Annotated in this window: 52 protein-coding genes (1 of these 52 running past the window's edge); 27 read left to right on the forward strand and 25 right to left on the reverse strand. The window is 60.1% G+C overall.

Translation table 11 applies throughout. The features are described from left to right. Nucleotides 1-188: 188 nt before the first annotated feature. The 5 genes from DYL61_RS13495 (at nt 189) to DYL61_RS13515 (ending at nt 9,133) form a co-directional block, all read left to right on the forward strand. Nucleotides 189-692, forward strand: coding sequence for a sigma-70 family RNA polymerase sigma factor (locus DYL61_RS13495; protein WP_135308713.1), 504 nt, complete (start codon nt 189-191; stop codon nt 690-692). Further along, nucleotides 685-1,740: a FecR family protein gene (locus DYL61_RS13500; protein ID WP_238704561.1), complete on the forward strand. Its 1,056-nt coding sequence runs from the start codon at nt 685-687 to the stop codon at nt 1,738-1,740. The genes DYL61_RS13495 and DYL61_RS13500 overlap by 8 nt, the downstream gene beginning before the upstream one ends. A 140-nt stretch (nt 1,741-1,880) precedes the next feature. Beyond that, complete coding sequence (locus DYL61_RS13505; protein WP_135308714.1) at nt 1,881-4,703, forward strand: TonB-dependent receptor; 2,823 nt, start codon at nt 1,881-1,883, stop codon at nt 4,701-4,703. Between the two features lie 27 nt (nt 4,704-4,730). Beyond that, nucleotides 4,731-7,487: a M16 family metallopeptidase gene (locus tag DYL61_RS13510; protein ID WP_135308715.1), complete on the forward strand. Its 2,757-nt coding sequence runs from the start codon at nt 4,731-4,733 to the stop codon at nt 7,485-7,487. After that, nucleotides 7,484-9,133, forward strand: coding sequence for an ABC transporter ATP-binding protein/permease (locus DYL61_RS13515; protein WP_135308716.1), 1,650 nt, complete (start codon nt 7,484-7,486; stop codon nt 9,131-9,133). Before DYL61_RS13510 ends, DYL61_RS13515 begins: the two co-directional genes overlap by 4 nt. A gap of 132 nt (nt 9,134-9,265) precedes the next feature. Here the strand turns inward: DYL61_RS13515 and DYL61_RS13520 are convergent, their stop codons facing one another. Beyond that, a complete protein-coding gene (locus tag DYL61_RS13520; RefSeq protein ID WP_135308717.1) occupies nt 9,266-10,837 on the reverse strand; it encodes a L,D-transpeptidase family protein in 1,572 nt (523 codons plus the stop codon). A gap of 40 nt (nt 10,838-10,877) precedes the next feature. On the opposite strand from DYL61_RS13520, the gene DYL61_RS13525 reads away from it, so the two are divergent. Both DYL61_RS13525 and DYL61_RS13530 read left to right on the forward strand, forming a co-directional pair. Further along, complete coding sequence (locus tag DYL61_RS13525) at nt 10,878-11,591, forward strand: murein L,D-transpeptidase catalytic domain family protein (protein WP_135308718.1); 714 nt, start codon at nt 10,878-10,880, stop codon at nt 11,589-11,591. 41 nt (nt 11,592-11,632) lie between these two features. Further along, nucleotides 11,633-12,379 (forward strand): creatininase family protein, encoded by a 747-nt coding sequence (locus DYL61_RS13530; RefSeq protein WP_135308719.1) that lies wholly within the window; start codon nt 11,633-11,635, stop codon nt 12,377-12,379. Nucleotides 12,380-12,499: 120 nt separating this feature from the next. Here DYL61_RS13530 and DYL61_RS13535 read toward each other — a convergent pair whose 3' ends face one another. Next, entirely contained in the window at nt 12,500-12,841 is a 342-nt protein-coding gene (locus DYL61_RS13535) for a hypothetical protein (RefSeq protein ID WP_135308720.1), read from the reverse strand. Nucleotides 12,842-12,875: 34 nt separating this feature from the next. Next, nucleotides 12,876-13,520: an ATPase gene (locus tag DYL61_RS13540; protein ID WP_135308721.1), complete on the reverse strand. Its 645-nt coding sequence runs from the start codon at nt 13,518-13,520 to the stop codon at nt 12,876-12,878. A gap of 133 nt (nt 13,521-13,653) precedes the next feature. Between DYL61_RS13540 and DYL61_RS13545 the strand changes: the two genes are divergently transcribed. Next, nucleotides 13,654-13,899, forward strand: a complete 246-nt coding sequence (locus DYL61_RS13545) for a hypothetical protein (protein WP_135308722.1) — start codon at nt 13,654-13,656, stop codon at nt 13,897-13,899. A gap of 3 nt (nt 13,900-13,902) precedes the next feature. On the opposite strand, the gene yfcF is transcribed toward DYL61_RS13545, so the two are convergent. The 5 genes from yfcF to DYL61_RS13570 all read right to left on the reverse strand — a co-directional run bounded on the left by yfcF (nt 13,903) and on the right by DYL61_RS13570 (nt 19,287). Then, nucleotides 13,903-14,535 (reverse strand): glutathione transferase, encoded by a 633-nt coding sequence (yfcF, locus tag DYL61_RS13550; RefSeq protein ID WP_135308723.1) that lies wholly within the window; start codon nt 14,533-14,535, stop codon nt 13,903-13,905. A gap of 96 nt (nt 14,536-14,631) precedes the next feature. After that, nucleotides 14,632-15,168: a DUF924 family protein gene (locus DYL61_RS13555; RefSeq protein WP_135308724.1), complete on the reverse strand. Its 537-nt coding sequence runs from the start codon at nt 15,166-15,168 to the stop codon at nt 14,632-14,634. A gap of 152 nt (nt 15,169-15,320) precedes the next feature. Next, nucleotides 15,321-17,750, reverse strand: a complete 2,430-nt coding sequence (locus DYL61_RS13560; RefSeq protein ID WP_135308725.1) for a TonB-dependent receptor — start codon at nt 17,748-17,750, stop codon at nt 15,321-15,323. Between the two features lie 89 nt (nt 17,751-17,839). Then, a complete protein-coding gene (locus DYL61_RS13565; RefSeq protein WP_135308726.1) occupies nt 17,840-18,793 on the reverse strand; it encodes a FecR domain-containing protein in 954 nt (317 codons plus the stop codon). Beyond that, nucleotides 18,790-19,287, reverse strand: a complete 498-nt coding sequence (locus DYL61_RS13570; protein WP_135308727.1) for a sigma-70 family RNA polymerase sigma factor — start codon at nt 19,285-19,287, stop codon at nt 18,790-18,792. Before DYL61_RS13570 ends, DYL61_RS13565 begins: the two co-directional genes overlap by 4 nt. A 130-nt stretch (nt 19,288-19,417) precedes the next feature. On the opposite strand from DYL61_RS13570, the gene DYL61_RS13575 reads away from it, so the two are divergent. Then, on the forward strand, nt 19,418-20,572 hold the full coding sequence (locus DYL61_RS13575) for an acetyltransferase domain-containing protein (protein ID WP_135308728.1): 1,155 nt from the start codon (nt 19,418-19,420) through the stop codon (nt 20,570-20,572). Between the two features lie 11 nt (nt 20,573-20,583). On the opposite strand, the gene DYL61_RS13580 is transcribed toward DYL61_RS13575, so the two are convergent. The 7 genes from DYL61_RS13580 to DYL61_RS13610 form a co-directional block, all read right to left on the reverse strand. After that, a complete protein-coding gene (locus DYL61_RS13580; RefSeq protein WP_135308729.1) occupies nt 20,584-21,186 on the reverse strand; it encodes a LysE family translocator in 603 nt (200 codons plus the stop codon). A 200-nt stretch (nt 21,187-21,386) separates the two neighbouring features. Next, complete coding sequence (locus DYL61_RS13585; RefSeq protein ID WP_135308782.1) at nt 21,387-22,220, reverse strand: phosphodiesterase; 834 nt, start codon at nt 22,218-22,220, stop codon at nt 21,387-21,389. Nucleotides 22,221-22,229: 9 nt separating this feature from the next. Then, the gene (locus DYL61_RS13590) at nt 22,230-23,261 is read right to left on the reverse strand and encodes an ABC transporter ATP-binding protein (protein ID WP_135308730.1); all 1,032 of its coding nucleotides are present in this window, start codon (nt 23,259-23,261) and stop codon (nt 22,230-22,232) included. Continuing rightward, complete coding sequence (locus tag DYL61_RS13595; protein ID WP_135308731.1) at nt 23,258-24,052, reverse strand: ABC transporter permease; 795 nt, start codon at nt 24,050-24,052, stop codon at nt 23,258-23,260. Before DYL61_RS13595 ends, DYL61_RS13590 begins: the two co-directional genes overlap by 4 nt. After that, the gene (locus DYL61_RS13600; protein ID WP_135308732.1) at nt 24,049-24,867 is read right to left on the reverse strand and encodes an ABC transporter permease; all 819 of its coding nucleotides are present in this window, start codon (nt 24,865-24,867) and stop codon (nt 24,049-24,051) included. Before DYL61_RS13600 ends, DYL61_RS13595 begins: the two co-directional genes overlap by 4 nt. Further along, nucleotides 24,868-25,872, reverse strand: a complete 1,005-nt coding sequence (locus tag DYL61_RS13605) for an ABC transporter substrate-binding protein (protein WP_135308733.1) — start codon at nt 25,870-25,872, stop codon at nt 24,868-24,870. Further along, entirely contained in the window at nt 25,856-26,875 is a 1,020-nt protein-coding gene (locus DYL61_RS13610) for a LacI family DNA-binding transcriptional regulator (RefSeq protein WP_135308734.1), read from the reverse strand. Before DYL61_RS13610 ends, DYL61_RS13605 begins: the two co-directional genes overlap by 17 nt. A gap of 355 nt (nt 26,876-27,230) precedes the next feature. Here DYL61_RS13610 and DYL61_RS13615 point away from each other — a divergent pair, with 355 nt between their 5' ends. The 6 genes from DYL61_RS13615 to DYL61_RS13640 all read left to right on the forward strand — a co-directional run bounded on the left by DYL61_RS13615 (nt 27,231) and on the right by DYL61_RS13640 (nt 34,706). Continuing rightward, nucleotides 27,231-28,328, forward strand: a complete 1,098-nt coding sequence (locus DYL61_RS13615; protein ID WP_135308735.1) for a carboxynorspermidine decarboxylase — start codon at nt 27,231-27,233, stop codon at nt 28,326-28,328. Nucleotides 28,329-28,356: 28 nt separating this feature from the next. After that, a complete protein-coding gene (locus DYL61_RS13620) occupies nt 28,357-29,601 on the forward strand; it encodes a saccharopine dehydrogenase family protein (protein WP_135308736.1) in 1,245 nt (414 codons plus the stop codon). Nucleotides 29,602-30,470: 869 nt separating this feature from the next. Continuing rightward, nucleotides 30,471-31,499 (forward strand): L-threonine 3-dehydrogenase, encoded by a 1,029-nt coding sequence (gene tdh / locus DYL61_RS13625; RefSeq protein ID WP_135308737.1) that lies wholly within the window; start codon nt 30,471-30,473, stop codon nt 31,497-31,499. 4 nt (nt 31,500-31,503) lie between these two features. Then, nucleotides 31,504-32,538 (forward strand): GNAT family N-acetyltransferase, encoded by a 1,035-nt coding sequence (locus DYL61_RS13630; RefSeq protein WP_135308738.1) that lies wholly within the window; start codon nt 31,504-31,506, stop codon nt 32,536-32,538. After that, nucleotides 32,535-33,899 (forward strand): FAD-binding oxidoreductase, encoded by a 1,365-nt coding sequence (locus DYL61_RS13635; RefSeq protein ID WP_135308739.1) that lies wholly within the window; start codon nt 32,535-32,537, stop codon nt 33,897-33,899. The genes DYL61_RS13630 and DYL61_RS13635 overlap by 4 nt, the downstream gene beginning before the upstream one ends. A 24-nt stretch (nt 33,900-33,923) precedes the next feature. Next, nucleotides 33,924-34,706 carry a class I SAM-dependent methyltransferase gene (locus tag DYL61_RS13640; protein WP_135308740.1) on the forward strand — a complete coding sequence of 261 codons (783 nt, stop codon included), beginning with the start codon at nt 33,924-33,926 and terminating at the stop codon, nt 34,704-34,706. 141 nt (nt 34,707-34,847) lie between these two features. Here DYL61_RS13640 and DYL61_RS13645 read toward each other — a convergent pair whose 3' ends face one another. Beyond that, on the reverse strand, nt 34,848-35,627 hold the full coding sequence (locus tag DYL61_RS13645) for an IclR family transcriptional regulator (protein ID WP_135308783.1): 780 nt from the start codon (nt 35,625-35,627) through the stop codon (nt 34,848-34,850). Nucleotides 35,628-35,843: 216 nt separating this feature from the next. Here DYL61_RS13645 and DYL61_RS13650 point away from each other — a divergent pair, with 216 nt between their 5' ends. The 5 genes from DYL61_RS13650 (at nt 35,844) to DYL61_RS13670 (ending at nt 40,095) form a co-directional block, all read left to right on the forward strand. After that, nucleotides 35,844-36,626 (forward strand): ABC transporter substrate-binding protein, encoded by a 783-nt coding sequence (locus DYL61_RS13650; protein ID WP_135308741.1) that lies wholly within the window; start codon nt 35,844-35,846, stop codon nt 36,624-36,626. Next, nucleotides 36,623-37,291 (forward strand): amino acid ABC transporter permease, encoded by a 669-nt coding sequence (locus DYL61_RS13655; RefSeq protein ID WP_135308742.1) that lies wholly within the window; start codon nt 36,623-36,625, stop codon nt 37,289-37,291. Before DYL61_RS13650 ends, DYL61_RS13655 begins: the two co-directional genes overlap by 4 nt. Further along, on the forward strand, nt 37,288-38,040 hold the full coding sequence (locus DYL61_RS13660; RefSeq protein WP_135308743.1) for an amino acid ABC transporter ATP-binding protein: 753 nt from the start codon (nt 37,288-37,290) through the stop codon (nt 38,038-38,040). Before DYL61_RS13655 ends, DYL61_RS13660 begins: the two co-directional genes overlap by 4 nt. Further along, a complete protein-coding gene (locus DYL61_RS13665; protein ID WP_135308744.1) occupies nt 38,037-39,305 on the forward strand; it encodes an NAD(P)/FAD-dependent oxidoreductase in 1,269 nt (422 codons plus the stop codon). Before DYL61_RS13660 ends, DYL61_RS13665 begins: the two co-directional genes overlap by 4 nt. Before the next feature lie 550 nt (nt 39,306-39,855). Continuing rightward, on the forward strand, nt 39,856-40,095 hold the full coding sequence (locus DYL61_RS13670) for a DUF6124 family protein (protein ID WP_135308745.1): 240 nt from the start codon (nt 39,856-39,858) through the stop codon (nt 40,093-40,095). A 111-nt stretch (nt 40,096-40,206) separates the two neighbouring features. Here the strand turns inward: DYL61_RS13670 and glsB are convergent, their stop codons facing one another. Then, nucleotides 40,207-41,115: a glutaminase B gene (gene glsB, locus DYL61_RS13675; RefSeq protein ID WP_135308784.1), complete on the reverse strand. Its 909-nt coding sequence runs from the start codon at nt 41,113-41,115 to the stop codon at nt 40,207-40,209. 260 nt (nt 41,116-41,375) lie between these two features. Between glsB and DYL61_RS13680 the strand changes: the two genes are divergently transcribed. Then, nucleotides 41,376-42,275, forward strand: a complete 900-nt coding sequence (locus tag DYL61_RS13680) for a hypothetical protein (protein WP_135308746.1) — start codon at nt 41,376-41,378, stop codon at nt 42,273-42,275. A 59-nt stretch (nt 42,276-42,334) separates the two neighbouring features. Here DYL61_RS13680 and DYL61_RS13685 read toward each other — a convergent pair whose 3' ends face one another. Genes DYL61_RS13685 through DYL61_RS13695 form a run of 3 tightly spaced genes read right to left on the reverse strand, consistent with a single transcriptional unit; the run spans nt 42,335 to nt 45,154 of the window. Further along, nucleotides 42,335-43,123 (reverse strand): ABC transporter ATP-binding protein, encoded by a 789-nt coding sequence (locus DYL61_RS13685; protein ID WP_135308747.1) that lies wholly within the window; start codon nt 43,121-43,123, stop codon nt 42,335-42,337. Then, on the reverse strand, nt 43,117-44,106 hold the full coding sequence (locus DYL61_RS13690; protein ID WP_135308748.1) for an ABC transporter permease: 990 nt from the start codon (nt 44,104-44,106) through the stop codon (nt 43,117-43,119). Before DYL61_RS13690 ends, DYL61_RS13685 begins: the two co-directional genes overlap by 7 nt. Beyond that, nucleotides 44,093-45,154, reverse strand: coding sequence for an ABC transporter substrate-binding protein (locus DYL61_RS13695; RefSeq protein ID WP_135308749.1), 1,062 nt, complete (start codon nt 45,152-45,154; stop codon nt 44,093-44,095). The genes DYL61_RS13690 and DYL61_RS13695 overlap by 14 nt, the downstream gene beginning before the upstream one ends. Before the next feature lie 196 nt (nt 45,155-45,350). On the opposite strand from DYL61_RS13695, the gene DYL61_RS13700 reads away from it, so the two are divergent. Together DYL61_RS13700 and DYL61_RS13710 are read left to right on the forward strand one after the other, a co-directional pair. Further along, a complete protein-coding gene (locus DYL61_RS13700) occupies nt 45,351-46,295 on the forward strand; it encodes an aliphatic sulfonate ABC transporter substrate-binding protein (protein WP_135308750.1) in 945 nt (314 codons plus the stop codon). A 255-nt stretch (nt 46,296-46,550) separates the two neighbouring features. Further along, nucleotides 46,551-47,540 (forward strand): GlxA family transcriptional regulator, encoded by a 990-nt coding sequence (locus tag DYL61_RS13710; RefSeq protein ID WP_135308752.1) that lies wholly within the window; start codon nt 46,551-46,553, stop codon nt 47,538-47,540. Between the two features lie 174 nt (nt 47,541-47,714). On the opposite strand, the gene DYL61_RS13715 is transcribed toward DYL61_RS13710, so the two are convergent. Next, on the reverse strand, nt 47,715-49,124 hold the full coding sequence (locus DYL61_RS13715) for a mechanosensitive ion channel family protein (RefSeq protein ID WP_135308753.1): 1,410 nt from the start codon (nt 49,122-49,124) through the stop codon (nt 47,715-47,717). An 88-nt stretch (nt 49,125-49,212) separates the two neighbouring features. Continuing rightward, on the reverse strand, nt 49,213-50,235 hold the full coding sequence (locus DYL61_RS13725) for a LysR family transcriptional regulator (RefSeq protein ID WP_274594946.1): 1,023 nt from the start codon (nt 50,233-50,235) through the stop codon (nt 49,213-49,215). A 219-nt stretch (nt 50,236-50,454) separates the two neighbouring features. Between DYL61_RS13725 and DYL61_RS13730 the strand changes: the two genes are divergently transcribed. The 4 genes from DYL61_RS13730 (at nt 50,455) to DYL61_RS13745 (ending at nt 54,439) form a co-directional block, all read left to right on the forward strand. Then, entirely contained in the window at nt 50,455-51,993 is a 1,539-nt protein-coding gene (locus DYL61_RS13730; protein ID WP_135308754.1) for a sensor histidine kinase, read from the forward strand. Beyond that, nucleotides 51,990-52,640, forward strand: coding sequence for a response regulator transcription factor (locus tag DYL61_RS13735; protein WP_105699366.1), 651 nt, complete (start codon nt 51,990-51,992; stop codon nt 52,638-52,640). The genes DYL61_RS13730 and DYL61_RS13735 overlap by 4 nt, the downstream gene beginning before the upstream one ends. Before the next feature lie 97 nt (nt 52,641-52,737). After that, a complete protein-coding gene (locus DYL61_RS13740; protein ID WP_135308755.1) occupies nt 52,738-53,106 on the forward strand; it encodes a response regulator transcription factor in 369 nt (122 codons plus the stop codon). A 133-nt stretch (nt 53,107-53,239) separates the two neighbouring features. Continuing rightward, nucleotides 53,240-54,439, forward strand: coding sequence for an NAD(P)/FAD-dependent oxidoreductase (locus DYL61_RS13745; protein ID WP_135308756.1), 1,200 nt, complete (start codon nt 53,240-53,242; stop codon nt 54,437-54,439). 330 nt (nt 54,440-54,769) lie between these two features. Here DYL61_RS13745 and DYL61_RS13750 read toward each other — a convergent pair whose 3' ends face one another. From DYL61_RS13750 to DYL61_RS13760, 3 genes are all read right to left on the reverse strand, one after another. Continuing rightward, entirely contained in the window at nt 54,770-55,957 is a 1,188-nt protein-coding gene (locus tag DYL61_RS13750) for a sugar transporter (protein WP_135308757.1), read from the reverse strand. 122 nt (nt 55,958-56,079) lie between these two features. Next, nucleotides 56,080-56,439 (reverse strand): type 1 fimbrial protein, encoded by a 360-nt coding sequence (locus tag DYL61_RS13755; RefSeq protein WP_135308758.1) that lies wholly within the window; start codon nt 56,437-56,439, stop codon nt 56,080-56,082. Between the two features lie 86 nt (nt 56,440-56,525). Next, on the reverse strand, nt 56,526-57,413 hold the 3' portion of the coding sequence (locus DYL61_RS13760; RefSeq protein WP_135308759.1) for a bile acid:sodium symporter family protein. The gene runs 111 nt beyond the window's last position; the window shows 888 of its 999 coding nt (coding positions 112-999); its start codon lies beyond the right edge, outside the window; it ends in the stop codon at nt 56,526-56,528.

Below are 57,413 nucleotides of genomic sequence, written 5' to 3' on the forward strand. Positions count from 1 at the left end.
ATTGGCGCTGTACTTGGTTTCCCGGTCTGGCACGGGTCCAAATGTGGGCCCCCCACCTTCAAAACCCTGAATAACCACCAAAAACCATCCACTTGTTGATAACCATTATCAACTACAGCTAAACTCCGCGCCCTCCCACTTCCCAGTCTGTGCCTGACCGCACAGTCGCGCGCAGGCAGCTGACTCTCTTGGCGGATGAAAAACTCCAGCTTTACCTGACCCACCGGGCCGCGCTGCTGGACTATGCCGCGCCCATCGTGGGTTGCCGCGCGCGCGCCGAGGATGTGGTGCAGGAAGCCTGGCTGCGTTTCAGCGGCCAGGATGCCCAGGCCGATATTCGTCACCCCGCCAGCTACCTGTATCGCATCGTGCGTAACCTCGCCCTGGATCTCACCCGCCGCACCGCCACCGAACGGGTGCAGCCGGGCGGTGATGACCTGCTCGACGATTTGCCGTCGAGCAGCGCCTCACCGGAACGCGAAGTAAGCAACCAGAACGAGCTCGAAACCATCTCCCGAGCCCTGGCCCAGTTGCCGGAACGCACACGCCGCGCATTCGAGATGCATCGCCTGGGCGGCTTCACCTTGCAACAGGTGGCAGCCGAGCTGGGCGTGTCCACCGCACTGGTGCATCAGCTGGTGCACGACGCCCTGCGCCATTGCATGGACTGCCTGGAGCCGGAGGATGACTGATTTTCTGAAAAAACCCGCCGCTGCCGCGTCTTTTGCAGTCAAGGGCGATTCCATGGGATCCTGCCCGCCGTTTTTTGCTCGCGGAGATGCCCCCTTCATGCCCACCGAGGATTGCGCCAACGCCCGTCGCGACCAGGCCCTGGACTGGTTTTTGCGCGTGCAACAGGCCCCGCAGGATGCGGATTTGCGTGAACAGGTGGCGCACTGGTGCGCTGTCGACGAGGCCAATGCCAAGGCCTATCGCAAGGCGCAACGCCTGTGGCAACTCACCGGGCAACTGGCACCGACCACCGCGCAGCAATGGCCCACGCCGATAGCCCGCCCGGTCGCCCGCCCACGGCGCACCCGACGCTGGGTGGCCGCCGCCATCGCTGCCTGCCTGGTGGTGGCCCTGGCGCCAAGCCTGCTGCTGCGCTGGCAAGCCGACTACCGCACAGGCTTTGGAGAAACCCGCGACATCACCCTCAGCGACGGCAGCGTGGTGCAGTTGGACAGCCACTCGGCGATTGCCGTGGACATCGCCGGCACCCACCGCGATGTGCGGCTGCTGACCGGCCAGGCGTTTTTCAAAGTGATGCCGGACAAGAGCAAGCCGTTCCATGTGTGGACCAAAACCTTGCAGGTGACGGTCACCGGCACGGCGTTCAACGTCGACTCAACACGCGACAACCCCAGCGTCGCCGTACAACAGGGCTCGGTCAACGTGGACGAACGCCAGGCCGGCCGCCACCTTGCCAGCCTGGTGCCAGGCCAACGCCTCACCTTGCGCGCCGACCGCGCCGAGCTGAGCACGTTCTCCCCCAGCCAAGCCGCTGCCTGGCGCCAGGGTCAGTTGATTGCCGATGACCTGCCCATCAGCGAAGTCCTCACACAGCTGCGGCGCTACACCCCCGGCATCATCGTGTTGCGCGATGCCAAGCTCGGCGCACAGCGAGTCACCGGCGTCTACGATTTGCGTAAACCCCAGGCGGCGCTGCAAGCCGTGCTGCAACCCTACGGCGCAAAAGTCACGGCCTACAGCCCTTGGCTGCTGGTCTTGAGCCGGTAATTTCACGCCGTTTAAAAATATTTCATGTTTTTTCTGAAAATCCCCCGCGCTGTCCCGTCTTCTGTCCCGCGCGCAGCAATTGAGATTTATTCGTATTCATTTGACTGGCCGGTGACTTAACCGGCGCGGGGACTTTTTGCATGACTCACACCTTTCACCGCTTGCCTGGGCAGCGCGGCCCGTGGCCGCTGCGCCTGAAAAAAAGTGCAGGCGCCAGTTTGCTCGGCCTTTGCTGCGCCCTGGCCGTGGTGCCTCAGGCACTGTCCCAACCTCAGGCGGCTGCCAGTTCGGCACGTGGTTTTGATATTCCGGCGCAGTCCCTGGCCGGCGCGTTGATCGCCTTCGGCCAACAAAGCGGCCAACAGGTGACCGTCGACCCGCAACTGCTCAAGGGCGTGAAGTCCCCCGGCGTAAACGGCGACATGAGCAACGATGCCGCCCTCGCCTACCTGCTGCAAGGCACCGGCATCGGTTGGGGTTACCAGGACGGCGCACTGGTGTTCCATCGCCTGCCCACCGCAGAAGACGGCCCGGTGACGCTGGACAACACCATCGTGCTGGGCTTCACCGAAGAGAACTCCTTCCAGGGCGCCACGGTGATCGATCACAAGGCGATCCAGGCCTTCCCCGGTGCCAACGGCGACATCACCACCCTGCTGCAAATGCACCCCGCCGTGCAGTTCAGCGGTTCACAGAAAAGCTCCAACACCCCCGGTGAAATCGACCCGGCGGACATCAGCATCAACGGCGCCAAGTTCTACCAGAACAACTTCATGATCGACGGCATGTCGATCAACAACGACCTCGACCCCGGCGCCCACGGCTACAACGAAACCCGCCAGTTCGACGCCGCCCCCAGCCGTTCCCACGGCATTGCCCTGGACGCCGACCTGCTGGAAGAAGTGAAGGTCTACGACAGCAACGTGCCGGCCGAATACGGTGGGTTCAACGGTGGCGTGGTGGACGCCATCACCCGTCGTCCGAGCCAGGACCTGCACGGCAAGTTTTCCTATTCGATGACCCAATCGGCCTGGACCAAGTACCACATCACCGCCGAGGACCAGGAAGCGTTCGACAACGCCTCCAACGAGCAATACCAGCCGGACTTCAAGAAAACCACGTTTCGCGGCATGCTCGAAGGCCACCTCACCGACGACTTCGGCGCCATCCTGAGCTTCTCGCAAAAGCGCTCGGTGATCCCGCTCAACCGCTACGCCGACGGCTACACCAGCCCCAACGGCGACAACGAAAAGGACCAGACGCGCCAGCTCGACAACTACATGCTCAAGACCTACTGGAACGTCAATGACCGCCTGAGCCTGGACGCGTCGTTTATCAAGGCACCGCAGGAAAACACCTATTTCCGCGAGGACTACATCAATTCCGGTTTCACCAATATCAACGGCGGCTGGCAAGGCTCGCTTAAAGCCGTGTGGGAAGGTGATTCGGCGCGCTGGACCCACACCGTGGCGCTGACCGACCTCAACAGCTCACGCACCACCGAAGCCAACGACATGATCGGCTGGTACTACTCCAGCGTAAAAAACTGGGGCATCCCGCTGTCCAACACCTCGCGCAGTGGCGAAGGTTCCTATGGGGATCTGGACCAGACCCAACGTGGTATCGACTACAAGCTCAAGGCCGAATGGCAAGCCTTCAACTGGGCGGGTGCCGAGCACCAGTTCACCGGCGGCATGGAGCTGACCCGCAACCAGGCCACCTGGGAACGCAGGGAACAAGCCACCAGCGCCTTGATCGGCAAGCGCGACAATATCGCCACCTGCGCCAACAACGACAGCCTGTGCTCCATCGGCCTGATGCTCAATGGCACCACGCGCCAGTGGGCCAACACCCTCAACGTCTACGGCGCCGGCAAGCTCGACCTGACCGAAACCAAATACGCGTTCCACCTGCAAGACGCCATCCAGATCGGCAAGCTCGGCTTGCGTCCCGGCCTGCGCTACGAGGGTGACGACTACATGCAGGACAAAAACCTCGCGCCGCGTTTTGCCGGTGACTACGATTTCTTCGGCGACCGCAGCACCGTGCTGGTGTTCGGCCTCAACCGCTACTACGGGCGCAACCTGTTCAAGTACCGCCTCGCCGACGGTCGCCAAGGGTTCAACACCCGCTACACCCGCACCACTCAGGACGGTGCCTGGACCTCCATCCAGGGCAAGAACCTGACCAAATACTCCGACCTCAAGGTGCCCTATGACGACGAGTGGACCCTGGGCCTGGACCAGGTATGGCTCGACACGGACTTTCGCCTGAAATACGTGCACCGCGACGGCAAGGACAAGATCGTCCGTGCCTCCAATCGTGTCGTGGGCACAGGCGCGGCTGCCGGCTACGACACCATCTACTACACCTACACCAACGCTGCCTCCAGCCAGAGCGACAACGTCACCCTGACCATCACCCCCAAGCACGAATTCAAGGCCCTCGGCACCCGCACCAGCGTGCAGGCGGCGTTTGACTGGTCGCGTACCAAAGACGCCTTCGGCACTTACGATTCCGGGGCGAACGCCGACCAATACGCCGACGACGATGTGATCTACGACGGCAAGCGCATGGCCTACAGCGAACTGCCCGCCAGCGATTTCAACCGTCCCTGGACGGCGCGCCTGACCACCATCACCGAGATTCCGCAGTGGAACCTCACCGTCAGCAACTTCTTGCGCTATCGCGGCCCCTATAACCAGCTCCTTGCAACCACCCGCACTGAGGTTGTCGGTGACGAGACGTTGCCGGTGTACGACTCCGCCAAAGTCAAGGGCGCGCCCACCTGGGACCTGCGCGTCAGTTGGGAAATCCCCACTGGCAAGGACCAGGCGCTGTTCGCTGCGGTGGATGTGACCAACGTCACCGACCACGTCAACGAAATCGTCGGTAAATCGAGCTCGGTCGTGAGCTATGAAGTTGGCCGCCAATACTGGTTGGAAGTCGGTTACCGCTTCTAACCCCCCTGATTAGCCTGGATATCCCCCATGAACAAGAGACTTGCTGGCCTGCTCGGCCCGCTGTTGCTGTGCGCGTGCGCCTCGCCCGTCACCGAAACCCCGCTGCCTTGGGCCCCCCAAGTGGTGCGCGGGCAATTGGCCAATGGCCTGGAATACCGGCTGGTGCGCGACAGCAGCCAGGCCGGGCGCCTGGACCTGCGCCTGACGGTGCGCGCCGGCTCCGTGGATGAAGACGACGACCAAGTCGGCGTGGCCCATATGCTCGAACACCTGACCTTCCGCAGTCGCGCCGGGCAAGCCACTGACCTGCGTGCGCAGATGACCGCGCTGGGTTGGGTGCAGGGCCGCAACTTCAACGCGGTGACCACTTACGACCGCACCCAATACCTGCTCAGCCCCATGGCCGGCAGCACACAAACGCCGCTGGCCCTGGAGAAACTCGCGCAGCTGGTGTTTGCCGGCGACTACAACGCCCTCGACCTTGAGCGCGAACGCCCGATCGTCATCGAAGAATGGCGCGGCGGCCTGGGCGTGGCGCAGCGCATGAACGACCAGCGCGCCGCCACCCAGCGCGTGGGCTCGCGCTACCCGCAGCACCGCACCATCGGCAATGAAGCAGCGATTCGCAGCGCGTCCCTGAGTGCCTTGCAGCGTTTTCAACAGCGCTGGTATGTGCCCAACAATATGATCCTCTCGGTGGTCGGCGACTTCGACCCGCAGCAATTGGCGCAGCAGATCGACCATGCCTTCGGCGTACCCGGCGCCCAACCGCTGCCCGAGCGTGATCATCGCGAACTGCCCCTAGACGGCACGCTGAAAATCTTCCGTCTGCAAGACCCGCAAACCGGCAGCAACCAGGTGTCGTTGCTGTTTCGCCTGCATGAACCGGACAGCCGTGGCACAACGGCCAAAGCCGCCCGTGAGCGCCTGATCGACCGCCTCACCCTGTCCGCGCTGTTTGCCCAATTGCGCCTGCAACCGCTGCAACCTGGCGTACGCAGCCTGACCACGCAAAAGACCTTGATCGGTGAACAATCCAGCGTGCTGGGCGTGGCCGCCGGGGTCGAAGGGGCACATCACGATGAAGCCTTGAAGCAACTGCTGACCGAGCTGGAGCGCCTGCGCCAACACGGCTTTACCGCCCAGGACCTGGCGCGCGAACAGGCCAGGATCCGCCAGTTGGCCGACGGCATGCTGGCCAAGGATGAGTCGCGCACCTTCGAGCAATGGGTGACCACCCTCAACGATGCCGCCGTGCAAAACCGCACGGCGATGGCGCCGCACCAGATCGCCCAACGGACATTGATCGCTCTGGACAGCATCGATCTTGCCGCCATCAATGCGCGGCTCACACGCTGGCTCGACAGCCCCGACCAGGTGCTGCAATTCACCGCGCCGGGCAACAGTGTTGTGCGCCTGCCCAGCGTGGATGAGGTGCAGCACTTGCGCGCGGCCATTGCGCAAACGTCGCTGGTCGCGCCGACCACCGCAGCGCCCGTGAAGCCGCCGAGCGTCACCTTTACCCCGCCGCCTGCCGGCCAGCCGGGCACGGTGGTGAGCAAACGCGTGTTCGCCGCTGAACACGTCGAACAGTGGACCCTCGGCAACGGCGACCGCCTGGTGTGGCTGCGCCGCAATGCCGAAGACGCCAAGTGGCGCCTGCAAGCCGTGTCCGCCGCCGGTTTCAACCGCAGCGACGTACCGGCGTGGCGCCTGCAAATGGCTGCGCAGCTGGGCAATGAAAGCGGCGCAGAAGGGCTGGCGGCGTGGCGCAAACAACACAAGGCAACCCTTAGCCTGGAACACAGCGCGACGCGCATGCAGTTGAGCGGCACCAGCCAGGCGTCGCTCGGTGCGCTGACGAGGCTGCTGCAAAGCTATCGCCAGGGCCAAGTGGGCGGAGTGATCGACGAGCGCCTCTTCAGCGAGGCGCGGGATGAGTTGCTGTCACGCACCCGCACGCGCCCGGACGCCATCGCCGCTGCCCGGCGTGAGTTGCGCTACGGCGCCGATACCTGGCACAGCCCCGATCCAGCGGCCCTGGAAGCCCTGCAAGCCAACACGTTGACCGACGATTGGCGGCAACTGGTCAACGCCCCGGTCACCTACTACCTGATGGCGGACATCGAGCCGACTCAACTGGAAGCACTGGTGCGCGAACAGTTAGCCAATCTCCCGCGTGGCGCTGCGCATACCACTCACCCTGCCCTGCAACAGTCCGGTCAGCGCCGCACCGATATCGCCGTCGCCCTTGAACCGCGCGTGGTGCTGGAAGCCAGCAGTTTCAGCGAACAGCGCTGGACGCCCGAAGCCGCCGCGCGTGTCGCCGCCCTGCGTAACCTGGCCAATCAGCAACTCAAGCAACGCCTGCGCGGTGAGGCCTTGGGCGTGTATCGCCTGCGTTTCGACAGCGAACTGAACCCGGACACCCAACGCATCGAAAGCCAGCTGAGCTTTACCTGCGATCCACAACGCGCCGATGAACTCTGGGCCCTGGCCCAGCAAACCCTGGCACAACTGGAGCGCTCGGTGGACGCCCAATGGGTCGCCAGTGCACGCAACGAGCTGCGCCGCCAGGAGCAAAACCGTCTCACCGATCCCGCCACCCAATGGCGTCGCCTGTTGCTCAGCGAACGCCAGTGGCAAGACCCGCGCTACCTGAGCAGCCAGGCGCGTCTGCCGGAAGGCATGCGTATCGAAGAGCTAAAGCCTTTAGCCAGCCAGCTATTCCCGGTGGCTAACCAAGTGCTGTTGCGTGTACTGCCGAAGGCGGATGCACCGTGAAAAGCCTGCGTACGTTCTACCGCCTGGCCGCGCCGTTCTGGCGCCAGGGCTCGCAATGGCTGGGCTGGCTGATGCTGGCCGGCATCATCGGCATGGGCCTGTTGATCGTGCAGATCAACGTGCTGATCAACGCCTGGAGCAAGACCTTCTACGACACCCTCGGCGAGTTTGATACGGGCGCCTTGTACGCGCTGATGGGCCGCTATGTGCTGTATCTGAGCGCCTACGTGTTGATCGTGGTCGCGCTGGACTGGGTACGCAAAGCCCTGGTACTGCGTTGGCGCCAGGCCATGACCGAGCAGTTCACTCACGCGTGGCTGGCGGACCAGGCGTTCTATCGCCTGGGCCTGAACGGCGAGCCGGACAACCCCGACCAGCGCATTGCCGAAGACGTGAACATCGTTGCTGACCTGAGCGTGGAGCTGGTGGCATCGTTCATCATCAACATGGCCCAGGTCGGCGCGTTCATGAGCATCCTGTGGCAACTGTCCGGGGTGCAGACGTTCAGCCTAGGCGGCTACAGCATCACGTTGTCCGGCTATTTGGTGTGGATCGTGGTGCTCTACACCTTGGCCGGCAGCTTGATCACCCATTGGGTCGGCCGCCCGTTGCACCGTTTGAATGTGGACCGCCAGCATTATGAGGCGGACTTTCGCGCCAGCCTGTTGCGCAAGCGCGAGCATGCCGAACAGATCGCCCTGTACCGTGGCGAAGCGGTGGAACGCCAGCACCTGGCCGAACGTTTCCAGGCCATCGCCGGCAACTGGCGCCAGTTGATGGGACGCGAGCGTAACCTCAGCCTGTTCACGGTCAGCTATGAGCGGGTAAGCCTGATCATCCCGGTATTTGCCGCCCTGCCCGCCTTTTTGGCCAAGACCATCACCTTGGGCGGTTTGATGCAGATCCGCAGTGCATTCGGCGCGGTGCAAGGTTCGCTGAGTTGGTTTATCAAGCTGTACCCGAAGTTGATGCACTGGAGTTCAGCGGTGGAACGGTTGGGGCAGTTCGAGCAAGCCATCGCCGTGAGTCGCTGCCAGGCCAGGGCGCCGATGGTCGGTGATTGCTTGTGCGTGAACGGCCTGGACGTGCTGCGACCGGACGCCGAGGTGTTGCTGGAGGATGTCTCGGTGCGAGTGGCCCAAGGCGAATGGCTGTTGATTGCCGGGCGCAGTGGCATTGGCAAGTCGACCTTATTGCGTACCTTGCAAGGCCTGTGGCCGTACTGCCGGGGCAGCTGGCAATTGCCGCCGGGGCGTAGTTTGTTGCTGCCGCAGAAGCCTTATCTGCCGAGCATGCCGTTGCGTCATTTGCTGGCTTATCCTGCTATTGAAGTGCCAAGCGCGGTGCGGCTGATGGCGGTGCTGGAACAAGTGGGACTGCCTGGGTTGGCACGGCGGATGGATGAGCAAAGCGAATGGTCGCGGGAATTGTCCGGGGGTGAACAACAGCGAATCGGGATAGCACGGGCGTTGTTGTATGCGCCGGATACGTTGTATCTGGATGAGGCGACGAATCAGTTGGATGAGGGGAGTGCACGAGCGTTGTTGCGGCTGGTGCGTGAAGAGTTGCCGAACTGCACCGTGATTGGGATCAGCCATCAGGCGGCACTCAGCACGCTGTTCGACCGAACCTGGTCTGCGCAATAACGGTCAAACATCAGTCAAATGTGGGAGGGGGCTTGCCCCCGATTGCAGTGGATCAGCCAGACCAGCTTTGGCTGACACACCGCCATCGGGGGCAAGCCCCCTCCCACATTTTGACCGAGTTCAATGGGTCGATTAGAGCACGCTGCCCATCGCCTTCATCAACACTACATCCCGCCCATAGATATCCGGCGCATACACCAGCCCACCCTGCCGGTCGACCTCCACCGTCCAGTAACTCAACAGCACCGGCACCGGCGTGGCCAGCCTGAACTCATGGGTCACGCCAGTGGCCAGCAACTCATCCGTGCGCGCCCGCTCGGCCGGGGTCACCAACAAGTCGCGCAGCATCATGGGTTGCTCAACCCGCACACACCCCGAACTGAACGCCCGTGGTCCCTTGGTAAACAACGGCTGGCTCGGCGTGTCATGCAGGTACACCGAGTACGGGTTGGGAAAGCGCATCACGATCTTGCCCAACGGGTTGCGCGGGCCGGCCTGCTGGCGCAGCAGGATATTGCCGGGGCGTGCCCAGTCGATGTTTTCCGGTGCCAGCGGGCGGCCTTCCGGGTCGAGCACTTGCAGGTTTTGCTGGCGCAGGTATTCGGGGTTGAGGCGGATCGCCGGGAGTTTGTCCTCGCGCATGATGGTGGGCGGGATGGTCCAGGTCGGGTTGAGGGTCAGCCGCGTAATGCGCGATTTCAGCAACGGCGTCTGGCGCTCGGCGCGGCCGACTTGCAGGCGTGTCTGCCACACGGGAATGCCGCTCTGGTACACGCTTAATTGCGCGGCGGCGACGTTGACCAGCACGCCTTCGGGCTCCAGGTCCTGGCTGAGCCAGCGGAAGCGTTCGAGGTTGATGCGCAGTTGTTCGCGGCGAATCGCCGGGCTGATATTCAGTTCAGCCACCGTGCCGGCGCCGATCACGCCATCGGCCTGCAACGAGTGGCTGAGCTGGAACGCCTTGACCGCCTTGACCAACTCGTCGCGGTATTGCTTGCCGCTGGGTGCCTTGGCGAGATAGCCGCCGCTGACCAGGCGCCGCGCCAGTTCCGGCACGCGGGCATCGTCCATGCCGGGACGCAACAACGGGCCGTTGTCGACCGGGTCCCAATGGGGCAATGGCTGTTGACGCACGGTGGCATAGGCATTGCGCAGGCTACGGTAAAGATCGGCGCTGGGGCGCGCCTGGTCGAAGGCTTGCGCCATGTCTTGCAGGCCGGTGGCGGCAAACGCCAGCACTTCGGTGTTGGGGTCGCGGGTGGGCGGCTGGGAATGCCACAGCGGTTCGAAGCGTGATTGCTGCAAGCGCCCGTAGTGCAAATCCTGCAGGGCTTGCAGGTACTGGCGGCTGATGTCGATATCGCTGCACAGCACGTTGGCCGTGGCGTCCGCCGTAGGCAGGCTATAGTGGGTGGGGTCCAGGCCGTCGTCGGCGAGCATCTGCATCTGGGTTTGCAAGGCTTGGCGGCGCTCATCGGCCGACCACAGCGGTACATCGCCCTGTTGCTGATAGAACGCTTGCAGTCGCAACTGCGCCCCCGGGTCAATGTGCGGCGCGAGTCCGGGGCACACACTGGGCAGTTGCGCCAGGGCCTGTTGCACCGGATTGGGGGAGATAACGGTCACCGGCACCTCGTCGGCTGTCGCGACCAGTGGTGCAACGAGCAGGCAAATGCTCAAGTAACATGCGTGTTTTTTGAACACTTGACTTAACTCCAATCCACAGCGGGGGGATGTACTGTAGATGCTGACTTTTTTGTGCCGCCTCGGTTTCATAACCGTGAGCCTGACCGCGTTGAGCCAGTTTGCGCTCGCCGCCAATGGCAACCCTCCTACCTTGTATAGCAGCCTTGCGCGCTCGGCTCCAGAACTCAATCCCACTGTGCTCAAAAGCGCCCTGAGCGCGGTGCAGTGTGCGGTCAATAACGGCGAGGAACGTTCAGAACGCCTCGCCGTCATCGACTACTCCCAGCCCTCGACCGCCCGTCGGCTATGGATCTTCGATTTGCGCAAGCAAACCCTGGTACTGCGCGACCTGGTGGCCCACGGCGCCAAGTCCGGGGAAAACTTCGCCACCCAGTTCTCCAACCTTGAAGGCAGCCACCAATCCAGCCTGGGCTTGTTCCGCACCCAGGAAAGCTACCTGGGCACCCATGGCTACTCGCTGCGCATGGACGGCCTGGAGCCGGGCTTCAATGATCAGGCCCGCGACCGCGCCATCGTGATTCATGCCGCCAATTACGTGAGCCCCCTGTGGAGCAAGCGCGAAGGCCGCATCGGCCGCAGCCAGGGTTGCCCGGCGGTGCGCCCGCAAGTGGCGCGCCAAGTGGTGGATAAGCTCAAGGATGGGCAGTTCATGTTTTCGTGGTACCCCGACCAGCACTGGTTGAAGTCCTCGACGTACCTCAATTGCAAACCCCAACAGGTGGCGAGTAGTCGTACAATCCATGGCGGATAGCCTGTCTCCCTATATAAAAGACAGAAAAAAGAGAACGACGCATGCTTCTACACACGTCCACCTGGATCGAGATCGGGCAGTTTCTGGAACGCAGCCGCACGGTGGTGATTCCCATCGGCTCCAACGAACAGCACGGCCCTACCGGCCTGTTGGGCACCGACTGGATGTGCCCGGAAATCATCGCCCATGCCGCGCAAAAGAATGCCGACATCCTGATCGGCCCGACCTTCAATATCGGCATGGCCCAGCATCACCTGGGTTTCCCCGGCACCATCTCCTTGCGCCCGTCCACCTTTATCGCAGCGATTGGCGACTGGGTGCGCTCGCTGGCCGGGCATGGTTTTGACAAGATCCTGTTTCTGAATGGCCATGGCGGTAACATCGCCACGATTGAGGCAGCGTTTTCCGAGCTGTATGCCGAAGCAAGCTTTGCGCGGCGCCCGGCCGGGTTTGCGTTGAAGCTGGTGAACTGGTGGGATCTGGAAGGTGTCAACGAACTGGCTCACCGGCAATTCCCGGTGGGCCATGGCAGCCACGCCACACCGTCGGAGATTGCGGTGACGCAGTGGGCGTATCCGGAGTCGATCAAGACTGCCGAGTATTCGCCGCAGATCGCCAATACGGGGCCGATCCGTGAAGCGCTGGACTTCCGCGCGCGCTTCCCGGACGGGCGCATGGGCTCGGACCCGGCGTTGGCGACGGTGGAGAAAGGGGGGGAATTGGTGAAGCTGGCGGCACAAGGGCTGGTCAAAGTAGTCGACAGTTTCAGCAACGAAGCCAAACCTTAAGCCATACATCGATCAAAATGTGGGAGGGGGCTTGCCCCCGATGACAGTGTGTCAGTCACAAATATTTGGCTGATCCACCGCCATCGGGGGCAAGCCCCCTCCCACATTTAGCCCTGTGTGTTACTTACATTCTTGCGCGGCCAGTTCCAAGCGGGATGGGGTGATTGTGGACGCCAGCGGCTTGCGCTCATACAAAAACACCTTGCCGCCGTCTTGAGCCTTGTAGGCCTCCAACACATCATCCGCCGCAATCTTGCTGGCCAACACCACCTTGGCATGGCGCGAATTCTGGGTCACGGTCGAGGCAATCCCGTGTTTATCCAGCTTGGCCACCACGCACTGCGCGTAGTCTTCAGGGCTTTTGTCGGTTTGCAGGGTCAAGGTCGGCGCATTGGGCGCCGACACACAACCGGCCAGCAAAACAGAAGCAAAGGCCATGGCCGGTACGAAAAAAGAACGCATGAAAAAATCCTGGCTATAAAGATAAAAGTTCACATCAACCCGCACGGACCAACGCTTTGAGCGACAGGTCAAACTGCTTCAAGGCGTCCAGTTGCACATCCCGTTGCTGCTCGATCTGCGCAGCAATCTCCGGCGCAGCCTTGTCATGCACCCACACCGACGGCACTTGTTTGTGCACCGAACCTTCGGCCTTGGCGATGTATTGCAGGTTCGCGTCATAGAACCGCGCAATAAACCGTGCCTCGACCACATCGTTACGTTGGGTCAGCAATTGGTTATGGGTATCGAGCATCACCACCACATCGGGGTGAGCCTGCACCAGGGCATCCAGGTTGTCGTAGACCGTCACCGACAAAAAGGTTCCCTGCAGCGAGCTCATCAACCAATCAATGGCCAGTTCCGGGTCGGAACTGTTGACGAACGCCTCGCGGATGCGCCCGTCAAGGGCATCCCTGGCGCCGTTCAAGGCCATGTCGTGGTAGCGTTCAAGGTAACTGAGGTTGTCGCGGGTGTTATCGCTGAGCAATACCCCCACGGACTGCGTATGTTGCAGGGAGTCTACGCTACCGTCGATAGGTAGCAAATGGCTACTATGCAATTCATCCGCGATGGCCGCGTTATTGATGACGACAGTGCCCAGCATCAGAGCCATTAAAGCGAGTTGGATTATCGTCTTCATCACGCATTTCCTTGAACAGCGTTTCGATGAGGGGATTTTCCGCTCAAGGCTGCAAAAACAGAACTTGCGATCCGTGATGGTGACTATTATCTGAACCGATAGTGCACCCATAAAAATGTATAAGGACCCCGCCATGAAGCCCCACCAGAAAACCTTCGACCGTATCCGCGAAGCCGTCTTGCCGGAGTTTCGCGAGCGGGTTGCCGACTACCTGGTCGACTATGAAACGGTGCTGCAAAACACTGCGGCGGACACGGACCAAGTCATCGCCAGTGCCCAGCAGTTGCGCGGCTACCTGCGTGGCTTGAACACCACGCGGGTACTGGGCATGGCCGATTGGGAAGACCTGGACCGCCGTGTAGCGCAGGAATGGCTGTAAACCCTAGAGCGCTGGCCGCTGCTGGTTGACCCACGCCTGCACCGACGGCCGCTGCCACTGGCGCTGCGCATACGCCACCAGGTCGGCAGGCACCGGGTCGCCATTGAGAATCAAGCGATTGAGCATCACGGCCAGATCCACGTCAGCAATCGACCATTCACCGAACAGGTTCGGCGGGTTACCCGCCAATAGCGCCTGCGCCGCACTGATCAACTTACGGGCTGCCGCTTCGGCCTCGGGCGACAACGGCGGCATTTTCTGCCCGTAGAACACCACCAGCGTCGAACGTTCCTGGCGGATCGGCAGCAAATCGCTGCGCAACCAGGCCTGCACCTGACGCGCCCTCGCCCGCTGCTTGGGATCGGTCGGATAGACCGGCGTTTCGGGGTAAGCCTCGTCCAGATATTCAGTGATTGCCGAGGACTCCGACAGCGCAAAGTCTTCTTCCACCAAGGTCGGCACGCGCTGGGTCAGGGACAGTTGGGCAAAGTCGGCGGTCTGGTTTTGCGCGGCATCCAGGTTCACGGTAACGGTATCGAATGTCAGGCCTTTTTCCCGCAGCGCCACGAATACAGACATCGCATAGGGGCTGGTGAACTGGGCATCGACGTACAGGCGCAACGAGGGTCGGTTCATGGCGAGTATCCTTGAGTGATGACCCACGCTACGAGATCGGCGACGGGAAAGACAATGGCCGGTTTTTATAGGGGCATTCCGCTTGGGAATAGCGGCTTAACCGGCAAACCCGCCGGCCTTGAGAAACGCGTGTTCCGCCTCTGTGCTGCTGCGCGCCAGCACCTCGTTACGATGGGGAAACCGCCCGAAGCGCTGAATAATCTCGGCATGCTCCTTGGCCCAATGGTAGGTGTTCGCGTCCAGGGTTTGGTTCAGGACCAGAGACCGCTGCTGATCCTGCGGATCTTCCGAGTGTTCGAATGGCAGGTAGCAGAACGCCCGCAGAGCCGGCTCGATGGATTGGTCCAGCCCGGCGTCCACCATGCGCCCGGCATACAGTCGCGCCAAGGGGTCGGTGGCGAACATATGGGCGGTGCCGCGAAAGGCGTTGCGTGGGTATTGGTCGAGCAGGATCAGCAGGGCCAGGGCGCCGTCGGCGGTGTCCAGCCAGTGTTCCAGCTCGCGGCGGGCAGCTTGCATATGGGTGACGTGGAAGGTGTCGCGAAAGGCGGTGTCGAAGGCGTCGTCCTTGGCGAACCAGCGTTTGGGGCCGGCGGCTTGCCAGAAGTCGATGACGGCGGTTGGGGTGGTCATGGTGAGTCCCTTTGAACGCGATTTCCCTGACAGTAACAGAGATCAAATGTGGGAGGGAGCTTGCTCCCGATGGGGGGTGTCAGATACAAATTTTTAACTGATCCACCGCCATCGGGGGCAAGCCCCCTCCCACACTTGATCTCTGTTGAGGGTTAGAAATCGACAGTGGCCGAGACTTTCACGGTGCGCGGCTCGCCTTGTGTCAGGTAGTTATTGGCGGTGGAGGCCGACGCCCAATACGCCTTGTTCGCCACGTTTTCCACATTGGCCCGCAGGGTGATGTATTTGTCATCCGCCTTGAAGCCATAACGCGCGCCCAGGTCGACGCGGGTCCAGGCCGGGATGCTCAGGGTGTTGGTGGCGTTGACGTACTCGCCCCCGGTGCGCAGCATCCGTGCGTTGACGGCGGCGCCCTGGATGCCCGGGATGTCCCAATCGGCCCCCAGGTTGTACTGGAACCGTGGCACGCCCGCGGCACGGTTGCCATCCGTGGCGCCGTTGGAGGTGCCCTTCAACTCAGTGTTCATCCAGGTTGCACCGGCCAACAGGCGCAGGCCGTCAATCGGCTCGCCGAAGACGTTGAGTTCCACGCCTTTGTTGATCTTCTCGCCATCGACGCTGAAAGTGTCCAGCAGGTTGCCGGGCAGGCGTGAGGTTGAGCTGTTCGGCTGCTCGATGCGGTACACGCCCAAGGTCGCGCCAAAATCGTCCCAGTCGAGTTTCACCCCGGCTTCCGTCTGCTTGCTGCGGCTGGGCGCGAACACTTCATCGCGATTGGTCACGTTGGAAGGTGCCGTCGGCCCCTGGGCCAGCCCTTCGATGCGGTTGGCGTAGAACGACACGTGTTCCCACGGTTTGATCACCAAGCCATACACCGGCGTGGTGATCGATTCGTCATAGTTGGCATTGCGCGCGCCGGTGGCGGTGCTCCAGCCGTCCACTTCGATGGTCTGGCGGCGCACGCCCAAGGTCAGCAATACGCGGTCGTCGATAAAGCCCAGCGTGTCAGACACCGCCGCGCTCTTGATGCGGTTCTTGCCCACCACCCGTGGATCATGAATGTAGCTGCCGAAATACGTCACGCTCGGGCGCGGGATCTGGATCGGGTTATAGAGATTGCCCGGCTGCCGATTGGCTTGCGTGATCGCTTCAAATGCCGAGCGTTGCTCGCCCCAGATCCCCGACAACCCCAGGTTCATCTGATGGGTCACCGGCCCGGTGTTGAAATGCCCATTCAAACCGGCCATGACGCTCTTGTTGTCTTCATCGTGGGGCGAGTACAAAAAGCCCACGCGCCCGCTGCCGTCGTTGCCCACGTAGAGCGAGGAATACTCACCGTTCTCCCGCGTGTGCTTGGCGCCGCCGCCGACGTAAGCCGTCCAGCTGTCATTCAAGTCGTACTCGGCATTGAACATGCCGTAGGTGTCTTCCAGTTCCGACCAGCTCCAGTCCTGGGCGTAGTTGTGCTTGGCCGACGGCGCCTTGGGCACTTGGGTGCCGTTGGGGTAGACCACCGAGCGACCGTTGTTGATGCGCTCTTTCTGATAGCCGAAGTCGGTGGACACCCGCAGACGCTCGCCCCGGTAATCCAGGGCCACGGCGATCAACTGCGAGCTTTTGAATTCATCGTCAATCGCCGTATCGCCGCCATGCCGGGCCAGGTTGATCCGTGCGCCGAAGCGGTTGTCTTCGCCGAAGCGCTGGCCCAGGTCCAGGTGCCCACCGGTTTGCCCACCGCTGGACGTATCAAGGGTGACGCTGCGGGTCGGTGTGTCTTCGGCGCGCTTGGGCACCAGGTTGACGCTGCCACCAATCCCGGTGCCGGCCGGCGCCACACCGTTGACGAAGGCGTTGGGGCCCTTGAACAACTCCACGCGCTCCAGCGCTTCGGTGGTGATGATCTGGCGTGGCAGCACGCCGTATAGGCCATTGAATGCAATGTCGTCGGTGTTCAGCGGCAGACCGCGAATGGTGAACACCTGGGAGAAGTTGCCGAAGCCAGCCGATTGGCGTACCGAGGCATCGTTGAGCAACACGTCACCCACGGTGCGCGCCTGCTGGTCGGCGATGGTCTTGGCGGTGTAGCTGACCACACTGAAAGGCACGTCACTGATCGAGCGGTTGCCCAACACACCCAAGCGCGCCGTACGCGCCACCTGGCCTCCGCCATAGGTGTCGGCTTGCGCCCCGCTTTCGCCGCTGATAGTCGTCGCCCCCAATTGCAGCGCATCACCGGTGGCTTCGGGCACCACGGTATACCCGTTACCGTCGGTGCTTTGCAGGGTGTAGCCGCTGCCTTGCAGCAACTGCAAAAAGCCCGCTTGCGCGGTGTAACTGCCCTGCAAGCCGGGGCTTTGCAGGTTATTGAGCAGCCTGGAATCAAACGACAATGGCACGCCGGACAACGCCGCAAACTGCGCCAGCACATTCCCCAAAGGCCCAGGCCCAAGGGTGTAGCTGCGCGCCGCGCTGGTGGACGCCGCGTCGGCAGCCACGGCGCTATGCAATGGCGCGATAGCCGCCAGGGCGACGGCCAGGCTCAAGGCCTTGAGGGGGCGGATGGGGTGCGTGGTGAAGGTCATGGGCGTTCCTGTCGGCGCGGTGCAATGTTGAGGGTTCTCCCCTACACCGGGCGACAACGAAAAAGGTATCAGCGAAACGGAAAAAATATTCAGCGCGGCTCGACGGTCACCCAATAGCCGGTCAGGCTGCTGACTTTGACAGGCAGGGTTTCCTGCAACAGACGCAAGCTGGCGTCGGTGTCACGCAGGGGGAACGCGCCGGAAACCATCAGGCCCGCCACACGCTCATGGCAACGCAGCACACCAGGGCGATAGCGACCCAATTCGTCCAGCAGGTCCGCCAGGCGCATCTGCTGGGCCAGCAGCATGCCGTTTTCCCAGGTCATCGCACTCACGTCCAACGGTTCCACCGACGCTATGCTTTCGCTGCCGAACGCACTTTGTTCACCTGCCTTGAGGATCACGCCATGGCGGGCATGCTGCGGCAGCATTTCCACCGCGCCGTCGATGACCGCCACGCGACTGGCCTGCTGCCCTACCCGCACGCTGAAATGCGTACCGAGCGCACGGGCGGTGCCGTGGCGGGTCTGCACGATAAACGGACGATGAGTCGGCGCAGGGTCCTTGGCGGTGGTGATCATCACCTCGCCTTGCAGCAACTCGATGCGCCGCACCTGGTCGGAGAAGGCGATATTCAACGAGCTGCCGGTATTGATCAGCAAGCGCGTGCCATCGGGCAACGTCAGGCTGCGTTGCTCGCCGATGGCGGTGTGCTGGTCGGCGGTCCATGACTGCCACGGTTTTTGCTGGTAGGCCAACCAGGTCGCCGGGCCAGCCAGCAGCAACAGCCCCAGGGCCTGACGACGGCCGAGGGACTTTTTACGGCCGATGCGCTTGAGGGTGTCACCGGCAATCGCGCCCGGCACACTATTGAAGTCCCCCAGGATCGCCTCGGCCCGTTGCCAGGCCTGGGCATGCTGGGCGCTGCGGCCCTGCCATTGGGCGATGGCGCGGCGGTCTTCATCGGTGGCGCTGCCGGACTGCAACTGCACCATCCAGTCGGCGGCTTCGCCGAGGATCAATGGGTCGATGGACGGGTTCATGCCACGCTCAGGCAGGCGAGGAACGCATCGCGCATATAGCGTTTGACCGAGACCAGCGACACCTTCAACTCATCGGCGATCTGCTGGTAGGTCAGGCCATCGATCTGCGACATCAAAAACGCCTGACGGGGTTTTTCGGGCAAATCCCGCAGCATGGCCTCGATGCGGTACAGCGCTTCAAGGATCAACCAACGGGTTTCCGGCGACGGCACTTCCTGCTCCGGCAGGTGGGCGATGGTTTCCAGATAGGCGCGCTCGACTTCCTGGCGGCGCCAGCTGTCGATCATCAACCCCTTGGCAATGTGTGTGAGCAAGGCACGCGGCTCACTGCCGAAGCCCGCGCTGTTTTGGCGGGTAAGCAGGCGCATAAAGGTGTCATGGGCCAGGTCCGCCGCATCGCTGGCATTGCCCAGCTTGCGGTCGAGCCAGCGGTACAACCATCCGTGGTGTTCGCAGTACAGCGCCTGTACAGGCAAATGAAGCGACGACGACATGCGGATCACCCGGAAGCAGGTAGTAATTAAGAATTGATCGCATTCTAATCGGCGCAACGAATCGCGGCAACGCGTTAATTAATGTTATAGGATAACGCCCGATTCCCACCCTGCCCTGCGATCCCTCTCCATGCCCGACGCCGCTCCCCTACGCCAACGCCTGCTGTCCATCGATGCCCTGCGCGGCCTGGTGATCCTGTTCATGCTGCTGGACCACGTGCGCGAAACCTTCCTGCTGCACCGCCAGGTCAGCGACCCGATGAACATCGACAGCACCGAGCCTGCGCTGTTTATCAGCCGCACCCTCGCCCACTTGTGCGCGCCGGTATTTGTTTTACTCACCGGTTTATCCGCCTGGTTGTATGGCCAGAAGTACCAGGGCCGCCGCGATGTGTCGGCGTTCCTGTTCAAGCGCGGGCTGTTTTTGGTGGTGCTGGAATTCACCCTGGTCAACTTCGCCTGGACCTTCCAACTGCCGCCGAGCGTGATCTACATGCAGGTGATCTGGGCCATCGGCGTAAGCATGCTCGCCCTGGCCGCGCTGGTGTGGCTGCCACGCCCGCTGTTGATCGGCTTGGCGCTGGTGATTATCGGCGGGCACAACCTGCTGGATGGCCTGCACTTCGCGCCGGGCTCTTTGCTGCAACACCTATGGTCCGTCTTGCATGAGCGCGGTTGGATCGAAGTGAATGACAGCTTGCGCCTGCGTGTCACCTACCCGGTGCTGCCGTGGATCGGTGTGATTGCCCTGGGCTACGGCCTCGGCCCGTGGTTTGCCAATGTCGCGCAACCCGCGTTGCGTCAGCGCTATTTGCTGCTGGCGGGTGTGACTGCCTTGGTGGGGTTTTTGGTTTTACGAGCCTTTAATGGCTACGGGGAAAAACCTTGGCAAGGCTATGAAAGCGGCGTGCAGACGTTGATGAGCTTTTTCAACGCGACCAAGTACCCGCCTTCGCTGTTGTTTCTGGCGTTGACCTTGGGGATTGGGTTGCTGCTGTTGCTGGCGTTTGAACGCGCCGGGCACAAACGCTGGATTGGCGTACTGGCCACGTTTGGCGCGGCGCCGATGTTCTTCTATCTGCTGCACCTGTATGTGCTGAAAATCCTCTACGTCGCGTGTGTTGGGTTGTTTGGGTTGAACCAGGGCAACTACTTTGGCTTCGAGAGTATTGGCGCAGTGTGGCTGGTGGCGCTGTTGCTGCCGTTGGCGCTGTACCTGCCAGTACGCTGGTTTGCCGAATTGAAAGCCCGGCGCCGCGACCTGGCCTGGCTCAAATATCTCTGACCCAACACAGGTCAGGCCGATATCAGGTGCACATAGAACGCGTGGAACATGAAATATGCACACACCGCCAGCGCAATGCCCATGCAACGGTTAAACACGGTGAACGCCGACGTGCCGTTGATCCGCCGCCCCAACACCGCGCCCAGCAGTGAATACACCCACGGTGCACCAAATGCGCCAAAGGCCAGCAGCGCCGACACCACCGCGATTGCCATCCCGGTGATATGCGCCGCCGGCAACATCACACTGGTAATCGGCAACACCGCCATGATGCCCTTGGGGTTGAGCAACTGGATCACCAGGCCGTTCCAGAACGTGAGGGTCTTGGTGGGTGCCACGCTTTCATCCACCACGGTGCGCGCAGTGAACACCTGATAAGCCAGGTACAGCGTGTACACCCCGCCAATCAACGAGATGTACGGCAACGCCGCCTGGGAAATGATCGCCTCGCCGGTGTAGCCGAACAGCACGAACAACAACATCATCGCCGCACCCACCCCGATAAAGAACCCGGTGGAACGGCGAAACTGACCGGTGAGCCCGGCGTTGAGCCCCATGAAATTCACGGGACCGGGGCTGTACATGACGCTGAAGGCGTAGAGAAAAATGTCCATGGAAGACCTGCACTGGAGAAAGTTCGGCCAGTCTATGGTGGGGGTTGGCAGACAATCTTGTACGTTTGTGGTCGTAAGCCAGGCACAGCTTCAATGTGGGAGGGGGCTTGCCCCCGATGGCAGAGTGTCAGTCACTCCATTTGCAGCTGATACACCCCTATCGGGGGCAAGCCCCCTCCCACATTAGAGCGGTGCCTGGGTCAGTCGATCAGCCCATCTGCATCGTAGAAAGGATACGGCCCCGGATACTCCCCAAACACGCCGTTATGGCTGACCAGCCCCTGCTGCGCGTCCCAGCGATGTAGCAGATACCCCGCCGGCTCCAGGTTGAAATGCGCCGGCGCAGACTCCTCCAAATCCAGCACGATCTGGTGCGAGGTGCCGGGGCATACACAACTCATGCTGCCGCCGAAGCGCCGCTGCATCGGCCGATGCAAGTGACCGCTTAACAGCCGCTCCACTTGGGGATGACGGGCAACCACGCGTTCCAGCCCGGCGGCATTGATGAAGGGTTCACGGTCCATGTGGCCAATGCCGCTGATGAAGGGCGGGTGATGCAGGATCAGCAACGTCGGCGCATCCGGGCGCAACGCCAATTGCTCATCCAGCCACTGCAATTGGCTGTCCAGCAACTGGCCGCCGTGACCACCCGGGATAGTCGAGTCCAACCCGATCAGCCTTAGCGGGTGTGCATCTACGACCCAATCCAAAGGCCCGTCTGCCGAGGCCGGCAAGTAGCGGTGGTCGGGGAACGCATCAAGCAATGGCCCACGGCAATCGTGGTTGCCAGGCACCAGGTAGCACGGCATGTGCAGCCGGGCGAGTTCGGGGTGCAGCACGGCGTATTCATCGGCGCGACCGAAGTCCACCAGGTCACCGCTGATCACCACGATATCCGGGCGGGGTTGGCTGGCGTTCAAATGATCGACGGCACGGCGCAAGGCGCCCAGGGTATCGACCACGCCATAGGTGAGGCGCTGGCCGGCTTTGAGGTGCAGGTCGCTGATCTGTGCGACGAGAAACGGACGATTCAACATAAATTCTCAGGCATTCAAGGTGAACAACATGTGCGGCGCAATCGCCAGGGCAATCGGCGCGCCGACGGTGTAGAGCTGGTTGTCGCTGCTGTCCACCAGCAACGGTTGCGGGCCGCCTACGTCCACCAACAGGCGGCTTTGCGCGCCCTGGAAAAACTGCGCCAACAAGTGCCCGTGCAAGTGCCCTTCGCGCTCCATCACCCGCAGGTGTTCGGGGCGGCAATACACGGTGTCGGGCCGCTGGGTTTCATGCCACGGCAACTCGCCGCCGCACACCTTCAACCCCTGGGTCGACGCCTCGATCACCGTAAACGCATTGAGGTTGCCGACGAAGCCTGCGACGAACGCATTGGCCGGTTTCTGGTAGATATCCCGCGGGCTCGCCAGTTGGGCAACCCGGCCTTTTTCCATGACCAGAATGCGGTCGCCGAGGGCCATGGCTTCGCCCTGGTCGTGGGTGACGAACACCGAGGTGATGCCCAGGCCGCGCAGCAGTTCATTCAGCTCACTGCGCAGGCGTTCACGCAGTTGCGCGTCGAGGGCCGCGAGCGGCTCATCCAGCAACAACACCTTGGGACGCGGCGCCAAGGCACGGGCCAGTGCCACGCGCTGACGCTGGCCGCCGGACAGTTCATGGATGCCGCGCTTGCCGTGGTCCTGCAAGCCCACCAGCTCCAACAACTCTTCACAGCGTTTGTTGCGCTCCAGCGCTGACATGCCGCGAATCTTCAGGCCGTAGACGATATTCCCCGCCACATCCAGGTTGGGAAACAGCGCGTAGTTCTGGAACACCATGCCCACGTCGCGACGTTCGATGGGCAGGCGCGTCACGTCCTGATCACCGAAAAACACCTGGCCTACATCCGGGCGCTCAAGGCCGGCAATCAGGCGCAGGGTGGTGGTTTTGCCACAGCCCGAGGGGCCGAGAATCGCCAGGGTTTCGCCGCCTTCGACGGTCAGGTTCAGGTCATGCACGGCCACGGTGCCGTCGGCGAATGCCTTGCGGCAGCCTTGCAGGCGGATAGTGATAGCAGTCATCGACGCTCTCCACGGGACAAACGGGCACTGATGGCCTGCAGCGCAATCAGCAGCGGCACGATCATCAGCAAAAAGATAAGGGTGTAGGCGCTGGCGATTTCCAGGCGCGCCGAGGCGTAGCTGTCGGCCAGGCCGACGGGCAGCGTCTTGGTCATCGGCGTGTGGAGCATCCAGGTCAGGTTGAATTCACCCAGGGACAAGGTGACCACCATCAGCACCCCGGCCAGGATTCCGGCGCGGCAATTGGGCACCACCACGCTGAAAAAACGTTTGATCGGCCCTGCGCCCAAACTGGCGGCGGCCTCCTCCAACACCGGCAATTGCTGGCGTTGCATCACCGCCATCACTGGGCGTACCAGAAACGGCAAGGTGAACAGCACATGGCCGACCAGGATAAACACCCCACTGCTGCGGAACGTGCCGAACTGGCCGTAGGTCAGCAGCAACGCCAACGCGCTGGCCAGGCCGGGCATGGCCACCGGCAGCACCATCAATTCTTCGAAGGCGCGGCTGAAGCGATTGTTCATGCGCACCAGGGCGTAGGCCGCCGGTACACCGATCACACACACGCACACCGCGCAGGCCACCGCCAGTTGCAGGGACAGCCACACAGTTGGCGAATAGGCCTGCCACACCTGGACCAGCCAGTCGAAGGTCAGGCCGCTGGACACACCCACGAAGAAGTTACGGGTCAAGCCCGCCAGCAGCGACATCAACACCGGCACCAACATAAAGGCGCACACCAACAAGGTGAACAGCAGTTGAAGCACAAACAGCCATGAGCGTTTCACAAGACAGTCCCCGCGTTTTTCACCAGGCGCCGAGTCAGCAGCAACACCGCCCAGGTCACCGCGCCAAGTACCACCGACAGCGCAGCGGCGACGGCAAAGTTGGCGTAGTTGGTGAACACGTTGTAGATCGCCACCGGGGTGACGTTGAGCCGCGTGCCCAGCGTGAACGCCGTACCGAAGGCGCCCATGGACGTGGCAAAACAGATCGCCCCGCATGAGGCCAACGCGGGCGCCAAACCCGGCACGATCACATCGCACACCACCCGCCAATGCCCGGCACCCAGGGAGTGAGCGGCCTCTTCCAGGCTGCGGTCGAGGCTTTCACAAGCGGCCATCACCGTGAGGATCACGCGGGGAATCGAGAAGTACAGGTACCCCACGAACAACCCCGCCAGGGAATAAGCGAAGATCCAGCGCTCACCGGCCAGTTGCAGGCCCAGCGCGGCGAACAGGCCTTGGCGGCCGGCCAACAGGATCACCAGGAAGCCCACCACCACGCCGGGAAATGCCAACGGAAATGTGAGCAGCGCGACCAATGCCGAGCGCCCGAAAAACTGATGGCGCGCCAGGAACACACCGCTGATGCCGCCCACCACCAGCGCAGCGAAGGTCACCACCAATGCCAACATCAAGGTTTGCCCGAGGCTGCCCAGGTACTGCGCACTGCTCAGCACCTGCCAGTAGCCGCTGCCGTTGCTGTCCCGGCTCTCGGCGCCGAGCACCACCAGATGCGCCAATGGCAATAACCAGAACGCGAGCAGCACCGCGAACGCCGGGGCCAGCGCCCAGGCCGCGTGTTTTGCCGATGCAGCCACTTACTTGACCTCGCTCAGGTAGCGGGCGGCGAAGGCTTCCTGCACGGCGGCCATTTTTTCGTAGTCCACCACCCCGGCGCGGGCGTAGTCGCTGTCCGGCAGGAACTGCGCAGCGACTTCCGCCGGCATCTGCATCGGCCGCACCGGGCGCAGGTAAGCCTTGGCCCAGAGTGCCTGGCCTTCATCCGACAGCACGAAGTCGAGGACGTTTTCCGCGTTGGCGCGGTGCGGTGCATTGGCCACTGCGCTCATCACGTAGGGCACGCTGATGCTGCCTTCTTTCGGGATCACGAAGGCGACGTTGGCGTTGTCTTTGTAGCGCGCACGGTACGCGTTGAAATCGTAGTCCACCAGAATCGGCAACTCACCGGACAGCACCCGCGCATACGCGGTTTGCTTGGGCACGATGGGCGCATTTTTTGCGAGTTTCTGGAAGTAATCGATGGCCGGCGCGAAGTTTTCCAGATCGCCACCCAACGCGCGGTTGATCGCTACCGCCGAGACGTAGCCGACAAATGCGCTGGACGGGTCGAGGTAGCCAACCATGCCTTTGTATTCAGGCTTGAGCAGGTCGGCCCAGCTTTGCGGCACGGGCAAGCCGCCCAAGGCATCGACGTTGACCATGATGCCCAAGGTGCCGGAGTGGATCGCGAACCAGTGCCCGGCCGGGTCTTTCAAGCCGGCGGGGATCTGCTCCCACGCCTTGGGTTTGTAGGTGCCGACCACTTCGGCTTTTTGCGCCTGCAAGCCGAAGGTCACGCCGTAGTACACCACGTCGGCCACCGGTGCGGCTTTCTCCGCCACCAACTGCGCCAGGGACTGGCCGGAGTTCTTGTTGTCCAGCGGCACTTGCACGCCGGTGCTGGCGGCGATGGCCTTGAGTTGGGTGCCCCAGTCGGCCCAGTCCGGCGGGCAGTTGTAGCAGATAGCCGTCTCGGCGGCCTGGGCCAGGCTGGCCGCACCGCACAACAGCACGGCGGCCAGGGTTTTACTGAATGCGCGCATCAAGGGTCTCCTCATGGGGTTGAGTACTTTCGCCCGGCCGGATATGGCAAGGCAGGCAATGGGAAATCGGCTCATTGCCGGCGATTTGTGCCAGCAACTGGTCAATCACGGTGCTGGCCAGCAGCGCGATGGGTTGCACCACACTGCACAGGGTCGGGTGCATCTGGGTGCCGAGGCTGATGCCGTCGAAGCCCATCACCGAGAGTTGTTCGGGGACGTTCCAGGTGTTGCGGCGCAGTTCGGCGATCAGGCTGATGGCCAGGTAGTCGTTGGAGCACACCAGCGCGGTGGGCGCGTCGGGGCCTTGGAGTAACGGCGCGATGGCGCCGAAGTCGGCCTGGGTGTGGGCCGGCATTTCGATCACCGGGCGATGCGCTAGCGCGTATTCGTGCATCGCATCGCAATACCCGGCATAGCGCAGGCGCGCACGGTCCGATTGCAACGCGGGACCGGCGACCATGCTGATGCGCCGGTGCCCGGCTTCCAGCAGATAACGCGTGGCCAGGGCCATGCCGGCGCGGTTGTCCACGGATACGGCGCTGTAGTTGGGGTTGCTCGGTTGGTGGTAGGCCAGCACGAACGGGGTTTGCTCGGTGTTCAGGCTGCTGAGCACTGCATTGCTTTCGGCATCGGTCACCGTCAGCACCAGCCCGTCGACACGCTGGCGCAGCAGTTCTTCCACTACGATGCTCTCACGCTCGCTGTTGTAGTCGGTGGTCGCCAGCACCAGGCTGTAGCCACGGGAACGGGCGGCGCGCTCCATGGCCTGGAACTGCTCGGCGAACACGGGGTTGAGCAAGTTGGGCACCACCACGCCGATCAACTGGGTGGTTTGCAGACGCAGTTGGCGGCCCAACAGATTGGGACGAAACCCCAACTCACGGGCGGCGGCGAACACCTGTTCACGGGTGGCCGGGCGCACCTGGTCCGGGGAAGCAAAGGCCCGGGCGGCGGTGGCGCGGGATACGCCGGCAAGGCGCGCAACGTCTTTGAGGTCAGTCATTGTCACTCGCTTGAGATCGATCTCATTGGCGAGGACAGTAACGGGGGAATGTGGCAGTTCGGCGGTGAGGAGATGACAGTTTGATGGCAATCAACCTGATCAACACTGGAGCAATGTGGGAGGGGGCTTGCCCCCGATGAGGGAGTGTCAGTTGGCACATCTGCAACTGACACACCGCTATCGGGGGCAAGCCCCCCTCCCACATTTAACCGGTGTACATCCATAGATAGTCATACTCAATCGGTAGGGTCGAAAATAGGGCGCAGCAAAATCCGCCCACTAACCTTTCGATTCGCCCCAAGTGCGGGCACAATGCGTGTCCTTTTTTGGCAGGCACCGCCGCAGGCTCTCAAAAATGATCAAAACGCCGTATTACCTCATCGATAAACAGAAGCTTCTGGTCAACATGCAGAAGATTGCCTACGTGCGCGAGCAATCCGGCGCCAAGGCGTTGCTGGCGCTCAAGTGCTTTGCGACCTGGTCGGTGTTCGACCTGATGCAGCAATACATGGACGGCACCACGTCGTCGTCGCTGTATGAGTTGAAGCTGGGTCGCCAGAAGTTCGAAGGTGAAGCACACGCCTACAGCGTGGCCTGGGCCGACGATGAAATCGAAGAGATGCTGGATAACTGCGACAAGATCATCTTCAACTCCATCAGCCAGCTGCAGCGTTTTGCCGAGCGTTCCGAAGGCAAGACTCGTGGCCTGCGCGTGAACCCGCAAGTGAGCAGCTCCGATTACCTGCTGGCCGACCCGGCGCGTCCATTCAGCCGCCTGGGCGAATGGGACCCGGTGAAGATCGAAGGCGTGATTGATCAGATCTCCGGCTTCATGTTCCACAACAACTGCGAGAACGGCGACTTCAGCCTGTTCGACAAAATGCTCGGCACCATCGAAGAACGTTTCGGCGACCTGCTGCACAAGGTCGAGTGGGTCAGCCTTGGCGGCGGCATCCACTTCACCGGCGAAGATTATGCAGTGGACGCGTTCTGCGCCCGCTTGAAAGGGTTCTCCGAAAAATACGGCGTGCAGGTCTACCTGGAACCCGGCGAAGCGGCGATCACCAATAGCGCTTCCCTGGAAGTCACCGTGCTCGACACCCTCTACAACGGCAAAAACCTCGCCGTGGTAGACAGCTCCATCGAAGCCCACCTGCTGGACCTGCTGATCTATCGCCTCAACGCCAAGCTGGCGCCGAGCGATGGCGAACACACCGTCATGGTGTGCGGCAAATCCTGCCTGGCCGGGGACATCTTCGGCGAGTATCAATTTGATCGTCCGCTGGCCATCGGCGATCGGCTGTCGTTCATCGACACCGCAGGCTACACCATGGTCAAGAAAAACTGGTTCAACGGCCTGAAAATGCCGTCCATCGTAGTGAAACAACTTGACGGTACCGTCGAGGTGGTTCGTGAATTTGGTTACGACGACTACCTGTCCAGCCTTTCGTAAGCTGGCGGATAAAGGAGAGATAAAGCAATTGAAAAAGAACGTTCTTATCATTGGTGCAGGAGGTGTCGCCAAGGTGGTGGCCCACAAGTGCGCGCAGCACAACGACGAACTCGGTCGTATTGCTATCGCGTCGCGCAACATCTCCAAATGCCAGGCCATCATCGACAGCGTCAAGGCCAAGGGTAGCCTCAAGGTGCCTGCGGACATCCAAGCCTTCGCGCTGAACGCCCTGGACGTGGAAGCGACCAAGGCCCTGATCCGCGAGACCGAATCGCAGATCGTCATCAACGTCGGTTCCTCGTTCCTCAACATGTCGGTACTGCGTGCCTGCATCGACACGGGCGTGGCCTACCTCGACACCGCTATCCACGAAGAGCCGGGCAAGGTCTGCGAGACCCCGCCGTGGTACGGCAACTACGAGTGGAACCACCTGGAAGAGTGCAAACAGAAGAACATCACGGCCATCCTTGGCGTGGGCTTCGACCCGGGTGTGGTCAACGCGTATGCCGCGTTGGCGCAGCAACAGCATTTCGACCGCATTGATTCGATCGACATTCTCGACGTCAATGCCGGCTCCCATGGCAAATACTTCGCCACCAATTTCGACCCGGAAATCAACTTCCGCGAGTTCACCGGACAGGTGTGGAGCTGGCAGAACAGCCAGTGGACCAGCAACACCATGTTCGAAGTCAAACGCACCGATGACCTGCCGGTCGTCGGTTCGCAGAACCTCTACCTCACCGGCCACGATGAAGTGCACTCACTGTCGAAAAACCTCGACGTGCCCAACGTGCGTTTCTGGATGAGCTTTGGCGAGCACTACATCAACGTGTTCACCGTGCTGAACAAGCTCGGCCTGCTCTCCGAAAAACCGGTGACCACCGCCGAAGGCCTGGAAGTGGTGCCATTGAAACTGGTCAAGGCCGTGCTGCCCGACCCGTCTTCGCTGGCACCTGGCTACACCGGCAAAACCTGCATCGGAGACCTGGTCAAAGGCACCAAGGACGGCAAGGCGCGTGAAGTGTTCATCTACAACGTAGCTGACCACGAAGAAGCGTTCGCTGAGACCGACAGCCAAGGCATCTCCTACACCGCAGGCGTGCCACCGGTCGCCGCTGCGCTGCTGGTCGCCCGTGGCGAGTGGGACGTGCAACGCATGGCCAACGTCGAGGAACTGCCCGCTGAGCCGTTCCTGAAGGCGCTGGACGTGATGGGCTTGCCGACGCGTATCAAGGACGAGCACGGTGATCGTGCTTGGGATGCGATTGCCTGATAGGCATTTGAAAACAAGGTGCGCCTGGATGGGCGCACCTTACCTCATGCCTTGTATTGCAACCGTTTAAGCCGCTGAAGATAGCGCGCCAGCACCTCGCCGCAGAGCAACGATGCCTCAATACCGCAGCCCTCCAAAAAACTGCTTCGCTTTGCTGTTATCCCAGAGATAAGTGTTCTGATAAAACTCGATGACTCACATGCCATCGCGCATATCATCCCTGAACGCGCTCCGCGGCGGATATAGCCAGGTCGCGACATCACCGCCCCACAACGCAACCCAATCAACGTGGGGAGCCACGGGCAGCACCCTCTTGCAATATTGACTCACACGTAGAAAGAACCCCTTGAAGTCAAGATTGCCTACGTGTGCCCGACACAGTTTGGACTTTTGTGTCAATGATTGAGAATGACGGGCGACATAAGCGATGACTTCGGTCATGTAATCAACAGTGGCCAACCCCTCCCCCAATCCTGGCAGCTTCTGTAACAGCATTGTGCTCAAGACATGCCTTTATGAATCGCCCCCATCCTTGATACTCCACACATTCCCCCGTTCGACTGTGACATTTTGCCACCCCAAAAGGAATGTCATCAGTGGATACCTCAAGGCTGCGGCGAGGTCGGCCAGTTTTTCGATCCTTCCAAAAGGAACTGACTGAGTTTTCTGGACTTCTCAGAAAGCCAAAGATCAAAAAAATTACGTTTATTACGAAAAATTCTAAAAGACTGTCATTTCTCACAGTTAGCTTTTCCCCAAGTTTCTAATATAAAAACCCTAGTCTTTACGCTTGCATCAATCCCAGATTTTTTACCGCTACCACATGGATCATGACACTCAGAAAATCTTTAACTAGAAGCGAGACTCACATGTACGCACTTATTAAGGATCAAGCTACCGAAGGGCTATGGCTTAGGCAAACAAAAATGCCTACTCTTTCTGCTGATAGCGTATTAATAAAAGTAAAAAACACTGGCATATGCGGTACAGATGTACACATATGGAACTGGGATGAATGGGCTCAAGAAAAAATCCCACTACCCCTCATAATTGGCCACGAGTTTTGTGGTGAAGTCATAAAGACGGGCAGTAACGCCAGGCAGTTTTCTATTGGAACGCGAGTGTCCGGCGAAGGTCATATCGTCAACATGAACAGCAGGGCTGGCCGTAGTGGTCGACCGCATCTTGACGCCTTTGCAAACTGTGTCGGTGTTACTCGCCATGGCGCCTTCGCGCAATACATTGAGCTTCCCGCTTCAAATGTCGTAGCACTTCCGGATCATATCGATGATGAACTAGCCGCTATCCTTGATCCCTTGGGAAATGCAGTGCATTGCGCGCTGTCATTTGATTTGTCTGGCGAAAACGTCCTTATTACTGGCGCCGGCCCCATCGGCATAATGGCCGCGGCTATCGCACGACATGTTGGCGCAGACCATATAGTCATAACGGATATTTCGCAAACCCGACTGGACATTGCCAAAAAGACAGTTAGCGACTGCGTAACCGTAAACACAACGACACAAGACTTAAAAAGTATTATGCAGACTTTACGAATCAGTGAAGGCTTCGATATTGGGTTGGAAATGAGCGGTTCGTCATCCGCCATCTCTCAGATGATTGACAGTCTCGTACAGGGAGGAAAGATCGCCTCATTGGGCTTGCCCTCCAAAATGATCAATTTGAAATGGTCTAGCATTGTCACAAAAGGCCTCCTAATAAAAGGGGTATATGGTCGGGAGATTTTCGATACCTGGCGAAAAATGTTCAACCTGCTGGAAGCAGGGTTAAATGTAAAAAATGTGATAAGTCATCGCTTGGCGGCACATCAGTTCGAACAGGGCTTTACTTTGCTGAAAGAGGGAAAGGCCGCAAAAGTCATACTGAACTGGAATTAAAGACATGACCATCGAGATTATCACTTTCGAAAAATTTGAAGACATCCCTACTGACGAGTACGTTCAGTTAATTTCAAATGTTGACACCCCGGCATTCTATGACCCGCGCTTTTTGAAAGCCGCAGAACATTTTCCATTACTACCTCCGTTACGCATTATTTATTTTATGGCTTACCTCAATGGTCAGCCCAGCGCCTTTATGCCCTGTTACCTGCAAACCGCACAACAAATTGACCCTTTTGGGCTATTGGCCAACACTGCGAGTATCAGTTTTTCGGAACAAGGCACTGGACTATTCAGCCACGTCATGCACTGCTACGACACGAAAATCATTGCAACAAACGATAAAAAAGAACACACAGGAAAATTATTAAATGCTCAACATAAAATTGCTTGCGAGTGGGAAGCCGAGTATTTCGGTTTCCTCAACACCTGCGACACCTCTCTAATTACAGCGGCACAGGCATCAGGAATGCAAACGCGCTTCATGCTCGATCGTTTCTATCTGGATATTGTCAAAAAAAACAATTTCGAATTACTGGTAGAAGAGCTACCCGCCGACGGGCGTCGAGAAATGAAGCGCCAACTAAGGCGATTTTCTGAAAGTAACGCCAAGATTATAATTGAAGCGCCACCTTTGACCACCCTTCCAGAGTTGGTAACACTGTGTCAAAGAACAACTGCCCGACATGGAACACCCCATTATTTTCCGGAGAAACCGTTATTTGACTTTGTCACCTGCTGCGGGGATATGGTAAGGACTTTTACAGTTCGACAGGACGATCAGCTTATCGCTGGATTTATCTGTTTTCTTGAAGAAGCCACTTTACATATGTGGTGTGCTGGGATGACGTATGACGATGTCAAATTCAGCCCATTCACCATACTCGTTGCAGAAGCCTACCAATATGCCTTCGCGCATAAAATAACCAGGGTAGAAATGGGGCGCCTCAATACAAAAATCAAAACGCGGCTCGGATTTTCTCCACTACCTCTTTTTTCAATTATTGGGAACCCCAAAGAAGAGTTTAAATTATGAGCATTCCCGCCGTCAGTGATTTAACCCACAACACAGGTCCCATTTATTGGCGAACAGACCCTGAATTTGAAAAGCATAGAGTGCAATCGGCCTGGAACGGTTATTTACCTGAACGCTATCCCATTGCGATCGTAGTTGCACACTCAGAGATCGATATCATTAACACACTGAGTTACGCATGCGCCAATGGGCTGCAAGTCTCCTGCAAGACAGGCGGGCATTCATACTCTGTTTGCTTCCTTAAAAAGGATCACCTATTGCTTGACATGTCATGCTTTAAAACTCTCGAAATCGACAATGAAGCCTCCCTTGCTTATGCAGATGCAGGTGTCACCTCGCGACAATTACACGACGCATTGTCCATTGTAGGCCTGGCCTTTCCAGTCGGACATGGGGGGGATGTTACGCTGGCTGGATTTTTAGTTGGTGGAGGTCAGGGCATCAACTGTGCTGAATGGGGAGGCATGAGCACCTTCAATATCGAAGCGGTCGAAGTCATCACAGCAACCGGCGAAAAAATTCTTTCGACGCCAGACCACTCGCCTGAGTATTTATGGGCCGCCCGAGGAGGTGGGGCTGCGTTATTTTTTGTCGTTGTTCGTTTCCATTTGAGGTGCTATCCGGTAAAAAAATACATAGCCGCCAGTACTTTTTTTTTCAAAGCAAGTGACCTGCCGACAGTCGTCGAAGCCATCAAGGACGGCGCTACTAAAATTTCCAGAGCGCTACAAATTATGGTCAGTCTAATTTCGACTTCTGAAGCAGCGAGTGCGCCTTGTTCATCTGATGATGAAAGTCACCTTGCCGTTCTGAGCACACTTGCTTTTGCCAGTGACGAGATGGGTGCACGAAAAATGTACTCCTCATTTACAACACACGTGAAGTTACCTATACCACTTCAACATACTTACCCTAAAAAAATAGAAGTCGAAGATATCTTTACCCAAACTACCAACCTGCGCACCTGTGCACGCTGGAGGTCAGACAACATCCTCACCTACCACCCTTCGAAAGCTGCGAATATTCTGCTCAAGCACTTCTCAATCGTCCCTTCAAAGCAAACACAAGCATTAATTATCTGGAGGCCTGCGCATGACTATCCCGACGCTGCCTATTCGGCCAAGGGTTCTTTTTTCATCTCCACCTATACACAGTGGAGCAACAAACATGATGACATAGCGAATCGTGATTGGCTCTACGAACTCTACGAAGAGCTTTCGCCTTTTTCGAGCAGTCATTATCTTAATGAATTTGATCGAGAGGGCCGCGCGCACCTTATTCACAGGTGCTATAGCAGTAAACACTGGAAGAAGCTTCTGAAACTCAAAAACCTTCACGACCCACTCAATATTTTTGGTTGAGTTACACCTCCCCTGGAGCCGACGATGAATCATCAATTCGATAATCTTGCCAAACTCTATGCAAGCATGCTTGATTGGCCTCTTCGTAAACACGTAGAGGTTCCGTCAGTCATGAGATTAATAGAGAAGAATTTATGTGATAGAGATGTTTTAGACTATGGCTGCGGCCCTGGCATTTATACCGAGCGGCTTGCTAAACGAGGTGCACGTAAAGTCCTAGGCTACGATACCTCCGAAGACATGCTTACTTATGCGAGGACGCATGCCGCAAAAAAAAATCTCAGAATTACCTTCACGTCTACTCTTGGGGACAACCTCAATAAACAATTTGATTTGGTACTGGCCGTCTACGTCATGCCCTATGCAACAACGCTTCATGAACTGACGACCATGTGTGCTCAAATGTACAATCTGCTGCGGCCCGGTGGCCGGTTGGTATCCCTGCCTATCCATCCACACTTTCATTCTGACAGAAATTACTACCAAAACTATGGCTTTCGACTTTCAGCCCTCAACAAGAGCATCCCAGACCGTGAGGAGGGTGAGGAATTACTGTTAGAATTATTCCCGCCGGCCTTCGGCAATATGATAAATGAGCATTGGGAGAAATCGGTAATCAAAGAAGAGATCATTGCTCACTACTGGTCAATGACTGCCATGACCGATGCACTTACCCAAGCAGGATTTAGAAGTATCAAGTTGTACAATCATATACTCGATGAACAATCTGACGCGTCCTTAGATCGGACTTTTTTCCAAAAATATCTTGATTGCCCTCATGCAGCGATCCTCGAATGTCTAAAATAAGCTATTTATGCAAGTGGCCGTTTGTAATAAAACAGATGATTTCAGCACTAACCTGAAGTTTCCCCGACAGTGGCTGCGATACCACCGCAGGCACTGTCGCACCTGCGGAGTCATTGGGTATGGAGGCCGTGAGGTGTCAGTTCACTCCAAATTGCGCGCCGAATTACTCAGCGCCCTTGAACACTGCAACAACGCCGGCGCCAGCTGCTTCTCGGCATCCGCCCTGCTCCACCGGCTGGTCGGCGCCACCACATGCACCGCCGCCACCGGCCGGCCATTCGCACCCAACACCGGCGCGCCAATGGTCATATCACCCAGGAACAACTCCTGGCCATTCACCGCGTAGCCCTGCTCGCGCACCTGTTGCAGCGACTCCAGAATCTGCTCAACGTCAGTCAGCGTCTGGCTGGTGTGGGCAATACGCTGGCTGTTCTCGATCAACACCACCGCCTCATCCACCGGCAGCGCGCTCAAATACGCGCGCCCCGACGCCGTGCAATACATCGGGACCCGCGAGCCGATCGGCATATGCACCGGCACAAAGCCCGAGCTGACGAATCGCGCGATATAGGTCATGTCATAGCCCGCAGGTTCAGTCAGACACGAGGTCTCCCCCGTCAACCGGGTCAACTCCGACAAAAACGGATTGGCCACCTCGATCAACGAGTGTGCATCCAAATAACTGAAGCCCAACTCCAACACCCGAGGTGTGAGTTGGTAATGACGTGTGCGGGAGTGTTTCCGAAGGTAACCCAGGCTTTCGAGGGTAAACACCATGCGTTGGGCCGAGCTTTTGGTCATGCCGGCAGCCTCGGCCACCTCTGCAAGGCTCATGCTACGGCGCTGTGCGCTGAATGCCTTGAGTACCGACAGGCCTTTTTCCAGGGATTGGTTGTGCAAACTGTTGCGTTCTTCGGACATGGCGAACTCGCGGGTTTGATCGATCAGGCGTGGCGACATTTCTACCGCAAATCACAAAAATAGACCACAAAATATCGCATATCGATACGAATGGTTCATTTTGTCGATTTTAAGAAGCGATATACGATTTTTATTAATCAAAATGGCATAGAGCTTGCGTTTTCATCCCCAGCCGCTTGCGGTACTGACGATCCGTTTTCCTTCTGGAGTAACCCGATGAACAGTCTTTCGCCCTTGTTTCGCCGCCTTGCCTTTGCCGTTTGCGCCACGCTCTGCGCCAGCGCCGTGCACGCAGAAAGTGCGTCCTCTTACAAAGTCGGTGCAACGGCCAGCGGTTCGCCGTTTACCTTCCTCGACATCAAGAGCAACAGCATCCAGGGCGTGATGGTCGATGTGGCCGAGGCCGTGGGCAAGGCTGGCGGCTTTACCAGCCAGATCGAACAGACCAACTTTGCCGCACTGATCCCCTCCCTCACCTCCGGCAAGCTGGACTTTATTTCCGCCGGCATGCTCAAGACCGAGGAACGCACCAAAGTCGTCGATTTCAGCGCACCGGTGTACGCCTACGGTGAAGGCCTGATCATCAATGCCGACGATAACGCCGCCTACCCGGACTTGCTGCCGCTCAAGGATCAAATCGTCGGCGTGCAGGCCGGCACCATTTTCTACGACCAGTTGAACAAGCTCGGCATCTTCAAGGAGATCCGCACCTACGATTCCATCGGCGAGATGGTCCGCGACCTGTCCCTGGGTCGTATCAAGGCGGCCGTAGGTGACCAACCGGTGGTCGCCTACCAGATCCGCCAGAAGCTGTTCAAAGGCGTGAAACTGGCCGCCGACTACCACCCGACCCACGTCGGCGAAGTGTGCCTGGTGACGCGCAAGGGCGACACGCAAACCCTCGAGCGCCTGAACACGGCCATCGCCAGCATCAAGGCCGACGGCACCCTGGACAACATCCTCAAGAAGTGGGGGCTTGATGCCCAGGTGCGCCCATGAACCTGAGCGAATTCCTGCAAAACGCCCAGGACTTCTTGCCGATCCTGCTGCAAGGCGCCTGGGTCACGATCCAGATCACCGTGCTGTCGTTCCTGCTCAGCAGTGCCATCGGCCTGGTGCTGGCGTTGCTCAAACTGTCGCCGATCCGTGCGCTGTCATGGATCGCCAGCACCATCATCAACGTGATCCGTGGCCTGCCGATCATCGTGCAGCTGTTCTACATCTACTTCGTGCTGCCGGACATGGGCGTGCACCTCACCGCGTTCTATGCCGGTGTGATCGGCATGGGCATCGCCTACTCGGCGTACCAGGCAGAGAACTTCCGCACCGGCATCATCGCGGTGGAACAGGGCCAGCGTGAGGCCGCCGAGGCACTGGGCATGCGCTCGGTGCTGATGATGCGCCGGGTGATCCTGCCGCAAGCGTTTCGCATCGCCTTGCCACCCTACGGCAACACGCTGGTGATGATGCTCAAGGACTCGTCGTTGGTGTCCACTATCACCGTGGCGGAGATGACCCGCCAGGGCCAACTGATCGCCTCGTCGACCTTCCAGAACATGACCGTCTACACCCTGGTCGCCCTGCTCTACCTGCTGATGAGCCTGCCGTTGGTGTATGGCCTGCGCCGCATGGAACAACACCTGGGCCGGAGGAAAAAAGCATGATCGAGATCCGCCAACTGCAAAAACACTACGGCAGCCACCGCGTGCTGCACGGCGTCGACCTGGACGTGGCCAAGGGCGAAGTGGTGTGCCTGATCGGCCCCTCGGGCTCGGGCAAGTCCACCCTGCTGCGCTGCATCAATGCACTGGAAGCCTACGATGGTGGCGTCATCAACGTGTTCGGCGAAACCGTACAGCGCGCCAGCAAGAGCGTGCACGCCCTGCGTAGCCGCATGGGCATGGTGTTCCAACGCTTCAACTTGTTCCCGCACCGCACGGTGCTGGAAAACGTGATGGAAGGCCCGGTGTACGTCAAAGGCGAACCGCCGAAGCAGGCCCGCGAAGAAGCCTTGGTGCTGCTGGAAAAAGTCGGCCTGAGCGCCAAGGCCGATGCCTACCCGGAACAACTGTCCGGCGGTCAGCAACAGCGCGTGGCCATCGCTCGCGCCCTGGCGATGAAACCCGACGCCATGCTGTTCGACGAACCCACCTCGGCATTGGACCCTGAACTGGTGGGCGATGTGCTGGCGGTGATGCGCACCCTCGCCGATGAAGGCATGACCATGATCGTGGTCACCCACGAAATGGGCTTTGCCCGCGAAGTGGCCGACCGCGTGTGCTTTTTGCATGGCGGCTACATCGTCGAAAGCGGCCCGGCCGAAGACGTGCTGGGCAACCCGCAGCAACCGCGCACCCAGGATTTCCTGCGCCGCGTGCTGCACCCTACTGGCGATACGCGGAGCCTGTCATGAAGTCTTTGTGGTCAGCGACTGCGCCGGCGGCGGTGCCAACCCCGGCATTGAGTGAGTCGCTGAAGGTGGATGTGGCGATTGTCGGCGCCGGGTACACCGGTTTGTCGACGGCGCTGCACCTGGCCGAGCGCGGCGTCAGCGTGTGCGTACTGGAAGCGAATGAGCCGGGTTGGGGCGCGTCCGGGCGCAATGGTGGGCAGGTCAATCCAACGCTCAAATATGACCCGGAACAACTGGTGCAGAGGTATGGCGCGGAACGTGCCGAACCCTTGATCTCGACGGTATCGAATTCAGCAGATTTGGTGTTCAAGCTGATCGAACGTCACGGCATCGATTGCGCGCCGGTGCGCAAGGGTTGGATGCAGGTGTCGTACACCGAAAAAGGCGTGGCCGGGCTGCACGCCCGCGCCGAACAATGGGCGCGACGCGGTGTGCCGGTGCAGCGGCTGGACGCTTATGCCGTGGCCTCGCGCATGGGCAGCTCGGCCTTTGCCGGCGGCTGGCTGGATGGCCGCGCCGGGGCGATCCAGCCATTGGCGTATGCCCGTGGGCTGGTGGCGGCGGCGTTGGCGGCAGGCGTACGGATCCACGGGCAAAGCGCAGTGAACGGGTTGCAGCGCCAGGCGTCGGGCTGGCAATTGACCACTGCAACTGGCGCGCAGGTGAACGCCGATCAAGTGGTGCTGGCCACCAATGGCTACAGCGGCAACCTATGGCCGGGCATGGCCCAAAGCATCCTGGCGGCCAACAGTTTTATTGTCGCCACCAAACCGTTGACCGGGCGCGCCGCCGAGAGCATCTTGCCGGGCCAGGAAACGGTGTCCACCGCACAACGCCTGCTGCTGTACTTTCGCAAAGACAGCCATGGCCGTTTGTTGATGGGCGGACGCGGGCTGTTCAACGACCCCACTGCGCCCACAGACTTCGCCCACCTCGAGCGATCCCTGGCGCTGCTGTTTCCCCAGCTCGGCCCGTTGGAGTTCGAGTACCGCTGGGCCGGGCGTATCGCGATCACCCGCGACTTCATGCCCCATGTTCACGAACCGGCGCCGGGGCTGACGTTGGCATTGGGCTGCAATGGTCGCGGCATCGCGTTATGTACCAGCCTGGGCCAGCAACTGGCCGCGCGCCTATGCGACAGCAAGGCCGACTTCGCCTACCCGGTCACACCGTTGCAGCGCTTGCCGATGCATGGCTTGCAGCGCTTCTACATCGGCGCAGGGGTGGCATGGTATAGCCTGCTGGATCGACTCAACGTGAGTTGACCTCACCCCAACAAACACCACAAAACAATGTGGGAGGGGGCAAGCCCTAATGCCAGTCAGTTAAGGCAAACACTGTACCTGTGGCGAGGGAGCTTGCTCCCGTTGGGACGCGAAGCGGCCCCAAAAAATGGGCCTGCTGCGCAGTCCAGCGGGAGCAAGCTCCCTCGCCACAGGTTAATTTTTATCCTTCCAGCCTCTTAACTGACTGACATTAGGGCTTGCCCCCTCCCACAGGTGAACAGTGTTGGCTCAGAGATTTCCCACAAGGCTTTCAGGTTGCTCCTCGGAACTTCGCTGGCTAACCTCTTCGCCGTCGCTGCTCATTCAGCGGCCGGATTTGACCGTCCGATTAATTAAAGTACTGTTGCGCCAAAACCTATTTCAGGCGTTTTTTTTATGCCTGAGGTATCGTGTCGCGGCGGCTGTACGCGGGATACCTTCGGGTATGCCGGATTTCCTTTGATTGCCGGTCGGTCAACCCGCGTACAGCTGCCACCCTCTTCGTTTGACCGCGAACGCTGGCAGCTCCACTAATCTTAGGAACTCCACCATGATCAAAGACAGTCCAAATCCCCCAACCACCCCCTTCACCCTCCACCCCGACCTGAACACTGAAACCCTGTTGGCCAATGCCTCACAAGACCTGGCCAGCCTCAACGACATCGCCGCCCATCTCGCCTTTGAAGTCGATGGCGCTCAACGCAATGTAGCGCTGGGTATCTGCCGCATGCTCGAAAGTGTGCAACTGTTGGTGGACAAAGCATTGGATCAGGCTCATCCGGTGACCTGATCGAACAACACCCTCGAAATCAATGAAGTACAAAATGTGGGAGGGGCAAGTCGAATCGTCGCACCGCCCCTCCCACCGTAGATCAGTGATGCTGCAGGATCCTGTGCCCACTCAAAACACCGACCACCCAATCCGCTCACTCAACAACTCCAACGCCTTGATCCCCGCCAGCGAGTTCCCCGCTGCATTCAACTCCGGCGACCACACGCACACGGTAAATTGCCCCGGCACCACCGCGACGATCCCGCCGCCCACCCCACTCTTGCCCGGCAGCCCTACGCGGTAGGCAAAATTGCCGGCCTCGTCGTACAGCCCGCTGGTGGCCATGATCGAGTTGACCTGCTTGGTCTGACGCGCCGTCAGGACCTGCTCGCCGCTGTGGGCGCTCACCCCTTCATTGGCCAGAAAGCTGAACGCACGGGCCAAATCCAGGCAGCTCATTTGCAGCGCGCAATAGTTGAAATAGCTGTGCAGCACCGCGTCCACGTCGTTGTGGAAATTGCCGAAGGATTTCATCAGGTAGGCCATGGCCGCGTTGCGCGCGCCGTGTTGCGCTTCCGACTCAGCGACCACGCTGTCGACCAGGATCTGCGGGTTACCCGACAGGCGCCGCACAAAGTCGCGCATCGACAGGATCGGCACGGCGAAGCGCGATTGGTTGATGTCGCAGATCACCAGCGCGCCTGCGTTGATAAACGGATTACGCGGTCGGCCGCGTTCGAACTCCAGTTGCACCAGCGAGTTGAACGGCTGCCCCGAAGGCTCATGGCCCAGACGCTCCCAGATGGTTTCGCCACCGTGGTCGATGGCCTGTACCAGGCTGAATACCTTGGAAATGCTTTGCACCGAGAACAGCGTATCGGCGTCGCCAGCCCAATAGGCGGAGCCATCGTTGCCGTACACCGCGATGCCTAATTGGTTGGGCGGCACATCGGCCAGTGCGGGGATGTAGTCGGCGACTGTGCCGAGGCCGATCAGTGGACGCACTTCGTCTAGGATCGACGCGAGCATCGCCTGCATGTCTTGTCCGGTCATGGGTGTTTGAATGGGTGATAAACGGGGGGCGGAGGATACCTGAAATGGCATCTAGACCCAGGGAATTCTGAAACGGGAGCTTCTATTTGACGGCATTCCAGCGCCAAATGATATCATTACGCCTTTATTCAAAAATCAAAATGCAATCCTGATCGCGCACCCCGCTAAACCTCCACCCCCTTTTAGCGAAACAAGCAACCAAGACTTCCCTGCCCAAAACAATCTACACAAGGAATACAAATATCATGGAACTTGAAAACAAGCTGAAGCACTTGGTGCACTCCATCAAGGCGATGGCGCCCACTATAGACGCAGCAGCCAAACGCATTCGCACAACGCAATTCAAAGAAAGTTTCAACAAGAACGATTACAACAGTTGGTGCCAGTCAGTTACGGGCGAAATCCTTGTAAAACTGAGATTGTTCACTGAACAGAACTTGAGTTTTATTGAAACCATGAGCGTCCTTACTGTCACCCGCTACACTTTCGAAGCGAGCGTATGGCTGAAATTGTTCGAGACAGACCCCCGTTACGGGCTCGTATACGCTTCCCAGCTCATAGACACACAACTCAACCACTGGGAAGACCAAAGAAAGCAACTTGTGCGAGAAATACACTTACTCAATGATCTTGATAAACAGCAATCCGACTGGCTCTCAGAAGAGTTGCTGCGATTGGAAACGATGGAAGACGTTGAAAAGGCCAGAAGCGAATCTGCGACGGTCTATCACCGCGCTACGCAGATGATTGACAACGTAGCCGCCCGTAAATTTTCCATCTATGCAGATCAGGCGGTGCACTTAGGTTATTCAACGGTCGCCAGTATGCTTGAAGCCGAGGCGATGCCTCAGGTCAAAGCCTCAATCAAAGCTATCAAAAAGGAAAAGGCCAGCTTCGTCAGTGCACTTCCTGACGACATAAAAGCCTTGGCATCAACACCTTGGTCGTGGAGCAAAATGGCAAAATTCGTCGGAATGGGTGATGAGTACGGGTATATCTACACCTTTACCAGCACGCTCATGCATGCCACACCAGCAAGTCTTACAACCGATCAAAAAAACCTGGAGCTTCACGAGATGCTCATCTTCTTCAAATTTATTAACATAAAATTTCTGGACGCAATCGAAGCCTCAGAAAAATATTGATATAGCGCTGCCTAAAGCCAACGACCTTCGTTCAAATTGTGCTGAGCTGAGCCACCACCCTACCAGTTTTCACCCAACCCCAGCAGGCCGAGTATTTGCCGCCGCAGGTCCACCAGGTAGGGATCATCCCGATGCCGTGGGTATGGCCTGTCGATGGTCAATTGCGCCTGGATCTTCGCCGGGCGGTCACTGAACACAATCACACGGTTGGCCAACAACAAGGCTTCTTCCACATCATGGGTCACCAGCAACGCGGTGTAGCCCTGGCGCTGCCACAGATCGATCAGCTCTTTTTGCATGGTGATACGGGTCAACGAATCCAGCTTGCCCAGGGGCTCGTCGAGGATCAGCAACTGCGGCTGGTTGACCAACGCACGGGCGAGTGCGACACGCTGCGCCATGCCACCGGATAACTGCCGGGGGTAGGCCCGGGCAAATTCGCTGAGGCCGACTTTACCCAGCGCCTCATCGACCTTGGCCGAATGGGTCTTGAGCAGGCCCTGGGCTTCCAGGCCCACCGCGACGTTGTCCCATACACGGCGCCACGGGTAGAGCGTGGGGTCCTGGAACACCACCACGCGGCTCGGGTCCGGGCCGGTGATGGCCTGACCATCCGCCAGCAAGCGGCCCGAATCCGCCGGCTCCAACCCCGCCACCAGGCGTAGTAAGGTCGACTTGCCGCAGCCCGAAGGCCCCAGCAGCGCGACGAATTCCCCCGGCGCCACGTCCAGCGAAACCCGCTCCAACACCGGCAGATGCTGCCCATCGAGGGCAAAACCATGGCTTAAATTTTCGATACGCAGCGCCAAGCCTTCCGGCGCCGGAACTGCGGGTGCCAGGGCTACCATTTCATCGCTCCTTTTTGCCAGGCCAGCAGGCGGTCACGCACCAGGAACAACCCGGTGATCAACCCCGAGCAGGCCAACGCCATGATCAACAGTGCGGCGTACATGTTGGCGTAGGCGGCCCAGCCCTGAGCCCATTGCAGGTACCAGCCGATACCGGATTTGACCCCCATCATTTCCGCCACGACCAGGGTCGAAAACGAAGCGCCCAGGCCCATGAACAGGCCGACAAACACATGGGGCAACGCCGCTGGAATCGCCACTTTGAAAATCAAAAAGCCCTGCTTGGCGCCGAGGGTGCGCGCCACGTCGTAATAGGCTTTATCCACGCTGGCCACACCGGACCAAGTGAGCACTGTGACCGGAAACCAGGTGGCCAGGGCGATCAGGAATACGCTGGCGCTCCAACTGCTGGGGAACAGAAAAAAACACAACGGCAACAACGCGGTCGACGGCACCGGACCGAGGATGCGCAGCACCGGGTGCAGCCAGTAACCGATACGCGTGGACCAACCGATCGCCACACCGGCGATAAATCCGCTGATCGCGCCCAGCGCCACACCCGAGCCCAGCAACAACGCTGAATGCCACAGGCTGTCAGCCAGGCGGGCATAGTCTTCGATATACACGGCCAGCAGCGCCTGGGGCGGCGCGAAAAAAGGCACGGGTAACCACGCCAGTTTGGCGGTGAGCAGTTCCCAAATCGCCAGCAATATCGGCAAGGCGATCAGCCACGGCCCAGCGCGGCGCAGGCGTGTGCCCAACCGGGAAACCCGGCGCCCCACCACGCCCAGCACCACGAATACCCCCGCCACGGCCACGCATACATTGGCTAGGCCTTGGGTCATCGGCCAGTTGCGTATTGCGTTGGGCCAGTAGCTGATCAACAACGCAACGGCCAACCAGGCGGCCACCACGGCAATGCCCTGCCCCCAGAACCTGAGGGTCAAGGGCGGATTGAGGCGGGTGGCGTCAGCTGAAGACATCGGCGGTGATCTCCTTGGCAAACTCCACCGGGTCGGTGCCTTTACTGATCACTTCGACGGTTTTGAGGTCGGTGACGTAGGTGGTGATTTCCTGGGTCAGGGCTGCACCTACCGCGTGATGGCCATGGGTGTGGTCGTGAAGAATCGCCTGCACTTCCTCCACCGACGTGTTCAGCGCATGAGCCTGGAAGCCTTTAGCGACCTCCTCCGGGTGCTGCACGGAATAGTCGTGGGCTTCCAGAATGGCCTGGGTCAGCGCCGCGACCACGCGCTTGTCCTCGCGCACCAACTTGCCGGTGACACCGACCACGCAGCAGCTGAGGTTGGCGTATTCCTCCACCAGGTTGGTGGACAGCTCCCGCGCCGTGCCGGCTTTGATCAGGCGGTACATGAACGGGTCACTGCCGCTCACGGCCTGCACTTCGCCGCGCTCCAGCGCAGTGCCGAGCAGGTCGGCGGGGTACAGGCGCCACTCCACATCACGTACCGGGTCGACCCCGTGCTTCTTCAGCAGGATCGAGAAGAAATTGCGATCCGGGCTGGCCATGTCGGTGACGCCAATGGCCTTGCCCTTGAGGTCTTCAAGTTTGGTGACCGTGCCGTTCACCGCACTGAGCAAACGCAGGCAACCGCCGTGGGTGCCGGCGGTGAGCTTCACGTCAAACCCCTGCTCCAGCGCCTTGAGCCAGCGCAGCGCCATCCCCACGCCCGCATCGGCCTTGCCGGTGGCAATGGCTTCCAGCAGCACTTCGGTGGAGTTGCCGAAATTGACCAGTTCCACATCCAGATTGTGCTTGGTGAAGAAGCCCTGGCCATGGGCGATGACCACCGGGGCCAGGCACACGGCATTGAGGTTGACGGCCAGCTTCAACTTGCGTGGCGCGTCGAGGCGGATGAAGTCACCCGTACCGGCGGGCTCCTGCGCCGTCGTGTGGTGCCCGGCATGTTCATCGGCGGCGAAACCCAAGCGTGGCAGCGACAGGCTGGCCACCGTGATACCGGCCATGCCCAATAGACGACGGCGGGTGAGACGGGCGAAATCATCCATGTACCAATGTCCTCTTTATAAAATCAAATCGATTATATAAACGACCGATTATTATGAAAGAAACATATAACTCTATGGTTATGCCCGATTCGTCGAAACGCAGGAAAAGCGTCCTAAGCTAAGATCGAAAGAGTATTTAACGAATGATTTTTAGAACTTTAAGCTCGGATTTATTTCATCCAGGATCGAGCTTGCCATGTCCCTACGCCGTCCCCTCGCTGCCGTCCTCGGCTTGCTGGCCTTTTCTGTCGCCGTGAGCGCCGAGGCCCAGCAAACCGTGCGCATCGGTTACCAGAAATCCTCCACTCTGATCACCCTGCTGAAAACCCAGGGCACCCTGGAACAAGCCCTCAAGGCCAACAACATTGACGTGAGCTGGCACGAGTTCCCCAGTGGCCTGCCGCTGCTGGAAGCGCTGAACGTGGGCAACGTGGACATCAGCGCCGACGTGGCCGACACCGTGCCAATCTTCGCCCAGGCGGCCCAGGCCAAACTCACCTACTTTGCCCAGGAAGCTCCCTCGCCGTCGGCCCAGGCCATCGTGGTGCGCAAGGACTCGCCGATCCAGCAACTGGGCGACCTTAAAGGCAAGAAAATCGCCGTGACCAAGGCGGCGGGCACGCACTATCTGTTGATCGCTGCGCTGGCCAAGGCCGGCCTGGCATTTTCCGATATCGAGCCGGCTTACCTGTCTCCCGCCGATGGCCGCGCCGCCTTCGAAAACAACAAGGTAGACGCCTGGGTCACCTGGGAACCCTTCCTTACCAGCGTGCAACGCCAACTGCCGACCCGCACCCTGGCCGACGGCGCCGGTTTGGCCAGCTACAAGCGTTACTACCTGACCGGTACGCCGTACGCCAAGGCACATCCCGACGTGTTGAAGATCGTCTATGAGCAATTGGACAAGGCCGGCCAGTGGGTAAAAGCCCACCCGCAGGACGCCGCCAAAGTACTCGGCCCGCTGTGGGGCAACCTGGACGCGGCCACGGTGGAAGCGGCCAACGCGCACCGCAGTTATCAGGTGCAGCCGGTGACGCTGGACCAGTTGGGTGAACAACAAAAGATCGCCGACGCGTTCTTCAAGGCGGGGTTATTGCCCAAGGCGGTGGATGCGCAGGATGTGCAGACGTGGAAGCCGTAACAGCGACTAAGCGTTAGGTGGTACAAGGGAAGCCCATTGCTTAATAACAGTCAATTAAGAAGTAGCCAGTGTAAAAGTAACCTGTGGCGAGGGAGCTTGCTCCCGTTGGACTGCGTAGCAGTCCCAGTCTTTTAAAAAAAGAGCTGGGGCCGCTACGCGGCCCAGCGGGAGCAAGCTCCCTCGCCACAAGTACGGTGTTCGCCTTAACTGACTTGCAATAAGCCCATTGCTCCCTTTTTCTTGAGCGTGCCACCCATGACATCCCCCCTCGCCCAGCCGCGCACCCTGATATTCCTGGCCTACCCACAGATGGGCCTGCTCGACCTGACGGGTGCCCAGACAGTGTTCTGGGCCGCAACCAAGGCCATGGCCGAGCGCGGCTTGCCCGGCTATGCGATGCACACCGCGAGCCTGGCGGGCGGATTGATGCAAACGGCGGAAGGCTTGAGCGTGCAGACCGTGGCGTTGGCGCAGTTCAGCGACAGCGCCATCGACACCTTGATCGTGCCCGGTGCGCCGGCGATCCAGCAGGCCATGGCGGCCAACACCGACTTGGTTGACTGGCTGCGCGTGGCCTCAGGCACCGCCACCCGCACCGCGTCGGTGTGCAGCGGCACCTTCCTGCTGGCCATGGCCGGCCTGCTCGACGGGCGCCGTGCCGCCACCCATTGGGCGATGTGCGAGATGCTCAAGCAGGGTTTCCCGGCAATTGTGGTGGATATGGACGCGATCTTTATCCAGCAAGGCAATGTCTGGACTTCAGCGGGGGTGACTGCCGGCATCGACCTGGCGCTGGCCCTGGTGGAGATCGACTGCGGACGGGACGTGGCGTTGCAAGTGGCTCGCGAACTGGTGGTATTCCTCAAGCGCCCTGGCGGGCAGGCGCAGTTCAGCCAATTGTTGCAAGCCCAAACCGACGACAGCGCCGGTTTCGACAGCCTGCACCTGTGGCTCGCCGACAACCTGCAAGAGGCTGACCTGTCGGTGGAGCGCCTGGCCCAGCAGGCGCAGATGAGCCCGCGCAACTTCGCCCGCGTCTACAAGCAACGCACTGGGCGCATGCCGGCCAAGGCCGTCGAGTTGTTTCGCATGGAAGCGGCGCGGCGCTTGCTGGAAGACTCTGAACGTAATATCGACCAGATCGCCAGGCTCAGCGGTTTTGGGGATGAGGAACGGATGCGCTATACCTTTCACCGGCATTTGGCGATTTCGCCCCGTGAATACCGTGAGCGTTTTTCCCGCTGATACCGCTATGAAGATCCTTGTAGTGAGCGGGCTTGCCCCGCGCTGGGCTGCGAAGCGGCCCCCAATCCATACGCCGCGGTGTTTCAGAAAGACCGAGGTGCCCGCGTTTAGGGCGGCTTCGCCACCCAGCGCGGGGCAAGCCCGCTCACTACAAGAATGAAGTCGCTTTTTAACTCAGCTCAGGAGCCGCCGCAGAAAGCCATGCTTTTTCACCGGCTGCGGCTTTTTGAGCACCACCGTCTCCCGAATGCCTTCGCGCTGATGTTGCAGCTTGTCCAACGCCATCAACAGGTCACTGCTGTGCTGCAACTGCTCACCCAACAGGGCTTTTTCGATACGAAACAACCGCCCGCTGGTGAGGCTGCGAAATTGCCCGCGGGAGCGCCCATCCGCCAGGATGCCCTCCTCGCCCATGACCTCGCCGGGCCCCATGCGCCCGGCTTCGACCATTCGCTCGCCATCATGGATCGCCACCGATACCACCCCCGTAGCGATGATCATCAGGCCATCCGCGACTTCATCGAACGCCAGCAGCACCTGGTTGGCCTGGAAGTCCACCGGGGTCATGGCCTCGGCCAGGCGGTCGCGCTCTTCGACGCTGAGGGCGCGCATCACCCGCGCCTCTTCGAGCAATTGGCGCTGGCGGCTCCAGGCTTGCACGGCACCGCCCCATGTCACGCCCGCCGCCTCAAGATGCCGATGGGCCAGGTCGAACATCAGGTTGCGCACGTTGCTGCGGCCCGAGCGCGAAGCAACGAAACCCTTGAGTTCGTATTCGTTGAACTCCAGCTGCGCGCTTTTGATCGAGACTTTAGGCGCATGTCCCGGCAGTAACGCCTGGGTGCCTTGCAAGGCTTTGTCCAATGCATCCAGCACCAGGCGCGGTGCCACGCCGCTGGGCACCGCCAGGGTCACGCTGACGCCGTGTATCGCGCCGGGTCGGCTGTGATTGAGGATCTTGGCCTTGGCCGCCAAAGCATTGGGTACCACAGCCACACTGCCCGATTCAGTCTGCAGATGGGTCGAGCGCCAGTCGATCTCCAGCACCTTGCCTTCAACCCCGTCGATGCTCACCCAATCGTCAAGCTGATAGGGCTTGGTGGTATTGATCACAATGCCGCTGAACAGATCGCTCAGGGTGCTTTGCACCGCCAGGCCGATGATGATCGCCATCGCCCCCGATGTTGCCAACAAACCCTTGACCGGCAATTGCAGCACGTAGGCTGCCGCGCCGACGATGGCCATCAGAAAGATCAGCGCGCCCATCACGTCATGCAGCAGGCGTGCATTCTGGCCGACGCGGGAGGTGAGGCCATGGCCGAGGATCACCGTCAGCGTGCGTGCCGCGAACAACCACCAGCCAATGCCCAGCACGGTGGCGAGCAGGTTCCGCACCGCGTCCTCGGGCCATGGTGGTGGCTGTAACGGGCTGATGCCGGCGGCGATCATCACCCGACAAAACAGCAAGAACACCAGCACGCGCAGCACCGTGCGCACGCTGCGCTTTAGCGGGCCAAGGTATTGCCACAGGGCCAGGTCCAGCAGGATCAACGCGCCGGCCAGCAATAAGGGATGGGCATCCATGACGAAGGTTCCTCAGCTATCAAAGTGAACGCGCTGTCTGTGGCGAGCGAGCTTGCTCGCGCTGGGCTGCGAAGCGGCCCCAACAAGATCACTGTGGCGTGTCAGACATATTGAGTTGACGGGTTTTGGGGCCGCTGCGCGCCCCAGCGCGAGCAAGCTCGCTCGCCACAACAAGCTCAGCCGGCATACACGCGTCAGCCGTCATCGGCTCCCCCAAAAACACGCTGCAACGTGAACGCAACCAGCGTTCGCCCGGATCGTTATGGGTGGTGCCCCGCCAGACCAGCGCCAGCTCCTGTTCCGGCACGTGCAACGGTACGCACTGCGCGCGCAACCCGCCTACGCCGGCCATGGCGTGTGCAACGTAATCCGGCACGACGGCGAGCATGTCGTTGCCGGCGAGCAACACCGGCAATGCGCTGAACTGCGGCACCGTGAGCACCACTTTGCGCTGCAGGCCGAGCAGGCCCAGGGCACGGTCGGATTCGTCGATCACGTTGCCCATGGACGACACCACCGCATGGGGCCGCTGGCAAAATTCGTCGAGACCCAGTTCCCCTGGCCGGGTGTCTGCGCGCAAGAGCATGGCGCGCATGGGCCGCAAGGCTTTGCGCCGGGCATTGGCCGGCAGTTCCTGGGTGTGACTGATGCCCAGGGAAATGTCGCCACTGGTGAGCAGTTGGGACATTTGCCAGTGATCGGCACGGCGCACCACCAACGACATGTTGGGCGCCTCGATCCGCAAGCGCTGAAGCAGGCCGGGCAGCAACGCGTATTCCACGTCATCGGACAGCCCGATATGGAAGGTCGCCTCGCTGGTGGCAGGGTTGAACGCCTGACAACGACTCAGCGCCGCCGCGATGGTGTCCAGCGCCGGACCCAGGTTGCTGAAGATCTCTTCGGCGCGGGACGTCGGCTGCATCAGGCGCCCGGCGCGGATAAACAACGGGTCGTCGAACATCAGCCGCAAACGGCCGAGGGCGCTGCTGATGGTCGGCTGGCCGAGGAAGAGTTTCTCGCCGACGCGGCTGACGTTGCGCTCGTGCATCATCGACTCGAACACCACCAGCAGATTGATGTCAGCACGACGCAGGTCATTTCTGTTCATCATGTGAGCCACCCGGCCATGGGCCTTGGAGAGGAGTGAGAGGCCTCAGGTTAGGGGCGGCTGGATGTGGCGTCTCTTGTACCTCGGGTCAGGACGCTCATACATGGGTATAGGCCTTGGCAGGATTTCAGGGTTTTGTGTCCTACTCGATGCGAACCAATGCTTTTAAAGTGAGCGTCCGATGCTCCACTCTCTACAACAACAATGGAGTGCCTGAAGGCCATGAAAATTTCCGTTCCCGCGAGCCTGCGTCGCGAACATTCATGGTTCACCGGCCTCTGGGACCGGTTGCTCTTCACGCCACGCCAGAGCCGGACACGCGCGGCATTCGGCATCAGCCCGACCCCGCTGGTCAACGCCTTGGGCTGGGTGGTGGGGCTGGTGGTGGCGTGCGGCATCTTTGTGATCAACTCCGAAACCCATACCGACTGGGCGCCGACCCTGCTCTACATCACGCTACTGCTGATGGCGGCCAACCTGTTCTCGATCAATGTGGTGATTGGCGTCGCGCTGTTTTCCATCGCGCTGCTCACCGCGTTGTTTCTCTATAACGGCAACTACGAGCGCTGGGATGCGATCACCGGGTTTTTCCGCTGCCTCACGGCGCTCTCCGCGATTACCTTCCTGGCGCTGCGCAGCAAATACGCGGCGGACAGCCTGCGTCACAACGAGGCCTACCTCACGGGTGCCCAGCGCCTGAGCCAGACCGGCAGCGTGAGCTTTCGCGGTGACAGCGAGCAGATGTCCTGGTCCGAAGAACTGGCACGGATCTTCGAATACCCGCACCAGCAAGAACCCACTGCGGCCATGGTGCTGGAGCGCACTCACCCCGACGACCGGCACCTGGCCCGCGAAGTATTCGATAAGGCCCTGAACCGCGCACCGCTGATCGAGGTCAAGCATCGACTGCTGATGCCCGACGGACGCGTCAAACACATCCATATGATCGCCAGCCCGTGGGAAACTCGTGGACGCTTTGAATACCTCGGCGCCGTCAAGGACATCAGCGCCGACAAGTTCGCCGAAGAGGCGTTGTTCCATGCACAAAGCCAACTGGCCCACGTCACCCGCATCACTTCCCTGGGCGAACTCGCGGCCTCGATTGCCCACGAGGTGAACCAGCCGCTGACCGCCATCACCAGCAGCGGCGAAGCCTGTCGGCGCTGGCTCGACCGCCCCGTGCCAGACCTGGAAGAAGCGCGCCAGTCCCTGGACCGTATTGTCTCCAGCGCTTGCCGCGCCAGCGTGGTGATCAGCCGCATTCGAGCGCTGTCGCGCAAGTGCGACCCGCTGCGCAAACCCGAATCCCTGGACGCCATCGTCAACGAAACCCTGAGCCTGGTGCAGCACGAACTGTCGCGTCACAAAGTGCGCAGCCGCGTGGAGTTGAGTGTGCTCGATGCGCAGGTCAACGCCGACCGCGTGCAGCTGCAACAGGTGCTCATCAACCTGATCATCAATGCCTGCCACGCCATGGAGACCGTGGCACCGCGTCAGCGCTTGCTGCGGGTGCGCACCTGGGTAGAGGGGGACGATGCGCACCTGGAAGTCGCCGATCAGGGCGTGGGCATCGACGAAAAGGACCTCCCCACGTTATTCCAACCCTTCTTCACCACCAAGCCCAATGGCCTGGGCATGGGGCTGTCGATCTGCCGCTCGATCATCGATTTCCACGGCGGCCGACTCTGGGCCACCAGCACCCTCGGCCAAGGCACATCATTTACCTGCGCATTACCCTTATTGGCCAAGGAGGCCTCATGAACGACCTTCACCCGATGAACCGGGTCATCAGCCACGAACCCTGGGTCTACATCGTCGATGATGATCGGCCGTTGCGCGAATCCCTCGGCAGCCTGTTGCGCTCAGTGGGCTTGCAGGTGCAGTTGTTTGCCTCGGCCGCCGAATTCATGAACTTCCCGCGCCCGGACCTGCCCAGTTGCCTGGTGCTTGATGTGCGCCTGCAAGGCACCAGCGGCCTGGATTTCCAGAACGAACTGGTGGCAGCACGGATCAATCTGCCGATTGTGTTCATGACCGGCCACGGCGATATTGCCATGACCGTGCGCGCCATGAAGGCCGGCGCGGTGGATTTCTTGGCCAAGCCCTTTCGCGAACAAGACCTGATCGACGCCGTGTGCGCCGCCCACTCGCGGGACAAGGCACGCCGTGAAGCCGAGCGCGGCAATGACGCGTTGCGCACGCGCTATGCCAGCCTCACGCCCCGTGAGCAAACCGTGATGGCGCTGGCGGTGTCCGGGCTGATGAACAAGCAGATTGCCGGCGAGATCGGCTTGAGCGAAATCACGGTGAAAATTCATCGCGGCCAGGCCATGCGCAAGATGCTTGCGCGCTCGTTCGCTGACTTGGTGCGCATGGCTCAGGCCCTGGGTATTGCGGTCAAGGTGTAGCTATACGCACGTATAGTATTTTGCCGGTGGGGACGGCGTATCTTGAGGTGATGGCGGGTTGCTTTCATGCGCAGCCCGATTGCCTCCAGGTATTTAAATGTCCGACACGAAAATAATTGCCATCGTCGATGATGATGAATCGGTACGCATGGCATTGGATGGTCTGCTGCGTTCCAACGGCTACACCGTTCGGCTCTATGCCAATGCCCAAGCCTTCCTTGACTCCGACGGCCCGCGCGCTGCGGCGTGCCTGATCAGCGATATCCAGATGCCCGGCCTTACCGGCATCCAACTCTACGAACGCCTGCACACCCTTGGCATCGCGCTACCGGTGATTTTCATCACCGGCTATCTCGGCTTGCCGCCAACGTTCGACGAATCGCTGCCCGCCCCGATAGCGTTCTTTCCCAAGCCGTTTTCCTGCGCCCAACTGATGGCGTGCCTGCAACAGGTAATGGGCCGTTAATACCTTGGTATAGCCGCCTCACACCTACGCATGCCCACACTGACCCTAGGTAGAAGTGTTCGAGACAAGCGCCCTGGTTAGTCTTTCTCCACGCAGTCCCACTCACGTAACAAAGACTCTCCAGGAGCAAACCATGAAACAGCACATTCTTATTATTGGCGCAGGGTTCGGTGGTGTGTGGAGCGCGTTGAGCGCAGCCCGGCTGCTGGACAAACACGACCGCAACGACGTGCAGATCAGCCTGCTCGCCCCGCAACCCGAGCTGCGCATCCGCCCCCGGTTCTATGAGCCCGATGTGCACACCATGATGGCTCCACTCGGCCCGTTGTTCGACGCAGTCGGCGTGAACTTTGTAGCCGGCGCAGCCGACAGCATCGATGAAAACAGCAAGCAAGTGACTTACCGCAACGCCGCCGGCATCTCCACCACGCTCCAGTACGACCGCCTGGTACTGGCCGCCGGCAGCCGCTTGAATCGCCCACAGATGCAAGGCATCGAGCATGTCTTCGATGTGGATCAGATTGAAGATGCCACGCGCCTGGAAGCCCATATCAAGGCGTTGAAAAACCTGCCTGAGGGCGCGGCGCGCAATACGGTAGTGGTGGCCGGCGGCGGTTTCACCGGTATCGAAACTGCCACCGAAATGCCAGCGCGACTGCGTGAAGCCCTCGGTGACAACGCCGACATTCGTGTCGTGGTGGTTGACCGTGGCCCGCAGATTGCCGCGTCCATGGGCGACGGCATTCGCCCCTCGATCATCGAAGCGAGCCAGGAACTGGGCCTGGAGTGGGTGCTCAACACCTCGGTGGCTTCGGTGGATGCCGGCGGCGTGACCCTGGCGAACGGCCAGCGGATTGAATCGAGCACCGTGATCTGGACCATTGGTTTTCGCGCCAACCCGCTCACCGAACAGGTCAGCGGCACCCGAGACCCGCAAGGCCGCCTGCATGTGGATGGCAACCTCAAGGTCAAAGGCCAGCGCGATGTCTTCGCCGCCGGTGACGTGGCCTACGCCGCCACCGATAACCTGGGCAACTTCGCCGGCATGTCCTGCCAGCACGCTATCGCCCTGGGGCGCTACGCCGGCAACAACGTCGCCGCCGACCTGATCGGCGTGGCCCCGATGACCTACAGCCAACCCAAGTACGTGACCTGCCTCGACCTCGGCGCCTGGGGCGCGGTGTTCACCGAAGGCTGGGACCGCCAACTGAAACTGGTGGGCCAGGAAGCCAAGGAACTCAAGCACCAGATCAACACCGTGTGGATCTACCCACCGGCAGCCGAGCGTGCAGTCGCATTGGCGGCGGCGGACCCGTTGATTCCGGTCGCCTGATTCACCCGATCCCTACACCGGGCAGCCCCCTCCTTGCTGCCCCGGTCACTCCCGAGCGCCCGCCAATGATGTTTCGGCGGGCGTTTTTTTGCGCGCAAACTCGGTTAAATGTGGAAGAGGGGCAAGCCCTTATGCCAGTCAATTAAGAAGTAGCCAGTGTAAAAGCAACCAGTGGCGAGGGAGCTTGCTCCCGTTGGACTGCGTAGCAGTCCCAGTCTTTTAAAACAAAGAGCTGGGGCCGCTTCGCGGCCCAACGGGAGCAAGCTCCCTCGCCACAGATACACTGTTCGCCTTAACTGAGTGGCGTTAGGGCAAACCCCCACCTACAGGTTAATCGCGAGCCACAACACCCTGCCCAAACCGCTGAATCGCCAGGCAATACAAAATCAACGCCAGCGCCGCCAACAACCCGCCCGCCGCGCCGATCCAGGCGAAGCCGAAGTGGCTGCCGACCCAGCTGCCCATCAACGCCCCACCGCCAATGCCGATGTTGTAGATACCGGAAAACATCGCCATGGCCACGTCGGTGGCATCCGGTGCCAATACCAACACCTTGGACTGCATCGCCAGGCCAAAACCCATGATCGCCATGCCCCAGAAGATGCTCAGCACCACCAGGTACGACTCGGCCCCGCTCAGCGGCAGCAACAGCGCCAGGCATGCCGCGAGGATAAACACCGCGCCGACCACAAACAGGTGCGGGTTGAAGCGGTGCACCAGGCTGAACAACAACGAGCCAATGATGCCGGCGCCGCCGAACACCAGCAGGATCAGGGTCACGGCACTGCCACCCATGCCCGCCACACCTTCGACGAAGGGTTCGATGTAGCTGTAGGCGGTGAATTGCGCAGTGACGGTCATCGCGGTCAGCACGTACAACGCCACCAAGGCCGGACGCTTGAACAACAACGGCAGGCTACGCAGAGAGCCAGAGTTCTGGCTCGGCAACGAAGGCAAGGTGCGCGCCAGCCAAAACACCAGGGCGGCGGCGAACGCGCCGATCACCAGAAAGGTGGTGCGCCAGCCCATGGCTTCGCCCAGCAGACGGCCCAACGGGATCCCCAACACCATCGCCAGCGACGTGCCGGTGGCCAGCAGGCCCAGGGCTTGCACCTGCTTGCCCTCCGGCGCCAGGCGTACGGCCAGGGACGCGGTAATCGACCAGAACAGCGCATGGGACAATGCGATGCCGATCCGACTGAGCATCAGGATGCCAAAGCTGGTGGCGATGCTGGAGAGCACATGGCTGGCGATAAACAGGCCGAACAGCACGATCAGCAGTTTGCGCCGCTCGACGTTGCGGGTCAGCAGCATCACCGGCAGCGACGTCAGGGACACGATCCACGCATAGATGGTCAGCATCAACCCGACGCTGGACACCGGCATGTCGAAGCTGGCGCCAATGGCACTGAGCAGCCCGACGGGCACGAATTCGGTGGTGTTGAACACAAAGGCGGCCAGCGCGAGGGCGATGACCGGTTGCCAGTTGGCTTGGGGTGTTGCGGCTGAAATGCTCATTGAAGGGCGCGGTACTCGGACGATGATCAAGCGGCCACCCAGGACAAGCGCCGCCGCCGAGCATTCTATAGGTTTGCGGCCCGGTTGGTGGCGCTGATCCTGATCAAAAAGCCATCATTTCATCAAGGCGCGGTAAGGGTCACCACGTATGCTCCTGACTGAATCGGCTTTCCTCGGCCATCCACCAGTTGATACCGTTGGTCGTAATAGCGCCCTGCGCCACTGTCGGTCAGCAGCTTGACGTGCACCGGCGCATTGCCCACCGCCTGCACACTGCGGATGGGCTGCACGTCGAACTGGCTGTCGCGCAGCTTTTGTGGGCAGCCCGTCAACTCCAACGTCGAGCCGCCTCGCGAACTCGATTGGCAGCCGGGTTCAACGATGCGCCCCTCAAAGCGGATCACACCGCCCGCAGCGATACAGCCGCCCGCCCACAGTGCAAGAAAGCCAGCAACCAGTGACAAACGCTTAACGCTGTTCATGACGACACTCCTTCCTGGGTTGTTACCTAGGAGGTCGTCTGGCCCACTGTTTACTTGAGACCGTTCGTCTGCGTCCTACAGAAAAATCACGGATCGACCTGCCCCATCATTTCCGGGATCGACTCCGGTCGTTTGGCGTACCGCTGGGCCAGCGCCGCACACACCATCAATTGGATCTGATGAAACAGCATCAACGGCAAAATCAGCACGCCCATGGTCGCCCCGGCGAACAGCACCTGGGCCATGGGCACACCCGTCGCGAGGCTCTTTTTCGAGCCGCAAAACAGAATAGTGGTGCGGTCTTCTTGATTAAAACCGAATGCCTTGCCCAATACGCTGGACGCCACCAGCACCAGGCCCAACAACACACAGCACGCCACGACAAGGCCGCCCAGCTCCCACAACGGGATCTGGTGCCAGATACCTTCGTTGACCGCTTCGCTGAACGCACCGTACACCACCAGCAGGATCGAGCCCTGGTCGACGAATTTCAGCCAAGCCTTGTTGCGGCCGACCCACTCGCCAATCCAGCGGCGAGCGATCTGCCCGGCAATAAACGGCAGCAGCAATTGCACGCTGATTTTCAGGATGGCATCGACGGTAGAGCCACTCTCGCCGTGCACGTTGAGCAACAGGGTGACCAACAACGGCGTGAGGAAGATCCCGAACAGGCTCGACGCCGCCGCACTGCAAATGGCCGCCGGGATATTGCCCCGCGCCAGGGACGTGAAGGCAATCGCCGACTGCACCGTGGCCGGCAAGGCACATAGATAGAGCATGCCCATGTACAGGTCTTTGCCGATCAACGGCGACAGCAGCGGTTTGAGCGCCAGGCCCAGCAGCGGAAACAGCACGAAGGTCAGGCTGAACACCAGCAAGTGCAGGCGCCAATGCCCTGCCCCGGCGACGATGGCCTGGCGCGACAGCTTGGCGCCGTGCAAGAAAAACAGCAGCGCAATGGCCAGGTTGGTCAC

The sequence above is a fragment of the Pseudomonas nabeulensis genome (assembly GCF_004682045.1).
Taxonomy (GTDB): domain Bacteria; phylum Pseudomonadota; class Gammaproteobacteria; order Pseudomonadales; family Pseudomonadaceae; genus Aquipseudomonas; species Aquipseudomonas nabeulensis.

Excerpts from the sequence above, each read along its gene's own strand:
- DYL61_RS13665 (WP_135308744.1), top strand. The coding sequence starts at position 38,037 with ATGAAGTCTTTGTGGTCAGCGACTGCGCCGGCGGCGGTGCCAACCCCG.
- DYL61_RS13640 (WP_135308740.1), top strand. The coding sequence starts at position 33,924 with ATGAATCATCAATTCGATAATCTTGCCAAACTCTATGCAAGCATGCTT.
- DYL61_RS13540 (WP_135308721.1), bottom strand. The coding sequence starts at position 13,520 with ATGAAGACGATAATCCAACTCGCTTTAATGGCTCTGATGCTGGGCACT.
- DYL61_RS13740 (WP_135308755.1), top strand. The coding sequence starts at position 52,738 with ATGTCCGACACGAAAATAATTGCCATCGTCGATGATGATGAATCGGTA.
- DYL61_RS13535 (WP_135308720.1), bottom strand. The coding sequence starts at position 12,841 with ATGCGTTCTTTTTTCGTACCGGCCATGGCCTTTGCTTCTGTTTTGCTG.
- DYL61_RS13745 (WP_135308756.1), top strand. The coding sequence starts at position 53,240 with ATGAAACAGCACATTCTTATTATTGGCGCAGGGTTCGGTGGTGTGTGG.
- DYL61_RS13590 (WP_135308730.1), bottom strand. The coding sequence starts at position 23,261 with ATGACTGCTATCACTATCCGCCTGCAAGGCTGCCGCAAGGCATTCGCC.
- DYL61_RS13700 (WP_135308750.1), top strand. The coding sequence starts at position 45,351 with ATGTCCCTACGCCGTCCCCTCGCTGCCGTCCTCGGCTTGCTGGCCTTT.
- DYL61_RS13605 (WP_135308733.1), bottom strand. The coding sequence starts at position 25,872 with ATGCGCGCATTCAGTAAAACCCTGGCCGCCGTGCTGTTGTGCGGTGCG.
- DYL61_RS13635 (WP_135308739.1), top strand. The coding sequence starts at position 32,535 with ATGAGCATTCCCGCCGTCAGTGATTTAACCCACAACACAGGTCCCATT.
- DYL61_RS13685 (WP_135308747.1), bottom strand. The coding sequence starts at position 43,123 with ATGGTAGCCCTGGCACCCGCAGTTCCGGCGCCGGAAGGCTTGGCGCTG.
- yfcF (WP_135308723.1), bottom strand. The coding sequence starts at position 14,535 with ATGAACCGACCCTCGTTGCGCCTGTACGTCGATGCCCAGTTCACCAGC.
- DYL61_RS13655 (WP_135308742.1), top strand. The coding sequence starts at position 36,623 with ATGAACCTGAGCGAATTCCTGCAAAACGCCCAGGACTTCTTGCCGATC.
- DYL61_RS13725 (WP_274594946.1), bottom strand. The coding sequence starts at position 50,235 with ATGATGAACAGAAATGACCTGCGTCGTGCTGACATCAATCTGCTGGTG.
- DYL61_RS13650 (WP_135308741.1), top strand. The coding sequence starts at position 35,844 with ATGAACAGTCTTTCGCCCTTGTTTCGCCGCCTTGCCTTTGCCGTTTGC.
- DYL61_RS13500 (WP_238704561.1), top strand. The coding sequence starts at position 685 with ATGACTGATTTTCTGAAAAAACCCGCCGCTGCCGCGTCTTTTGCAGTC.
- DYL61_RS13505 (WP_135308714.1), top strand. The coding sequence starts at position 1,881 with ATGACTCACACCTTTCACCGCTTGCCTGGGCAGCGCGGCCCGTGGCCG.
- DYL61_RS13545 (WP_135308722.1), top strand. The coding sequence starts at position 13,654 with ATGAAGCCCCACCAGAAAACCTTCGACCGTATCCGCGAAGCCGTCTTG.
- DYL61_RS13695 (WP_135308749.1), bottom strand. The coding sequence starts at position 45,154 with ATGGATGATTTCGCCCGTCTCACCCGCCGTCGTCTATTGGGCATGGCC.
- glsB (WP_135308784.1), bottom strand. The coding sequence starts at position 41,115 with ATGCAGGCGATGCTCGCGTCGATCCTAGACGAAGTGCGTCCACTGATC.
- DYL61_RS13710 (WP_135308752.1), top strand. The coding sequence starts at position 46,551 with ATGACATCCCCCCTCGCCCAGCCGCGCACCCTGATATTCCTGGCCTAC.
- DYL61_RS13645 (WP_135308783.1), bottom strand. The coding sequence starts at position 35,627 with ATGTCCGAAGAACGCAACAGTTTGCACAACCAATCCCTGGAAAAAGGC.
- DYL61_RS13565 (WP_135308726.1), bottom strand. The coding sequence starts at position 18,793 with ATGAACCCGTCCATCGACCCATTGATCCTCGGCGAAGCCGCCGACTGG.
- DYL61_RS13660 (WP_135308743.1), top strand. The coding sequence starts at position 37,288 with ATGATCGAGATCCGCCAACTGCAAAAACACTACGGCAGCCACCGCGTG.
- DYL61_RS13730 (WP_135308754.1), top strand. The coding sequence starts at position 50,455 with ATGAAAATTTCCGTTCCCGCGAGCCTGCGTCGCGAACATTCATGGTTC.
- DYL61_RS13690 (WP_135308748.1), bottom strand. The coding sequence starts at position 44,106 with ATGTCTTCAGCTGACGCCACCCGCCTCAATCCGCCCTTGACCCTCAGG.
- DYL61_RS13680 (WP_135308746.1), top strand. The coding sequence starts at position 41,376 with ATGGAACTTGAAAACAAGCTGAAGCACTTGGTGCACTCCATCAAGGCG.
- DYL61_RS13580 (WP_135308729.1), bottom strand. The coding sequence starts at position 21,186 with ATGGACATTTTTCTCTACGCCTTCAGCGTCATGTACAGCCCCGGTCCC.
- DYL61_RS13530 (WP_135308719.1), top strand. The coding sequence starts at position 11,633 with ATGCTTCTACACACGTCCACCTGGATCGAGATCGGGCAGTTTCTGGAA.
- DYL61_RS13755 (WP_135308758.1), bottom strand. The coding sequence starts at position 56,439 with ATGAACAGCGTTAAGCGTTTGTCACTGGTTGCTGGCTTTCTTGCACTG.
- DYL61_RS13715 (WP_135308753.1), bottom strand. The coding sequence starts at position 49,124 with ATGGATGCCCATCCCTTATTGCTGGCCGGCGCGTTGATCCTGCTGGAC.
- DYL61_RS13630 (WP_135308738.1), top strand. The coding sequence starts at position 31,504 with ATGACCATCGAGATTATCACTTTCGAAAAATTTGAAGACATCCCTACT.
- DYL61_RS13560 (WP_135308725.1), bottom strand. The coding sequence starts at position 17,750 with ATGACCTTCACCACGCACCCCATCCGCCCCCTCAAGGCCTTGAGCCTG.
- DYL61_RS13575 (WP_135308728.1), top strand. The coding sequence starts at position 19,418 with ATGCCCGACGCCGCTCCCCTACGCCAACGCCTGCTGTCCATCGATGCC.
- DYL61_RS13525 (WP_135308718.1), top strand. The coding sequence starts at position 10,878 with ATGCTGACTTTTTTGTGCCGCCTCGGTTTCATAACCGTGAGCCTGACC.
- DYL61_RS13610 (WP_135308734.1), bottom strand. The coding sequence starts at position 26,875 with ATGACTGACCTCAAAGACGTTGCGCGCCTTGCCGGCGTATCCCGCGCC.
- DYL61_RS13555 (WP_135308724.1), bottom strand. The coding sequence starts at position 15,168 with ATGACCACCCCAACCGCCGTCATCGACTTCTGGCAAGCCGCCGGCCCC.
- DYL61_RS13615 (WP_135308735.1), top strand. The coding sequence starts at position 27,231 with ATGATCAAAACGCCGTATTACCTCATCGATAAACAGAAGCTTCTGGTC.
- DYL61_RS13670 (WP_135308745.1), top strand. The coding sequence starts at position 39,856 with ATGATCAAAGACAGTCCAAATCCCCCAACCACCCCCTTCACCCTCCAC.
- DYL61_RS13510 (WP_135308715.1), top strand. The coding sequence starts at position 4,731 with ATGAACAAGAGACTTGCTGGCCTGCTCGGCCCGCTGTTGCTGTGCGCG.
- DYL61_RS13735 (WP_105699366.1), top strand. The coding sequence starts at position 51,990 with ATGAACGACCTTCACCCGATGAACCGGGTCATCAGCCACGAACCCTGG.
- DYL61_RS13570 (WP_135308727.1), bottom strand. The coding sequence starts at position 19,287 with ATGTCGTCGTCGCTTCATTTGCCTGTACAGGCGCTGTACTGCGAACAC.
- tdh (WP_135308737.1), top strand. The coding sequence starts at position 30,471 with ATGTACGCACTTATTAAGGATCAAGCTACCGAAGGGCTATGGCTTAGG.
- DYL61_RS13750 (WP_135308757.1), bottom strand. The coding sequence starts at position 55,957 with ATGAGCATTTCAGCCGCAACACCCCAAGCCAACTGGCAACCGGTCATC.